Annotated in this window: 36 protein-coding genes and 1 tRNA gene (1 of these 37 only partly in view); 10 read left to right on the top strand and 27 right to left on the bottom strand. The window is 46.0% G+C overall.

Translation table 11 applies throughout. The annotated features are described in order from the left end of the window. The first annotated feature begins 315 nt into the window (after window positions 1–315). From KW844_RS29395 to KW844_RS12060, 4 genes are all read left to right on the top strand, one after another. Entirely contained in the window at window positions 316–630 is a 315-nt protein-coding gene (locus KW844_RS29395; protein WP_218376982.1) for a restriction endonuclease, read from the top strand. Continuing rightward, the gene (locus KW844_RS12070; protein ID WP_218376993.1) at window positions 575–2635 is read left to right on the top strand and encodes an ATP-binding protein; all 2061 of its coding nucleotides are present in this window, start codon (window positions 575–577) and stop codon (window positions 2633–2635) included. The genes KW844_RS29395 and KW844_RS12070 overlap by 56 nt, the downstream gene beginning before the upstream one ends. Window positions 2636–3216: 581 nt before the next feature. Beyond that, window positions 3217–4020, top strand: a complete 804-nt coding sequence (locus tag KW844_RS12065) for a hypothetical protein (protein WP_218376981.1) — start codon at window positions 3217–3219, stop codon at window positions 4018–4020. Window positions 4021–4404: 384 nt separating this feature from the next. Further along, complete coding sequence (locus tag KW844_RS12060) at window positions 4405–6954, top strand: hypothetical protein (protein ID WP_218376980.1); 2550 nt, start codon at window positions 4405–4407, stop codon at window positions 6952–6954. A gap of 516 nt (window positions 6955–7470) precedes the next feature. On the opposite strand, the gene KW844_RS12055 is transcribed toward KW844_RS12060, so the two are convergent. After that, window positions 7471–7740: a hypothetical protein gene (locus KW844_RS12055; RefSeq protein ID WP_218376979.1), complete on the bottom strand. Its 270-nt coding sequence runs from the start codon at window positions 7738–7740 to the stop codon at window positions 7471–7473. A gap of 474 nt (window positions 7741–8214) precedes the next feature. Between KW844_RS12055 and KW844_RS12050 the strand changes: the two genes are divergently transcribed. Further along, window positions 8215–8448 (top strand): helix-turn-helix domain-containing protein, encoded by a 234-nt coding sequence (locus KW844_RS12050; protein ID WP_218376978.1) that lies wholly within the window; start codon window positions 8215–8217, stop codon window positions 8446–8448. 267 nt (window positions 8449–8715) lie between these two features. On the opposite strand, the gene KW844_RS12045 is transcribed toward KW844_RS12050, so the two are convergent. From KW844_RS12045 to KW844_RS12030, 4 genes are all read right to left on the bottom strand, one after another. Then, entirely contained in the window at window positions 8716–9801 is a 1086-nt protein-coding gene (locus KW844_RS12045; RefSeq protein WP_218376977.1) for a site-specific integrase, read from the bottom strand. A 308-nt stretch (window positions 9802–10109) separates the two neighbouring features. Continuing rightward, a tRNA-Leu gene (locus KW844_RS12040) sits at window positions 10110–10193 on the bottom strand. A gap of 119 nt (window positions 10194–10312) precedes the next feature. Then, window positions 10313–10810 (bottom strand): DinB family protein, encoded by a 498-nt coding sequence (locus KW844_RS12035; RefSeq protein ID WP_218376976.1) that lies wholly within the window; start codon window positions 10808–10810, stop codon window positions 10313–10315. Window positions 10811–10920: 110 nt separating this feature from the next. After that, a complete protein-coding gene (locus KW844_RS12030) occupies window positions 10921–11325 on the bottom strand; it encodes a carbohydrate-binding protein (protein WP_218376975.1) in 405 nt (134 codons plus the stop codon). 170 nt (window positions 11326–11495) lie between these two features. Here KW844_RS12030 and KW844_RS12025 point away from each other — a divergent pair, with 170 nt between their 5' ends. The 3 genes from KW844_RS12025 to KW844_RS12015 all read left to right on the top strand — a co-directional run bounded on the left by KW844_RS12025 (window position 11496) and on the right by KW844_RS12015 (window position 14171). After that, window positions 11496–12107 (top strand): TetR/AcrR family transcriptional regulator, encoded by a 612-nt coding sequence (locus KW844_RS12025; RefSeq protein WP_218376974.1) that lies wholly within the window; start codon window positions 11496–11498, stop codon window positions 12105–12107. A 91-nt stretch (window positions 12108–12198) separates the two neighbouring features. Further along, entirely contained in the window at window positions 12199–13272 is a 1074-nt protein-coding gene (locus tag KW844_RS12020; protein WP_218376973.1) for a hypothetical protein, read from the top strand. Between the two features lie 89 nt (window positions 13273–13361). Further along, window positions 13362–14171, top strand: coding sequence for a universal stress protein (locus KW844_RS12015; RefSeq protein WP_218376972.1), 810 nt, complete (start codon window positions 13362–13364; stop codon window positions 14169–14171). On the opposite strand, the gene KW844_RS12010 is transcribed toward KW844_RS12015, so the two are convergent. The 21 genes from KW844_RS12010 to KW844_RS11910 all read right to left on the bottom strand — a co-directional run bounded on the left by KW844_RS12010 (window position 14168) and on the right by KW844_RS11910 (window position 44371). Continuing rightward, the gene (locus KW844_RS12010; protein ID WP_218376971.1) at window positions 14168–16774 is read right to left on the bottom strand and encodes a DUF4157 domain-containing protein; all 2607 of its coding nucleotides are present in this window, start codon (window positions 16772–16774) and stop codon (window positions 14168–14170) included. The genes KW844_RS12015 and KW844_RS12010 overlap by 4 nt on opposite strands. 9 nt (window positions 16775–16783) lie before the next feature. After that, entirely contained in the window at window positions 16784–18166 is a 1383-nt protein-coding gene (locus KW844_RS12005) for an ATP-binding protein (RefSeq protein ID WP_218376970.1), read from the bottom strand. 15 nt (window positions 18167–18181) lie between these two features. Further along, on the bottom strand, window positions 18182–19633 hold the full coding sequence (locus KW844_RS12000) for a contractile injection system tape measure protein (RefSeq protein ID WP_218376969.1): 1452 nt from the start codon (window positions 19631–19633) through the stop codon (window positions 18182–18184). Window positions 19634–19644: 11 nt separating this feature from the next. Next, window positions 19645–23166 carry a hypothetical protein gene (locus KW844_RS11995; protein ID WP_218376968.1) on the bottom strand — a complete coding sequence of 1174 codons (3522 nt, stop codon included), beginning with the start codon at window positions 23164–23166 and terminating at the stop codon, window positions 19645–19647. Between the two features lie 28 nt (window positions 23167–23194). Continuing rightward, window positions 23195–27670 carry a hypothetical protein gene (locus KW844_RS11990; RefSeq protein WP_218376967.1) on the bottom strand — a complete coding sequence of 1492 codons (4476 nt, stop codon included), beginning with the start codon at window positions 27668–27670 and terminating at the stop codon, window positions 23195–23197. 57 nt (window positions 27671–27727) lie between these two features. Further along, window positions 27728–28144 carry a GPW/gp25 family protein gene (locus KW844_RS11985; protein ID WP_218376966.1) on the bottom strand — a complete coding sequence of 139 codons (417 nt, stop codon included), beginning with the start codon at window positions 28142–28144 and terminating at the stop codon, window positions 27728–27730. A 32-nt stretch (window positions 28145–28176) separates the two neighbouring features. Next, window positions 28177–28476 carry a PAAR domain-containing protein gene (locus tag KW844_RS11980; protein ID WP_218376965.1) on the bottom strand — a complete coding sequence of 100 codons (300 nt, stop codon included), beginning with the start codon at window positions 28474–28476 and terminating at the stop codon, window positions 28177–28179. A 10-nt stretch (window positions 28477–28486) separates the two neighbouring features. Then, a complete protein-coding gene (gene vgrG, locus KW844_RS11975; RefSeq protein WP_218376964.1) occupies window positions 28487–30124 on the bottom strand; it encodes a type VI secretion system tip protein VgrG in 1638 nt (545 codons plus the stop codon). Window positions 30125–30144: 20 nt separating this feature from the next. Further along, entirely contained in the window at window positions 30145–30825 is a 681-nt protein-coding gene (locus KW844_RS11970) for a hypothetical protein (protein WP_218376963.1), read from the bottom strand. Next, entirely contained in the window at window positions 30825–30986 is a 162-nt protein-coding gene (locus tag KW844_RS11965; protein WP_218376962.1) for a DUF5908 family protein, read from the bottom strand. The genes KW844_RS11970 and KW844_RS11965 overlap by 1 nt, the downstream gene beginning before the upstream one ends. Before the next feature lie 5 nt (window positions 30987–30991). Beyond that, the gene (locus tag KW844_RS11960; RefSeq protein ID WP_218376961.1) at window positions 30992–31459 is read right to left on the bottom strand and encodes a phage tail protein; all 468 of its coding nucleotides are present in this window, start codon (window positions 31457–31459) and stop codon (window positions 30992–30994) included. Window positions 31460–31461: 2 nt separating this feature from the next. Next, window positions 31462–31896 carry a phage tail protein gene (locus tag KW844_RS11955; RefSeq protein WP_218376960.1) on the bottom strand — a complete coding sequence of 145 codons (435 nt, stop codon included), beginning with the start codon at window positions 31894–31896 and terminating at the stop codon, window positions 31462–31464. A gap of 48 nt (window positions 31897–31944) precedes the next feature. Next, the gene (locus KW844_RS11950) at window positions 31945–33387 is read right to left on the bottom strand and encodes a phage tail sheath C-terminal domain-containing protein (RefSeq protein ID WP_218376959.1); all 1443 of its coding nucleotides are present in this window, start codon (window positions 33385–33387) and stop codon (window positions 31945–31947) included. Window positions 33388–33397: 10 nt separating this feature from the next. Continuing rightward, window positions 33398–34585, bottom strand: coding sequence for a hypothetical protein (locus tag KW844_RS11945; protein WP_218376958.1), 1188 nt, complete (start codon window positions 34583–34585; stop codon window positions 33398–33400). Between the two features lie 6 nt (window positions 34586–34591). Further along, a complete protein-coding gene (locus KW844_RS11940) occupies window positions 34592–35203 on the bottom strand; it encodes a Pvc16 family protein (RefSeq protein WP_218376957.1) in 612 nt (203 codons plus the stop codon). A 597-nt stretch (window positions 35204–35800) separates the two neighbouring features. Next, window positions 35801–36637, bottom strand: coding sequence for a leucine-rich repeat domain-containing protein (locus KW844_RS11935; RefSeq protein WP_218376956.1), 837 nt, complete (start codon window positions 36635–36637; stop codon window positions 35801–35803). 10 nt (window positions 36638–36647) lie between these two features. After that, entirely contained in the window at window positions 36648–38042 is a 1395-nt protein-coding gene (locus tag KW844_RS11930) for a hypothetical protein (RefSeq protein ID WP_218376955.1), read from the bottom strand. A 72-nt stretch (window positions 38043–38114) separates the two neighbouring features. After that, a complete protein-coding gene (locus KW844_RS11925) occupies window positions 38115–39512 on the bottom strand; it encodes a hypothetical protein (RefSeq protein ID WP_218376954.1) in 1398 nt (465 codons plus the stop codon). Between the two features lie 71 nt (window positions 39513–39583). Further along, the gene (locus KW844_RS11920) at window positions 39584–41140 is read right to left on the bottom strand and encodes a hypothetical protein (protein ID WP_218376953.1); all 1557 of its coding nucleotides are present in this window, start codon (window positions 41138–41140) and stop codon (window positions 39584–39586) included. A gap of 141 nt (window positions 41141–41281) precedes the next feature. Continuing rightward, on the bottom strand, window positions 41282–42826 hold the full coding sequence (locus KW844_RS11915; protein ID WP_218376952.1) for a sulfatase: 1545 nt from the start codon (window positions 42824–42826) through the stop codon (window positions 41282–41284). Between the two features lie 15 nt (window positions 42827–42841). Then, complete coding sequence (locus tag KW844_RS11910; protein ID WP_218376951.1) at window positions 42842–44371, bottom strand: sulfatase; 1530 nt, start codon at window positions 44369–44371, stop codon at window positions 42842–42844. Window positions 44372–44607: 236 nt separating this feature from the next. On the opposite strand from KW844_RS11910, the gene KW844_RS11905 reads away from it, so the two are divergent. Further along, complete coding sequence (locus KW844_RS11905; protein WP_218376950.1) at window positions 44608–46362, top strand: amidohydrolase; 1755 nt, start codon at window positions 44608–44610, stop codon at window positions 46360–46362. Window positions 46363–46446: 84 nt separating this feature from the next. Here the strand turns inward: KW844_RS11905 and KW844_RS11900 are convergent, their stop codons facing one another. Then, a complete protein-coding gene (locus KW844_RS11900; protein WP_218376949.1) occupies window positions 46447–47355 on the bottom strand; it encodes a PorP/SprF family type IX secretion system membrane protein in 909 nt (302 codons plus the stop codon). A gap of 201 nt (window positions 47356–47556) precedes the next feature. Here KW844_RS11900 and KW844_RS11895 point away from each other — a divergent pair, with 201 nt between their 5' ends. Then, window positions 47557–48956 carry the 5' portion of an arylsulfatase gene (locus KW844_RS11895; protein WP_218376948.1) on the top strand. 142 nt of this gene lie beyond the right edge of the window, so the window shows 1400 of its 1542 coding nt (coding positions 1–1400); it begins with the start codon at window positions 47557–47559; its stop codon lies off the right edge, out of view.

Genomic DNA, 48956 nt, shown 5'->3' with positions numbered 1-48956 from the left:
TATTTGCCGCCAGCTTCCTTCAGATTCGCAGTCGCCCGCGACACCCTTGCTATTGGCTAACCCTTCCTACTACAAAGTGGGTTCGGGACTTGCACCCTATAGCAGATCGCCATGCCTGGCGCACACACAAAAACGCCTGTAAGCTTTTGCTTACAGGCGTTTTCTAGTGCCCAGAACTGGATTCTTATCTAGTTATGGGTGAATTAGTTGTGAGGTATTTGTGTCAATGAAGTGTCGGAATTTTATCCAAGATTGTAAGATAACAATTTCTTAGGAAATCAGTAAATTTATTGATTAACAGTTCAATATATTACAATGAATCTTTATGATTTCCAAAATTTGTCCCCAAGGGAATTTGAAATATTAGTCCAAGATCTTTTGCAAGAGGAATTTAAATGTGTAATTGAAGGATTTTCTGAGGGGAAAGATTTTGGGATTGACTTGCGCTTTAACGACAGAGATGGACGAAATGTTATAGTACAGTGCAAACGCTATCAAAAATGGTCAAATCTACTTTATGCACTCCAATTTGAAAAAGAGAAAGTAAAAAGACTCAATCCCGATAGATATTATTGTGACAAATCTAGATCTTTCCGTAGGACAGGTCAATCAAATACGAAAAATTTTTGAACCATTTATAATATCCACAAATGATGTAATTACCAGAAATGTGCTAAACGCTCTCATAAGGAAGAATCCTTATGTAGAAAAAAACCATTTCAAACTTTGGTTGTCGAGTGCTAATGTTCTGCAAAATATTATAAATAACGACTTGATCAATTTTAGCAATATTGAAGTAGGGGTAATACAAAACGAATCCCAATATTATGTTTATGATGATACTTTTAATAGAGCCTTGTCTTTTTTGTCAAGGCATAGGTATCTGATTATCTCAGGAGACCCTGGTGTTGGTAAGACAACGTTGGGGCGGATGCTTGCATGGCAATTCGTGAAATCAGGTTATAATTTATATTCAGTAAACTACTCCATCAATGAAATTCTGCGCCTCATTATACCAGGAGAAAAAAATGTTTTTCTTTTCGATGATTTCTTAGGTTCTAATGTTTTGAAATACCCATTTCAAAAAAATGAGGACACACAGTTGCTGAAATTATTAACTTTTTTTCAGTCTAACGAAAATAATCTACTAATTCTTACATGTAGAGATTATATTTTTAACCAGGCCAAAGATATATCTGAATGTATTAATAACCCTGTTTTATTATCTAGTAAAATTGAATTAAAACTGAGTGAGTTAGGACATATGAAGATAACTGAAATTATCTGCAACCATCTGTATTTTAGAAAGTTTCCTAAGCCATTGGTGGAAGGGTTATTATTTAATGATTATTATATGTATATCATTAAACATCAAAATTTTAACCCCAGATTTTTCGAATACTTCTTAAATCAAAATGACATTATGACTTTGGATTCGAAGTCCTTCAACCAGAGATTAATGGATGGCCTAGAGGATCCTAGTTTAGTATGGAGAATTCCATACAGCAAGCAAATTTCAAACATTTCAAGGATCGGCCTTTCATTACTTGCACTGCTGGATACAGAGATCTATCTTAAAGATTATGAAAAACTACTTCTAAGTTTTATTGAATGTAAAGGGAACAGATATCAGCTAGTATTTAATGTATTTGATTATTCAGCGTCTATTAAGGAATTGCAAGACACATTTATTAAAATAAAAGAAGACAATGGTGGGAATCTTATTATAGATTTTCAAAATCCCTCTGTTCAAGACTTTCTAATAAATTTTTTAATGGAGCCAATAAACAGGCAACTTTTGCTAGATATTCTTGAATCAACAAATTCTATTAACCATCTAGTAGATTTAATGAAAGATGATTTAGAGGATGAAAATTATACGGAAATTAAAGTTGTGCCTAAGATTACATTAATTCCTTCAGAAATCTCCATGATTAGAGACCTAATTCTCAAAAAGTACGACAACTTAGTTGATTACGAAATTAACTGCTACTCCTTATCTAGTGAAGAGAGAATTTATGAATACTACAAAACGAATCCATATACTAAACTTACATATGTAATTAAAAAGTTTCTATTAAGAAACCCTCCTTCCAATTATATTCCGTTTATCTCCACCGAACTTGACAGAATTATGGTTAATCATGTTCTGCAAGACTCTGAAATTGGCGACTTTACTTACTTAATTGTGGAGCTACATCAATACGCCATTTTTTCAATTGATGGTTATGCAGTTCTAGATAAAGTTTTAAATTCAATATCGACTATTAACTCCTGGGTATATTTTTCTAGGTTGACAAAATTATTCTCTGAGGATGCTTTGAAGATTTCAAATAGAAGTGATTTAATCAAAGTAAAAGTTGAAGAGTCAATAGCCTTATCATCCAAAATAAAAAGAATGATATTTCGTAGTGATTCGTATTATCTAGAATGGATCATTAATTATTACAACTTGAGTATCTCTCCAAACTTGCAGCATATGGTAAATGAACTTCTTGATTTTCCCATACCTAAAGAGTTGCAGAGTGAAAAGCCTGAGGAAGTTGACAGTGTCAAATCAAATTTGAGTCGAAGATATTCGGAGGATTATTTAATTAAAGAGAGATTTTTGCAATTATTGAACTCTTTAGATTAAGTGATTCCAGAATCACAATGTTGATTTATAATTTATTGTAATATATCAGGTAAGGCGGTTGCTTTCCTCGCAACCAGCAAGTTGTATCACTATTTACACAAGAACTTGAAAGCGCCCTACGGGGTCTGCCGATTTAGTGGAAAAGCCTCTCAGAATTCGAAGTTTTCGGTTATGTATTACAGGATCAGTATTGCAAAATCTTGTCAAGGTCGCGGCTAATAGCGTCCCTCATTTCTCTAACCATCCGTTTTATCATCTCCTTTTCAGAATTTGTGACGCCGGGTGTAAGCACCGATTTATCTTTCAGGTCGTTCAAAGGTTTAGACTTTTTGTAGTAGGTTTAACGGCTCCAATCGCATTCTTCACATACACTATCCCTTAACAAAAGTAGAGGTTGAAGCTAACAATACCTGAAGGTCATTCAATAGGTTTGGTTGCATTTTACTTATTGTTTTTACTGTTACGGAAAGGATATATTAATAACAAATGCCTAACAAATGAATAACAATTACAACCAACAAAAGAATAGACATTGAGCTTACCTTTGCGTTTCTTTTCACCTTATAAGCTTTATAATTTCTATGATTGAAATAACAGAACTCAGCGCAGGTAATTACGTAACACACGCCAATGCTGTCGATTCAATGCCGATTTGCCGCGTACACTCCATTGATTTACAGAGCAATACGGTCATGATCAACCCAATTGGTGGAAGTGATTTTAAGGAATATAAAACAGCAGAGCTGATGCCCTTAGCTTTTGATAATGGTTGGCTTAAAAGATTCGGGTTTACACTTCGTAACGGCTGGTTAGTTAATAATGATGGTTACTATTTGAAACTTCAGCAAGATGGTGACACTAAAAAATTTCAGCTATTCATTAAAAATCCGGAAGAACTGCTACAGGAAGGACCGGGCTTTCAGTATGTGCATCAATTTCAAAACATTCTTAAAAATAGATCCTGGCCTTTAGATTACGAAGTAAATAACGAGCATTCAATGCTACTGACAATTGATGAGTTACAAAATGGTAATCTGGTGGACTATCATGGTTACCCTGCAATAATTGATGGGAAGCACGGTAACCGCGTAACATTGCGTGGTTTAGGCACCTTTAATATAGATCCGGGACCAAATACATTATTAACAAATATCGCTGGTTATAGGGCGACTGGTACAATACTTGACCATCTTGAGTTCAGGAAACAAGAATACATGAATGGGGATATTACATATGTAAAGGATAATGTAAAAGTGGAATTACTTAAAGGAGGGGTAACACAAGAAATATATCTACATACTATCCAGAACGAATATTATGAAACTGTTGGCCAGCGGCTTCAAATGGATCTGCTGTACCAAATTATCTTTAGACCCAGGCAATAAACTATCTCATTAATACGATATAACAAGAAAAAGGTGGGAAACATATCCTGCCTTTTTAGTACCTAGAACAAAACCCGCAAGTGATTAATTGTCAGTTAATTACAAACATGTTGCATCAACGGAATGTCAATGCAAAAGTCGTTCTTATTTGCTTATCTCTGGTTCATTCTCCCATGTCATGCGGAAGTACCAAATATTACGGCAAAATCTTAATAAAAGAATCGCTAATTTAAAAATCAAAACCTATTCTACTATTGAAAAGCTGGACTATTTAGTCGTCGCTTAATTAGGAATGGCCATGAAGTTGCTTTGAACTCATTCTACAATCTTTATTATTTTGTCGCAAAAAGTTTAAATTGGATCTAATTCAATGATTTCCTTACTATGAAAATGAGTTTAGTTGGATTCCTTAACCTAAAAAGTAAACAAAGCTGGGCCTTGATGATATTGGTTGTTGCCGTCTGCTTCGGATTTGGATTTCTACCAATTAGTTTCTTGGCCGTATTAACAATAGACAGAGAGAAAGCCTATGATTTAATCACTCAGAATTTATCTAATTTTGGTAGCTTAATGGGCATTGGACTAGCTATACTGGCCATCATCTTTACAATTATTCAAATCTCCTATAAAAGACTGACTATTATCCAAATAGTAATTGAAAATACCTACTTTATTCCATTATTCTATTATGGGGCAATAAATATAGGACTTTCAAGTTTCTTGCTGCTGCTGCGACACTCCGAAGATATTTTGGCAACCTTCTCCTATGCTCGCATAGCTGTGGTTGAGACGTATCTTTTTTTCGCCTTTGTAATAGGCATGTGCGTGGTATTCTATCGGACTTTACAGTTTATTAATTTTGAAAATATCTTGCGGCTTTACCTGAATCAAAACATGTTCCTTTTGCGTAAGGAGAAAAAATCCAGTCTCTCACCTTCAGAAAGAGAACGGCTAGAAGAGAATTATCTTGAACTTACGGTTGAGGTTGAACATCAGTTGTCAGAAAGGAAAATTAGAACTCTCTATACAATGATGGAACATTTTCGTTCCGCCATTACACTTAATCACAATTCCATTTTTCTAAGTGAATATGCTAACGCTTTTTCCCAATGGTTCACCCTTGGCATCCTGACGAGGGAAAAAAGAATGGTTCGAGCAATGTACGAAGAATGGTATAAACTATACAACACCTGCTTAGATCCAAATGACCGGAATAAATTATGGTTTGCCAACCAGCTACCAATAAATGTGTTCGCTCAATATTTAAGCACAAAAGACCATAACGTAAGACTAATTTTGCAAGATGGCGTATTGATAAGAATCAAGGAATATGCAGTGTTCGGCTTCTTTTCATTAAGCAAGAATGGCGGTAGCCCAATTACTAAGGAAATTATCTTGTATTACGATGTGGCGGAGACATTTCAGGAACTGCTGCATCAATTTGTGAGGGAAAATGAGTTCGATTTGCTCAATCAGACACTGATCGATTTAAAAAGTGGCAAACAATTCTTAGGAGCAGATGATGATTATGATGAGATGGAAGATCCAAATTTAGAGTTAATAGCAAAAGAAAAACAGGAGCTAGATTGGCTCGCACATGCCCATTTGTTGGCAAATTATTTCTATGAAATGCCTTTTTATTCATTCTGTTATTTGTGTTATTCTATTGCAGAAGGTCAAGTACCTTGGTCGGAGAAAAAACCTATTTTTGAATCACTGTTGATACATTTAATTCGGAAACAGCCGTCAAAGATAGTACTGATGGCAATTAAAATGTTTGAGCAATCTGACTCATATCCTAGAATGCCAATCCACGATTGGGTACGTAGTGACCAGTTGGTGCAAGATGGCAAGGCATATTTTATGGAAAATAGCGAAGTAATTTTGGCAATCGGATTATTGGCTCTCTTTTCCAGTTTAATCCTGGAAGATATCAACCTATCGCAAGCCGACATCGAAGCTGCTGAGTCTTTTGTACGCAACATAAAAACCACAATCACCCGTTATGAGAATAATGATCATTTAGTATATTTATTACGTGTTGCTGATACAACCGAAGTAGGTGTGAAACTTGAGTTCGTAAATCAGTTTCTAGATAATATAAAAGCTGGCGCCGATCATTATAGGGAAATAGATCTGATCCAAACACCATTATCTCAAGATCGAATAACGGCATTCAGAGAAATGATATACCAGCAGTGGGAAGAAGGTCGCGACATCAGCCGGCTATTTGAATCTACCGGAGCGACAGTATTGAATCCTGATAAGGAAGATAAGCTATACTACGTAGGTATGCATCGCATAAATTTAAAGGGAGGCAGGAGTTATTTCATCGAAAACCAGCGTCAACATTTTGTAGGCGATTTCAGTTTTGGACACCGAACCAATGACCAAGTAATCGAACTTTTCTGGCGGGCGGTTAAGCAAAATGCGGAAATTCAAAAATCACAATTTCATACAATGATATTGGGGCTGGATTTTATCATCGAGAATTTTCCTTTTATCACTCATGTAGTCTGCCCATGGTTGCTCTATCAACAACATCTCCGTTCATTGACGGAGTCAGGCCATTTTGCTTCCAAGGATGATCAAATTGGCAAGGTTACATCAGGGGTATTTAAGGACAGGCTGGAGTTAATTCCGCTCAGGCGCAGGGCTAATCCTAATGAAATAATAGGGTTAAAATTACCTGGTTCGGTCGTATTACAACAGAGGACAAGTGATGCATGGATGGATGGTAAATTGCAGGTCGACGTAATAGAAATCAATGATACTAATGTCGACCAAACTCTTCTTAAATCCACTCCCCCTGGTGACCCGAATGACCCTAAGCAGGTACAAAAGGCTAAAACGGGTGTAATCCTTGAGATAGACGAAACTATGAATTTCAAAGTACTTGACCCGACTAATGTAGTCATAATAACAATCAATTAATAAAGGTATTAAATAAGCAGTAACAAGAAAGAAATCCCTGTTATTTACATTTCCGGCTGCCTTTATCCGCAGCCAGCAAGTTGTATCATTGTTACACAATGAACTTGAAAGCTGCCTCCGAAGTCGGCAGCTTTGTTTGAAAAAGCCGCTCGGAACTCGCGGCTTGATGTCTGGAATAAATAAAATTCTTAAGCCGGAATTGTACCCGTATTGGCGAATTTTAGTGCTTTTTTAGCAGATGAATCTTATCAAGATCATCATCTAGAGCAGCAATAATTTACTTAACCAATTACCTAGTCAACTGATTTTTTTGGAGTGGCTGATACTGGAATATAAGGCAGATTTACCATTCAAATACCGAAAGTGTTTAGACTTTTGGTAATAGGTTACGAGCCTCCAATCGTCCCCTTTGCAAACCTGGACCCATAATAAAATTTGCATTGAAGCGAACAACGCATGAACAGAAGTTTATAAAAAATGGCCCTGCATAAGGGCCATTTTATGAAATAAAAAAAACTATTCCTTACCGGCAATCCTATCCAGCCGCCCCCCAAACCACCCCTTCATTTCCTTGGCAACCCGTTTTATCATATCTTTTTCAGCATTACTTAATGCAGGATCGACTTGTCCGTCTGCATTTAGTTTGTCCCGCAACCGCATTTTCCTGTAGTAGGTGGGAATGCTCCAACCGCATTCTTTAGCTACGCGATCACGAAACAAAATGGGTGTATCTGTAAATAGACAGTGATACTGATCAAGGCAATTTTTATACTTACTCCTTCTCATATACGATAATTTTTAAGTGATGTTATTCAATATGTACACAAATAATTTTGAGAGAATTATTACGGCATGGGTGTGCCAGCCGCTTTAATAAGCAGATTTTTTTAAAACAGAAAGCAAGTGGAAAGTGGAGAATTGGGGTATAAAAAACAGAAAAGGCGCAGAACCAACTCTCCGCTATAGAGGCCGTAGGAAGCCCGAACACAGATAAGTTGGCCCACGCCTTTTCGGCATGAGCCTTTACACTTATCACCCTGTGTTCTGAAATTTCCTACGTTTCTATAGCAAGGCAAAAAGCGAAATGCTTCAAAATATCTTTATTGAAGGATCGCAAAAATATTAATAATACTCAAATCATATCACCATAAGCAATGCTTTTTAGGTAAATGAATAATTTTTGTTGCATAATACGAATTTAAATAAAATAATGACATATTCGTCATTAATCAAAAATTTATTTATCCCCATCTTGTATAGATGGCAACACAAATAAGAGATAACAAGCTGCTAAAAGGTATCGCTGCTGTCCTGAAGGATTTAAGAGAGGCTAAGGAGGTTAGCCAGGAAGAGGTTTATAACGACACCAATATCCATGTAGGCAGAATTGAAACGGCAAAGGCTAACCCTACTGTTAGCACGATTTCCGCGCTGTGCAAATATTTTGGTTTGACTGTATCTACCTTTTACAAGAAAGTGGAAGAACACCTGTAGTATCTTCATTCTCCCCTCCACAAAAATAATTCACTGTTGCGAGCCTACGTAACGCTGCACCTCTGCTGCGCGCCGGCTTGCCCTCCGGGTGTACTGGAAAAAAATCTCCACCCTCTTCATTACTTCATTGCCGGACTTTTCAACTTTTTGATCCACTACACTACTACGCCCAGCATTAGCCCAGGGTAGTATTTTTTTCCAAACACGTTACTGCGGCCTCCACAGTGAATTGCTGGTCGCTACGGGAAATGAAGGGCGGGGGTGCGCTCACAGTATCAAAAAATAGGGCAACAACTCCGGTGTGGGCAATTGCTCAATTGTGTTTTGCTGGTTTGCTGGCCTATGTCTTTTATATGTTTTCTGCACCTGTTTTGTGGTGCTATGCCCCATCAAATAAGCAATCGTCGGATCATCCACCAGTTTATCTTTCAACAGTATCGCAAAGCTCAGTCGTGCGCAAGACCATGTAATGTATTTGCCTATACCTGTCGCGCTGATCCATCTTTCCAGTACTTTATTAGCCCCATCCGCTGTGGGTAAACGAAACAGCAGGCCCGTTTGTGAATACCTACGTTTCTCCAATATCATACGCGCAATGGGGTGCAAGGTTAATGTAACAGGCAGCCCAGTTTTAGCCTGAATAATGCGCGTGGTTAAACTACCTCCATTGATTTGGTGTATCTGTAGCCGCTTTACATCCACCCAACGCAAGCCGGTATAGCAGCAAAAGATAAAGGCATCTTTCACTTCTTCGTTGGTGCATGGTGTATTAAGCAGTTCCAGATACTCCGGGACTTCCAGGTGTTCTTTTAGTCTGATACTGGGGTTCGATTTAGCCGCTACTTTTTCAGTTGGGTTTATTCGGAAATAGCCATCGGCTGTAGCAGCCGCCAACACCCATTTAAACCGGGTGTAATAATCGGAGGGCGTTTCTCCGGTATATTTATTTAGTAAGAATCTACGAAAAGCCTTACAGGTGTTTTCTGTTATATCACCTGGCGAGATAAAAGAGTTTCCTAGAAATAACCGGAACTGTTTTAGACTGCTTTCCAAATGTCTATTTCCGTCACGCCGATTGTTGTTTACATATTCTTCATAATAATCGAGAAAGTTCTCTTTGAACTTATGCGCAGGTATAAACACCGTGCCGATTGACTGTTGCTCAATAATAGCCTGACTCTTTTTGACTTCCAATAAAGCCAATGCCTGTTTGTTATGGTTCTTCTGTGTCTGGTCTTTCGGCTTCGTATACACGAAAATACCAGTGGCCGGACGTTGCCCCTTAGCGCGGCCAAAGTCGTAATAGTAATACGTTTTATCCCCTTTAGTGTTCTTGCGCTTCAGGAAATTCATACACCAATGATTTTGAAAGTACAACCATTGGCACCAATAGCATGCCGTACCAGCAAAGATTGCAGCCCATTTTCAAAAGCGAACGAAATGGGAAGAAAGTGGAGGAAAGAAATTTTTTGTAACACAAGTGCCGTGTTGACAGACTGCCAATATGTAAGCAGACAGTGATTTTGGAGCGAAAGAACGTGTGTCATGTCGTGTGTCAATTTTGTGTCGTGAAAAGTGGACGATAGTGGAAGAAACCGGACAAAAAACGACATTGACACAAATAAGAAAGGTTGTAAGCCAAATACTTACAACCTTTCTTGTGCCCAGAACTGGATTCGAACCAGCACACCCTTGCGAGCGCTGCGACCTGAACACAGTGCGTCTACCAATTTCGCCATCTGGGCAACTCTGATATTGTGTTTCAGGGTTGCAAAGATACACATTCATTTCAAACCACCAAATCTTTCTTAAAATAAAATATCAGCCACCATGGTCATAGTGGCTGATATTGAGCAGTTAGTGATTAGTGTTCCCAGAAATGAGGCGGCTCGATTCCCAACGCACGCAGGTATACATAGCCCTGCCCGCGATGATGAATTTCGTTGTCAATAAAGTAGAACAGGATGGAACGAACCGGACCCTCGTAGAAGCCCCAGGAATTCTCCACTTCATTGAAACGCTCCACCGTTAATGCCGGCCATTCCTTGTTGATTTTGTCTGTTACGGCATCCCAATATGCCAGCAGCTTTTCTTTGGTGGTAACATCTTTTTGTGAAGCTTCCAGCTCCTCCCAGGTAGACCACTTGCCGTAAGCCAAACCATCCACACCAGTGCCAATGCCTCCTACTTCCAGCGCCAATGCACTGAACGGACGCATGCCACCTATTGAAAACTCAAATAATTCTTTCTCAGGGAACGCCTCTATCACACGACGGGTTAACCCACGATGACCTTGCCAGTACTTTAATAACTCCTCAGGGGTAATGATCGGACGGGTTGCGTTCATAGTTGCTGTAGACATAATCTTAAGGTTTTAATCGGTTTGTAATGATAACAACACAAAATTGCCAGGGGTTTGTGACAACAGTATGTCAGCAGCAAAAAATAAATTCTAAAAAAATTTTCGGAAACCTAATAATTCCAAATAAAAGAGAAAGCAACAATACTAAAAGAAGAGCCACCCTTGGCTACTATGAAAAGATCATGCACGCCTTCCGCATGCCTTAAATTACCTACCAATTTCAACGCATAGGTCGTATCACCCGTGAATGGCACCTCCAATGTCCCTATTAATTTGCCCTTAGGCTTGTCAATCCGGAACTCCAGCTTAGTGCCCTTGTCCTTGGACGTTTTATTTACCTCCACCTGAAATCCTATCTCTCCCAAACTTAAATTTACCTGGGGAAAACCCAAATAACTCCCGTTGTTCATCTTAAACTCCGTTTCATACTTTTTCGCAGAAGACGCCGCCGGGACCGCCTGGCCACAAACAGTCAACGCCTTTAAAGCAAAAAACATAAACAGGATAAATCTCATAAAGACATAGGATATAATCGCTCAGCCACTCCGTTACTAAACTTCTGTTAAGAGTGAAACTAATGAATAAACAGCATAAAATTAAGGAATTATGCATAAATATATCAAAATAATAACATACAATTTAGCTTGTTTAAAAAATAGTACATTTGCCCTAATCAAATGCAGACATGACCACAAAGGAGAAAATACTTGCCGCAGCACTGAAATTATATAACGAACAAGGCACCGACGCGATCACTATCCGCCACGTCGCCAAAGAAATAAACATCAGTCACGGCAACCTCCAATACCACTACAAAAACACAGAGGAAATTATTCTCGCGCTCTTTAACCAACTCGCCAGCGCCATGGATGAAGCGATGGCACAAGCCGAAAACATCACCACCCCCAGCTTCCGCCACTTCCTCCACAACGCCGAAATTTTTTTCGATATCACCTACCACTACCGCTTCATTTTCCTCCATTTCGTCGCCGTCATCCAGAAAGTACCGGAAATCAAAACCCGCTACAACAACATGGACGCCCAACGCGAAATACAATTCAGCCACATGTTCAAAGGATACCGCGACCTCGGCATCTTCCGCAACGACCTGCCCGAGCAGGTCTGGAAAGACCTCATCCCGCAAATCTATATCTACGCCGACTTCTGGCTGGCCCATAATGAAATAAAAACAGGTCTCAAAGGCAAAAAAGCTATCAAGCATTATGTGAACATTATCAGCAGCCTTTTTTACCCCTACCTGACCCCAAAAGGCATTGCCAGCATGCAGCCAGAATGACATGATAATTATCAAGAGGTGTCATGATGATGCTCATTTTTGGTGAACTTTACAACCACTAGCTTTGTTAAACCACCAAAAGCGAAATTCTATGCAAGAACAAGATGTATTACAATTAAGTCAACTTCGCGGAGAACCAGCAGTCACCGTCCTTGTTTCTACCCACCGTACCCATCCGGACAATAAGCGCGATAGTATCAACCTCAAAAACCTGGTCAGCACGGCTGAAAAACAACTGCTGGACCTGTACGACAAACGCACCGTGTGGCCCATCCTGGACAAGATCAAAGAATTAGAAACAGGCATTAACCACCAGTACAACCTGGATAGCCTCGTTATATATGCTTCTGAAAATTTTGGAAGAATTTATAACCTCCCGGTCCCTACCACCGATAGAATTATTATTGGTAAACGATTTGAAATCAGACCACTGCTGAAAGCATTACAGCAGGAAACACACTATTACGCCATCACAGTAAGTCGCCATAAAATCAGACTCCTGGAAGCTGACAACGATACGCTGATCCGTGAAGTGCACAATGAGGATTTTCCTTTCGAAAATACTACCTACTTCACCACGGATCCAATGAAACTACAACAGGACTCCGTTACCGATGACCTGATCAAGGAATTCTTTAACGTGGCCGACAAACGTTTCAAAAAATACTATACCGAAAATCCATTACCGGTAATCCTCCTGGGAGACGTAAAAATGCTCTCCTTCTACCAGGAACAAATGGATGTCAAAGGCATTGTAACCGGCACCATCCATGGGGGTTACGACGATACCGTGGACCATGAAATCCCACGTATCGTAAGCCCTGTACTCAAAGAATTACAGGCAAAAAAACAGGAAGACGCCAGGGAAGCCATTAATGTAGCGCAGTCCCAGCAACGCCTGCTCACCGACCTCTCCGATATTTATCGTGCAGCCGTAGACGGTAGTGCGGATACATTGTATGTTGAAAGCAATTTCTTCCGTCCCGGCACCATCCATGACGGAAGCATCACCCTGCATCCGGATGAACAGGACAACAAAGACCTCTCCTATGACGTACTGCTGCCTATCGTGGAAACTGTACTTCAAAAGAGCGGAAAAGCTATCTTTGTAGACGAAGGCCTGCTAAATGATTATCAGGGAATAGCCCTGATTACAAGGTATTAGAACTGCAAATCGTTTCATCTGTTGTGACCCCGCAGCGCCTGCATTTAACATTGCAGGCGCTGACTATTTCTGAAATCCATGCTTATTTTATGAAAATACTCGTCCCTACAGATTTTTCCGAAACCTCTGTAAATGCTGCGAAATATGCCATCCAGCTTACCTCTCAGCATGTAAAGGCAGAAATAATCCTCTACCATTCCTATAGCATTCTGCACCTTTCAGGTGTACCCATGCCCATATTGCCGGAAGACAGACCCGCCTTCCGCAAACGTATTTTTGAAGAGTTAACTAAAATCAGAGATCAGTTCGCCCACCTCACACCTGCTACCACCACGGTTAGCTGTGAAGCTGATGAACTCCCCCTCACAGAAGGGATGCAGGAAATCATCGACGTCCGGAGCATTAACCTGGTCATTATGGGCATTACCGGTAAAAGCGGTATTCAAAAAGCACTCATCGGCAGCAACACCCTCGCCGCCACCGAGAAAATAAATATTCCCATCATCATCGTACCGGAAACGGCCACCTACAGCCCGTTGAAAAATGTGGTGTTTGCATATAACCGCCGTCAGCCCCTGCTAAGCCGGCAAAGCAACGCTATTGAAGATTTCACTGCCAAAGTAAACGCCCATCTCGATGTACTGTATATCGGAGAAGAGCAACATCTTAACGCTGCAAAACAAGATATCCAGAAGCTGCTGCACATCAGCGACATCGCCTACCACACCATAAAACACCACGACACCGCCAAAGACATTCTTGCATTCGCTGACACCAACAATGCAGATCTGCTCCTGGCACTACCCGGCAAATATGGCTTTCTGCAAGATCTCTTCCATAAAAGCATCACCAAACAACTGGCCTATAAAACCAAGGTACCACTGATGGTTATCAGTTAAGGCTGCCTTTGTAATGGCGGCGTTGCCGGTGGCCCCTGTGGCTGCGGCTGCGGTGCCGGCTGAGGTCCTATTGGAACCGGTGCTATGTCAGGTGCCGGTAACGCCTCTTCCGGATCTCTGGCCACTTCGGCTCCACCGGTAGTAGAATAATTACAACCTGCCATCGGTGCCCCTCCCAATGAAAGCCTGTCGCACTCGGCCATCACATCAGAAGAACTACGACGTACGCGCGTAGGCGGACCAAATAGGTTTCTACGCTCCGCCAACGCCTGTCGTGTATCACACTCAGATCCCGTTATTGGTACCGTTACCGAATCATGCGGCGTAGCCGGACCTCTCGCAGGCAACGGTGGACGTAATTTCACCGTCGCCATCCGGAACATCTGGAAGATGCGATCCCATGGTCTGTTTCCACGCCCATTATTCGCTACATACAAATCTACCGCAGCAATGACACGGTTTGCCAATGGAGACTCCTCTGCCAGGCCAAATAACGCCAATCGCTGCGAACGATCTGTTATCTCCCGGAATAAAGCCAGAAACTCCCTCGTAAGATCACTGCTGGTATACTCCGCACCTGTCAGTTGACGCGTTACCTGCGCGGCAGACTCAAAACCATGTGAGCGGATCAGGTCCACCAGGTGGCCCCCCACCTCCGGCGCCGGCGCCGAACCCAGTAACTCACCCCTGCCCACATCCACCGGCAAACTGGTACCTGCCGGCACCTGCGCACGAATCATGTTCCGCCACGCTACACCCCGATCCAGTGCCAGCGACTGATTCACACTACGCTCACCACCCTCCGGAGATGCATACCCCCGAATGCCGATAATGGTAGAACCTGCGCCTACCTGTCGCACCACCTCCGCCAGATTCGCCTGATTGGCAGATAGCAGATCGGCTTCTGTAGTAGGTTCATTCGTAGAATTATACTCGAAATAATGTTGTATTTCCTGGTCCGGCAAAGCCACCGGATCCGGTGCGGGTGTATCATCCTCCTGCTCCAGGTTTTCACAGGTATAGATCCTGCGCGGAGGCGGACAAATACAAGCTCTCCGTTCACAACGTGGCCGCTCCGGAGGCGTTTCCCTACGATACCCAAAGTTGAACATATAGGCCTGGTCCTGATCGCCTATTCGCGTTGTACTAAATGAAAGTGACCACGGACCAATACCAAGCCCACCCCGGAGCCCCCACTCATGAGGATTTGCCAAACCAGGGATATTAGGCCAGTTCATATAATTACCACCTAACAGCAATCGCACGTCCTGCCCACGGATAGCACCTAATCCCAGGTTTAACCCAAGATCTACCCCACCGCCACCATGACCAGATGGTACAGAACCAGGACCAGTTCCACTACCATTATTGCCCATTATACCAGATAATGTAATCCGGGAGACAGTATTGCCAATGCCAAAAGTAAAATCAGTACCAAGCGTAAGCCTGCCTTCTGGCTCGCCACGCCCATTCAACCATTCATTTGCTTCACTTTCCAGCTGCGCATACATATCTGCCCGGAAATCATTGCGACAATAAGAAAAGGCGATGACAAAATTATTGAGGTCCGGATTCATGAACCAGCCAGTCCTTTGGGAATCACTGGTCCTGCGACATTCGCATTGTGCCAGTTGTCGTGTAACCCTTGGCGTTACACTCACATTACCCCTCCGCTCCACCGGTAAATCCACCGTGCGTGAAGTTCCGATATCCTGCGGCGTATAGTACTGCGCCACACGACGGATAACGCCATCGGATATTGGTTTTCTTTCTATACTCTTTCCGCCGCCCTGCTGCAGGGTATGGGTCAACTCATGCGCCAGCAGGTGCTTGCCGGAAGAAGTATCCGGACTATATTTTCCCGCATTAAAATAAATATCATTACCGATGGTAAATGCCTGTGCATTCAACTCACTGGACAGGTCCGCCGCATAACCGCCATCATGAATACGAACACCTGAGAAGTCGGTTCCAAAGCGGCTCTCCATAAAATCCCGGGTATCAGACGACATCGCACTACCACCGCCGCGTGTGGCAGATATACTGTCACTTACGGTACTACTCACCTGGCTGCCACCGGTTCCATTGCTGCTCCTTCTTATGGTAGCAGCGAGTGCTTTAGGCTGTATCTTTTCCTCTTTTTCTCCAGCATCACAGGCAGCACAACGGCGAATCACAGCGTCCTTGTCCGCTTTGAGCTGCACCTCTCCTTCCTCCTCCTCCGCCTTTCGTTGCACCTGCTCTTCTTTTTCAGCACCGTCACAGGCGGCACATCTGCGAATAACCAATCCACTTGCTGGTTTGCGCTGCACCTCCCCTGCCTCTTCCTGCTCACATGCTGCACATTTACGCTGTACCGCCAACGGACTGGCATGAATCGCCGCTGGCGATGCCGGCATACGCATCACCTTATCCGCCATAGCATCCGCTTCAGCTTCCTGCGGGTCATCGGTGGCCCCTAAACTCAGTTTGAACTGCACCGGCAGCCAGTTTGTTTTGGGGCCCTCCGCCTGCATTTCAGCCGCGTTGGTATAATCAGCTGCAACAGCCTGCGCTGCGGATACCACCTGGGTATCTTCCACAGCCGTAGTATGTTCGGCCATAAAAAAAGTTTATAAGGTTTTACCTTCCTTTCTGAATTCTTTACGAATACCAGCTACCAGGTCCTCAGCCGTGATTTCATGCCCATTCCGGTTTAAGGCCATCAGCGAGGCATATTGCACCACATTGATGATAGCCCCACCAGACAACTCATACTGCTGGGCAATCTTCTCCATGGCACTGGCTGTTGGTGGCAGCGACACCTTACTAAAAGCACCGTTCCATAAGCGCAACCTTTCCTTAGGCTGCGGTTTCGGGAAATGAATGATGGACTGTAAACGCCTCACGAAAGCCTCATCCACATTATTACGCATGTTGGAGGCCAGGATCACGAGACCAGGATAATCCTCCAGTCGCTGCAACAGAAAAGATATTTCCTGGTTTGCATAACGATCATGGGAATCCGAAACAGAAGTACGTTTGCCAAATAAGGAATCTGCTTCATCAAAAAAGAGTATCCAGTTTTTGTTTTCGGCGCGGGCAAACACCTTTTCCAGGTTCTTTTCCGTTTCACCGATGTACTTGGACACGACCATCGATAAGTCCACACGGTACACATCCAGGTCATACAACTTACCAAGCAGCGCAGCTGTCAGCGTTTTACCGGTACCGGGAGGTCCATGAAACAAGGCCTTATACCCTGGTTTAATGGTCTTATTCATTCCCCAATCGCGGTACAGCGTTTGTCCGTGCTGCAGCCAGATCCTGAGTTCGTCCAGTTGCCGTGCGGTAAACTCGTCCACGACCAAATCTTCCCAGTTCATATTGGTGGTGAGCCTTCTGGCTGGAAACTCAGTACTGAACTGGGGTTTACGCAGATTACCCACGGTAAAAAAATCAACGTATTCGTTGGACAGCGTAAGGGTACTACTATTAAAAGGTTCTCCACTGCCTCCTTCGATGCTGATGATGTTATGTGCAGAAAAGAAATGTTCTGTTTCAAAAAAACCGCTTAGCATGAAACGCAGCGCGAGGTCTGTACCGGCAATGATAAACAGGGCGGTTTCTATGGTAGGAATAAAGCCACTATGGCGGCTTCCCTTCACTCCGCCGAATTCTGTAAATCCACGTCCCAGTGATTTGTTTACTGTAAAGAATACATCCAGCAACTGTGGCTCTACATGCGGTATAATGGTGAGGACCAACAGCAGTCGTTCCTCGCGGGTCAACTTATAGTAATTGACAAAGGTGGCGTACACCGATTGATCATTGCTCAGATCCGGCGCAGCGATACTCCCTGCATCCGGCAGCTGTTGCCCATTGCCACTTTCCGTATCCTGCTGACCAAAATGTTCTCCCAGACGGGCATTTACCACCTGCATGAACCAGTCTATTTCCCTGGTCAGACATGCTGCATTTTCTGTAATGCGTACTATTTCGTTCTGTTCGTTCATGATCGTTGTAATCTTTTACCATTCCACCAATATCAGGTACTTATTCCAGGGGAATGTAAGGGTATTATATCCCCATGGTATGCCGTCCAGCAGCACATCCAGCGTTTTACGTTCTACCTGCAACTGCCAGCCCTTATCCTTCCAGGCCAGCAACCCTTCGCGCAGGAGGTAACTACCCCGGAGTCCTGCAATGGTGGTATTTTTTAACATAGGCCAATGTCCGATTACTGCCAGCAGCAGGTCGTCTGCCTCTTTCTTTTCTGCCTCTTCCAAGGATAGATCGGCCGGAACCGGCGCTGCCAGGGGTAACCCGCAGATAACCTTTTCCAGCGACAGCGCATATTCAGGAGCCGCCGTTTCACCTGTTGCCAGATAGTGCAGCAGGTAAATTGCTTTGAAACGGGCAGCATTACTTACCCACTCTTTTTTTTCTGTATCCCAATAATTCAGCACTGTAAAAAATCTGGTCAAAAAGGGAGATAGTAGTGCCAGTCCAGCTGTGGATACGAGTACTTTTTCTGCTTCCGCGTCTGCCGTAGCCCCGGTGGGTAATTGTTCCAGCATTTCATCATAAGGCAGATCCGAGGCTCCGTTGCCGGCAGCGGCTATTTCATCTCCCTGAAATATAATACCAGACAACGTTACACCCGTTACATGCTGTATATGAGTTAGTAGTTGTTGCTGCGCAGGTTTGGGCAAATCCTCCTTTGCTGTAATGATCAGTTGTTGCAGAATTTGCACTATCAGTTTTACTTGCGTTTCTTTTCTTAACTGCGGGAAATGTAATAACACCACCTGAAGCAAACGTGCCTCCTGCATTTGCAGCCATTCGCGGGTGACAGTAATGAGGTTTTCAGGGAGATGCAGGATTACACGGTGCAACATTTCTTTCGTATCAGCCAGCAACTGACTCATCAACGGTACGGATGCTATCACCTCTTCCTGTAATGTCACAGGCATTTGCCATCCTAGTCGCCACCATACCTGCGCAGGCACCCCGCCAGCGTTGAGCCACTGGCTGAAGCCGGCCGAATGTTCCCGCAATACCTGTTGCAGTAACTCCGCGGCACTATTGACTTCCCCGGCTGCAAACCAAGGCAAACGGCCATGGATAAGGAAGTATTGCAATATAGCCAATGGAGAAGTATCATAATAAAAGCCCGGAGGCTTGTGATCACCAAAGGCAATCACGGTAGCACGTTGCCGCAATGCCTCTTCCAGCTTATATTCCAGCACTTTTTCAAAATCCTCCTGAAATCCGAAGGGCGTCATGGCTCCCAGATCTAACTCCAGCTTATCAATGCGGAGGTACACGTCATCCCCGGCAAACCTGGAGCAAACCCTATCTAACACCGCTGTCACCTGTTCCTGTAAGGTGGCCGAGAAATTATGACGCAGGTTCAGCGCCAGCATTTCATCGTTGCAGGCCAACTCAAATTCCAGTTTATTGATCAGGTGTCGGGGCATATGAAGTGTAATTAATCGTTGCTGCAATCATCCTCGCAGGAGCCGCATGGAACAATATGATTCAAAACATCTACCAGTGGGTCCATTTTTTCATAACCAGGCATTTCTGTCTGTGCTATTTCCAGGAGCCACCCCTGGTAAACCTTTTCGAACTCCTGCATCTGGCTGATACCCACCCATTCTATACGCGGCACAATGTGCGCCGGAAACTCTGTCTGAATGGTCTTCTCCACAAAATTCCGATAGGTTTCGCTACGGAAACGTTTAGGCCAGCAAGGTAAAATAACCGTTGTTCTGAACGAATATGGATCTTCGTTATTATCGCAGGGATTGGCTTTACAATACCAGTCCATCAGGTAACCGAAATAGATGATCAGTCCTTTGATTTCATCTTCAATATCATCCTCGATCTGAGTACCCTGTTGTTCCTGCAACTGTGTTTTCTTGTTATAAAGAAATGCGCTGCGTGCCAATACCCGCTTTTTATTACCGTAAATGGTAAAACGATATTTAATTCCGGTAGAAGCATCTTTTCCGTTGTCTTCAATGACGTAGTTGATACGTTCAGCACCAAAGGCCTGCAGGTCCTGCACGCGCTGTGCCATCAATGGGTAGGAGCGGAACTTGAGCATTTTTGGCAGCTTACCATCTGCAAAGGTATCCTGGAACAAGACTGACAGCGGCTCCATCACGTTGGTAGTTTTATTCAGCCGGTTGCGAAAATATTCCAGTATCCATGGCATCTTGTCGTAGCATTTATCGGCGGGCACCCGTGATACTTTTTTCCAATAATCCGGATCTTCTGTATTTTCTCCCAGCCCTATGCCCAGGTCGCAAGGGTCCAGGCAGATGTCCAGGAGATTGGCATCATCCTGACGGGGAGGATCGCTTTCATCCATAAGGATATCCAGACGTGGCCGCAGCAGAATATGTTCCACCACATGCATGCCTTCATTATTATTTATTTCCGCAATGAGGGTAAGTATACGTTGAAAGGCCTTCTCCCGCTCCTCTTTAGTATCAAAACGCTCACTGGTAGCGAGGAGTACAGCATTATTAAAATCAGGGCCATCATATAATTCGAACCAGAAGGAACCTAGTTGCCCTGCGATTTTGCGACTCCGCTGTTTCAGTTCATCGTGAAACTGGTAATGCAACCTTATATCTGCATTAGCAATAATATCTCCTAATAACAAATCCGTACAGCAACCATCAATTACTTTCACGCTGGTTAATAATACTTTATTATTATTCTCCTTATCAATCAGTTTAATAATATTCAGGTGCTGGTTCCGTTTATTCACTTCCCAGGTCTGCTGTTTGGTTTTTTCATCCACTATCATGGAAGCCTCCACCACCAGCGATTCCGGAGTAAGCGACCTGCGTGAAATCTTATTGAAGCCCAGCAACCGGCCTACTCTCCTTTCTGCGCCGCTCACATTGCGGGTATCCCAGATTTCCTGTTTCGTATAGTTGTAACCTTTACCTCTGTTGCTGCTGATTTTGATATACTCCTTGTTTTTCAGTACACGACTTTTGTCGTGCATCATTCGTTCTGCCAGGTTTTCCGGCGCTATCCATCCATTGATGGTTTCATATTCACTCATATCCTCTGCAAACCTTGCCAGCAGATGATTCAGGAAAATATTCCTCCGTTCCAGGAAGGTGTCATTTGACTCTGTAATCTGCTGCAGTATGGTGGCGAAATCCTGCACAATGGCATCCGGCTGATCAGCAGGCAGATTTTTTGGATTCATCAGCAGCTCTGACAGCTTCTCCAGCTCATTTACCACGCCGTTGAAATAGGTATGCGGAATGGCATCATCAAATGAGTAGAGGTCGCGCAGGTGGTTAAGCTGCACCAGGTGTTCTTTCAGCAACTGCTCAAAAAATACCAGGTAACCTCTCAACTGCAGTGCCTGCACCTGCCGTTGCTGATCCGCCTCAGATGGCAGCCCTGCACGATCACTCACGCCATAATACATAGGCAGTGAGTAGGTAATCGGATAATAATCTTCCAGGTTCATATGCTCCCCTACCGGCACTTTGAAATCCACCTGCTGGCCCTGTAATTTATAGGCCCGCTCCAGCTTTTTGCGGTCTTCGAACAGTTTATTCATACGAGCCGGGTTACGATCGCTGTCTTTTCCCAGGTTATAGGTAAACATTTCGCGTTGCTTGCAGCAAACGACAACCGACAGGGCTGTTTTTACTCTCGCGATTTTACGCTCTGCTCCCAGCAGCGTTACCCATTCATTGAAATATTCGCGGGCGTCGCCACCATCGGACTCGTCGGCCGGAATATGCAGGTAATTGATCGCTTTAATGCCTTTGATATCGGCCACTTCATTCACGATATCGGATAAACGAATATCGCGGTACAAGGAGGTTTTCTCCAGGTCATTATTGTCGATGAAGCCATGTTCCAAAGCAGGGCCTTCGAAGATTTCATCGATCAGGTAACCTTTCGCCTGCATCTGTTCGATGGTTTGAAAAGGCACCGAAGGAGTAAAATATTTATAGATGGTAAAAAATAGTTCCGCAACAACCTGGTCCGGGTCCGCCGCTTCCTCGAGTTCTATAGCGGCATGCACGCCTACATCTTCATATTCCACGGCATCCACCGACAGGAAGTCTTCACAGAGATTCCTGTTTTTAAGCAGCCTGTCAATAACCTGCTGCCGCACTTCTTCCCGCTGATCTTCCGCCAGCACATCTTCTTCATAGGCGATCATGACCTTGTAGAGCCCTTCCAGTTCAACAATCTTGGGCGGCACCAGCGTTTTTCCGACATACAGGAACTCCAGCGCTGTTTTAATCAGACTCATTATGCCCTTATCTTTTTCTATCTGCCTGGTTGCCTTATCGATTTCCGCTTCCAGTGTAGCTCTTGTATATGGGTCGATATCAGGATTCTGCAGCAACACCGTATTTTTATTGATCAATTCTTCCTGCACCTGCATATCCTTCATGAGAACGGCATAGCGCTCATTCATCGCGTCCATGGCCTTCTGCCTGTTTTCTTTAATCTGATCATTACTTTGCTGGATAGTGCCAAGCCTGCCATAGCAGAGTTTTGCACCCGGACCATCGTCACTACATCCGCAGTTGTGTTCTTTCAGCGACACCATGTTGTAATCCACCCATACCGGCACTTCATATTCTTTCGCTGGTTCAATCCAGGCATTGCGTACTCCTTTCACATCAATGATAAACTTGCGGTAGTCATTGATGGTAAGTGGTGCATTATGCAATATTTCTCTTGCTGTGTAGAAAATATTCTTCCAGGTATCATCGCTGAGCTGTTCCGGCGCCAGGAGGTCGGCCATTTCAAAGCCGTTACGATATGCCAGGTCTGTAATGGCATAGCATACCGCCTCCAGGATAGTGATACCGGGATCAGAGAAATTGTAGTCTGTCCAGATATCACTGGACAGTTCTTCGATATGTTTGACACCTTGCCTGCGAAGGTTTACAAAATCTTCAGCGGGTAGGAGCGGATTTGCTTTTATTAATGAAACTGGAGCATCCATGGGGTCCTGATTTAAGCTTTATCGATAGTTATTGCTTTGGTTTTTTCCGGGGAGATGTAGTGGCTTTTTTGGCCTTTGGTTTCGCGGCCGGCTTGGCTGCAGCCGCGTCCTCATTGGCTTTGGCTGTTGCGTCCGTTTTGCCGGCAGGTGCTGCTCCGGTGCTCAGTGCTGCAATATTTGCAGCAGTGTTATCGGTCAGCGGTTCCCGGGAAATCCCAGTGGTTATATTAGCTGTAACATTTTCTTTTATGGCTGTTTTCGTGATATCGTTTGTCGCGTTCGCAGCTACGGTTACTGTATTGTCCTTAGCAACATTAGTTGTGTCAGGGGCCGTCGCTTTTAACCTGGAATTATCTTCTGTGGCAACCGCATTCACAACCGCGGCTGGTGCCGGACGATTCCTTTGCTCACATGGCGACAGTACCGGGGCTGCTTTGTATGGAATAATGATATGCTTAGGTACTGATACCAGTATGGATCTCGGTGTGGATGGCACGGCCACCACTACTCCTGTAAAGCTGGTTTGTGAGAGCATGGCGGCTTCAACATCATCACAGTTCCGGGCTTTCATCAGTTGCTCTCCGAGATCGTCGTCGTTTGTGCCACGTTCGCCGCGTATGGGCACATCGGTTTCACAGCAATCCTTCTTACATACGAACATGGCGAAATCGGCGATAAAATCAACGTAGGGCCGCTCCTCAATAAAATTGATGATAGCGGAGGCGTATACTTTTTGTCCGAATACCGGCGCTACATCTTCGTCGAACGCCCATGGTGTGAGGTAACGCACGATTTCCTCGTTCAGTTTTTTCAGGAAATAGCCTTTATCGGTGCCGTCTACAAACTGTACCCGGAAGGCGACCATCACCTGTTCATACAGCGGATTGCGCGCACGTACTTTTACAAACGGAGAGCTGCGCTGTTGCAGGTATTTCTCTATTTCGAGCAAAGTGCGCCTGCCGGTTTTAGGTTGCAATGGATTTAGCGCCGTACGGTTTTTGAGATTAGCCAGTGGCACCAGCAATACATGGCCAGGGGCCTGCTGCGGCTCGCAGCAAAGCGGTTCCCCATTAGGATTTGTGGCCACGGGTGAATGCCAGCAAATACAATTCGGATCCGTATGCGGAATGGTCTTTACCTTGTAAATGGAAGGGTATCTGTTCAGCACCAACCGCTCGTAATCCCAGCTGGTGATCGCCCTTCCTTTGTGGCGGAGCCGTTCACTTACACGGGTATAGAACTCTTTGCCTGCTTCCCGATGTTTACCATCATAGGAGGCAAACGGCTGATCCACTTTGCTGATCTCGGCCACTTTCACGGAGAGCTTGGATATGCTGCCGGCGGGCAGGGCCGCATCAAAGTGGCGCTGATCATTATCCTGATCTTTGAACGTTACTTCCGTAGCCTGGGCTACCACATTAATCAAATGCGGAAAGCAGTTGGCATTGTTAGTTACACTGGCACATAGCCAACTCAGACCGGAAGTAATGATCGTACTGGCGTTAGTGATATCTTGCGGCACATCTATTTTGATGATGCCCGTTGTTTGAAATCCATAGGTACCGTCGCTAACGAGGCATTCACCAGGCAGCGGCCTCCATTCATTATTGATCAGGTACGACCAGTTGATCTGCGGAGGATCGGTTTCATCATCTTCGGCGGTGCCGTCTGCAAATTCAAACAGCAGGGATAATGTTTGTAATGGTGCTACGTTTTCCAGCCCGATAAATAACATGCCCTCTTCCTGCCATATACCGGAATATTGGTTCAGGCGATTGCTGTCGCTCAAACCGGTGGCATGCAACATCAGCTCAGCCATCAGCAGGTCGTTGCGCTTAGGGTTGATAGACAAATTCCCACCTGCGAGGTATTTTTCGTTGTTTACCATGCCTCCTTCCTCGTCCAACGCTCTGCTAAACGGATCAGTAAAGGTAAATTGTGGGAGCAGGATTTCATCTGCATCAATTGGATCTTCGAGTGTTTTACCACGCTGCAGCATTGCTTTGGCGAGGTAGTTGCCCGAATCATTATAGTTGGTGGAAACGCCATTGGTATTAAACTGTTTTTCCAGCATTTCAATTTCGGCCACACCAAAAGGATAGACGTGAAAGAACTGATCAATGCCACGTTCCAGGCTAAGTTGCCGGCTTACATAGGAAACAGATACCTGGGAAATTTCCAGTAAGGCGGCGATTTCCTGCGGTGGCGGTGGTGGTGGCGGAAACTCTCCCCCACCGGCTGACGGATTATAGATATTGGTGATTTTCAGGAAGCCCTTGATGGTATTCGTATCCCAGGCGCTCACTGGAAGAATCGGATCTCTGTAGAAGCTTAATTGAGAAGGAGCTCCATTACCATATTCAGGTGTATACAACTGAAGGATGTCGTGGCTCAGCTCAATCTGATTAAATCCGCCATCATTTCTGTTTTCCTGGGTGGCAAGCCTTTTCCACTGCTTATCCTGCAATATATTTACGGCTACCTCAGCATTGGAACTTAATCCAGCCATATCGCCGGTACGTTCAATATTTACACCCAGTGCATCCAATTCCTTATTAAAAACCTCCTCGCTACCTATATAAAACGATTTTCCACGCACGGGATATAAAGTGAATGGATCGAAAGGTTTATTACTGGCCTGAATACCATAATCATTCTGGATGACCAGCTTTTTCAATCCATCAAAATAAGGATGCATTAGCTCATTGGTATTAGGGTTTGACTGATTTCGCAAAGACCCTACCCTTACTTCGATGGAGAAGCTATCAGCCACCATGTCATGATAATCCGATGCAGAGAGGTTCAGCTCAGGGTCCAGCATGATGCGCATCACTGGAAAAGTTGTATTGAATGCATAATCCTTATATACATCCTTTTTAAAACCTACCACCGCCGGGGCTTGTAACGGAATGTTGACCAGCAGATAATAACCACCGGTGGCTGTTTTATATGGGCAGTATGCCGGATATTCCGGTGTGGAATCAGGAAAAACTCCAGTGCTCATCAATGCCTCATACACAGTAGGCAAGCCATAGCTATCTTTGATACTCACTTCCAGCCATTCTTTCTCTCCGCTGAAATACAGCTTGAATGGTTGTTGTGACGGCACTCTGTTTTCAGGATCTATTAGTTTATTCAGTCCGTTGAACTGGATAATCAGGAAGCGGCGACCACCTTCCAGCAAAAGCTGTGGAGATGCAACCGCAAAGCCGATACTGGTTTTATCATTTCGGTATTCTTCCGGAATAGGTTGATCCAGAATGCGGCAGATGCGTTCGCTGTATTGCTGTACTACGGTTGGCCCTTGTCCGAATGTAGGCCAGTGCGGATATTTATCAAGGAATTGGGCGCCGTAACCATCGAGAGAGTTGGCCATTGGCCGGGAATAAATGGTGCGAACCATTTTGTTTCGCTCCTCTCCTTCATCCGGATCTTTATCGATATAGATAGTTTTGAGTTCTTTTACTTTTGCCTGGTTTACGACCAGGCCTTCGGTGGTGAAATAAGTTTGTTCCTTTCCGCCGGCATCTTTTCCTGCGCTGAGCGCAGTTCCGGGATCTACCGGATAGGAAACCACATCTTTTGCCAGTTCAAAGATCACGTGTGCACGATCGGGTACGGATGGTTTTTCTTCGAGGTGGAGTACGTCACGATAGTAGAAATCCAGCATGCGGCCGGTGATACCATTGGCCTGTTGTTGTACCAGGCGAAACAACTGCAGGAATGCAATAAATAAACCCATATGTGGCTGGTGGGAAGGAAACTCCTTCAGTGCAAACTGCATATAGGCATCTCCGTTATTGACCAGTTGCTGCAAGCCGCCATAAAAGCTAAGGAAGATATCATCGATATAGAGGGAGGCATTCCGGATCATTTCTTCCGGCGTATCCCCATCATAAATAGAGTTATCTGCATCAATGGGGTCATTCACTTTCCAGAGTTCGTCGTTTTCAATATCCGTGAAATCGATCGTAATATTTTTCTTTACATCCACGGTGCGATAGCCTTCTGCATAGGCGATCAGTTTCTTAACCTGTTCACTGAGGGTGGATTGTATCAGCAGATGTAAGTCTGTCTGCAGCGGATTTCCCGGAATAGCAAGCGTGTACCATTCATCCATCAGCACCATCATGCTTACGATGGGTTTAAACAGCGCTTCATAATTATTCAGGTCAGGGGTTTTATCCACCGTGGCGCGCAGCTGGTCATAGGTAGCTTTCACTGCCTCTGTTTTGGAAGAGCTGACAGCGGCTGCCAGCACGGCCATATCGCGGCGGAAAAACTCCACCCAGCCAGGCTTGGTACCAGGGGTATCACCGCCGCCTTCCGCTTCCGGCACATCATAAAAACGCAGCTGTTCAGCCAATTTTTTTGCGAATAGCAGGAGGTCTTCTATGCTGCGTCCATCGACGGCCGCGTAGGAAGGGTCCAGGGCTGCCAGGAAGCGGTCCAGCTGTCCTGAGCCATCACGGGTAACTTCTGTATGACAATGACAATTACTCATCTGAAAAATATTTTACTGCTGCAGGTTAATGCAGTGCGGTAAGTCATTTATGAATGCTCAGGGTACGATGTTGGTGGCTTCCTTCATGTAGAATGGGAAGACATAATTGTACCTGGTATTTGTGGTGATGATGGTGTATTCCACGGTGATCACCAGGCGGCCATCTTCCTGAAAAGGGGTAGCCACCACGCTCTCTACAATTATTCTGGGCTCATGGTAAACCAGTGCATCCTTCACTATTTTTTCGATCATGGCCACGGTCGGGACGTTCATCTGATCAAACACATGGGATTGGAGGTTACAGCCATAATTAGGCAGCATCACTCTTTCACCCGTGATAGTATTGAGGATGATTTTGATGCTGTTACGGACAGCATCTTCGCCTGTGGCCATTTCCTCGCCGTACCACTCCCTTCGGAATGTTGGCGGGAAGTTCCAGCCGGTACCAAGGAAAGATTTATCTGTTGTTTCCATTTGAATGAGTTTCTGGGTGTTAACGTTTACGGCTATCCGCCAATTAATACAGTGTTGCAGCCGGCTGTAATGCTTCCGCCGTGTGCGGTGGAGTCGCCCATTCTGGCAGCGGGTTTACCGCCGATCATCACGGTGGCTGACCCTTTTACGATACTGTCCGGCGGACCTGCGCAGGTACACATACTACCTACTGTAGCTGCCGGCATGCCCCCAATCATTACATTGGGCGTACCTGGCGGCATAATAGGACCACCGGTATGCGGTGTACTTGCCGGTGGCGGATTAGTCATGGGGCAGGTATGATTATCACCTGCTCTTGCTGCTGCGGGCATAACTGAATGTTTAATTGATTAATACCTGAACGCCTTTGATAGTGACATTGCCGGCACCTGCCGAAATGGTGATACCACTGCTGTCCATGCTGATCTTATTCTGATTTTCATCTTTGATTTCCAATGCGCCTGAACTGTTGTTGAGTACCACTGATTTTTCGCCGGAAGATGTTTTGACAGACATAGTGAGGCGTTTGTTGGTATCGTCGAAAATCAGTTTCACATTTTCTTTGGTAACGATGCCATACTGTTCTGCCCCTTGTTGTTCCGGCAGTGGTGATTTATGGCTGTCCTTACTGTGAAGGCATCCAAGGATAACGGCTTCCCGGGGATCATCATTCAGAAATCCCAGTATTACTTCATCCTGGGGCTGCGGGCGGAAATATACGCCCCGGTCAGGTCCGGCATCGAGTGTTGCCACTCTGGCCCAGATGCCTTCATTGCCGGTATTTACCAGCGGCACATGAACTTTCACCCGATATTGACCTCCATCTTCCTGATCATCCACATCCAGCACCACACCTATCTGTAAACCGTTTACGCCGGGCAATAGTCCGGAGGCCGGTTTATCCATTACATTTTCTTTTTTGTAGAACCAGTCGTCCTGCCAGCCAAACTGCACATCCGAATGCCAGTTGCCATCGAATTGATGGAGTACCCCGGTAACGAATACATCACCGTTAAACCGGTCTCCTACTCCATCCAATGTAATGAGGGTACCCGGTTTGATGGCTGCATTCCCTTCGAGCCGCACCCTGCCCGTGATCTTTGAAAGGCGGTTGCGCATGGCATATGCATCCGACCAGCCTTGCAACTGTTCCTGGGTAAGGTGACCGCTGTGGTTAAGCAGCAGCTCTGCTTCGAGGACACCTGCCAGTTCCTCCGGAGAGGTATTCCCATTGTCGGAAAAAGATGAACTACCATTTTCAGAAGCTTCCACTTCCTGTTTGGTAAAGTCCCAGGACTGGCTGGTAACACCGGCTACCTGCCTGCGGGCATCCATTTCCGCCTCAAATTCATAGATATTATCGCCATATGTGGCGGTAACCACAGGTGTGGAGCTGGTATCCGGCTTTTTAACCGATAGTTTGCCATCATCTGTAAACACCATCATACCGTTGGCTTCAGCGCGGGTGAGCATAAAGTCCCAGTCGGTAGCATCAAACTGCACGAGCTGTTTATGTGCTACATTGGTACTGTCTACATCCGGTTGTAGTGCACTCGCCAGTTCTTCGATAGCTTCCTTATCCGTTTTATTGATGAAATAGCGGTTTTTCCTGGCCATTGTCAGCTTCACGGCCTTATCCTTTGCCTCCAACATCAGCACCGCATGCCCCTGCTGTAAAGCCTTAATACCATGCTTTACGATGATTCCTTCGAAAACGGTTTCAGCATCGCCCTGGTAGCCCAGCTGAATGGTAATTTCATTGCCGGGCTTAAAGAGCGTTGCTGCGCTCAGCGGAAAGTCCCTTTCAGGCAATGAACCGTCCAGCAGCACTACTTTGGCGGAAGCCACTTTGTTGAAAGACTTGCTGACGATGATCTGCGTCACGAGTATTTCATTGCTCAGCGGGCTACCGTTGACATACACCTTAAAGGATACCAGGTTTGTGTCCTGCTGTGTTCCGGGAGGAAGACTGTCTAACATGCTCAGTTCGGATTTAATGTTTACTTTTTGCCCAGCGGTGGGAATACCAGTGTAGTGCCAGCTTGCAGCTTCCTGAAGTTTTTAAGCCTGTTATGCTTTGCTACCTGCAGGTAATAGTGCTGGTTGTTATAGATCTGGTACGTCATCAGTGGCAGGAGGTCCCCCTCTTCTACCATGCGGCGGTGCGTCAGATCCGGGGACGACAGCATGCTCACGATACTACCCAGTGCTTCAGGTGTCCGTTCCGTAAAGGTGGCGTTGATCTTTGCACGTATAGGCAGCCCTGTCAGATCGAACATGGTATAGGTAACAGTGCTGGAATTGAGCACACAGTTACAGATGAACGTACCATATTGCACCAGCAGGGATGCAGGTTTATGCAGGACCCCTCTCATGGAGGTGGTGGCTGCACGAAAGAGAATGATCTGCGCCGTTACCGGAATTTTCACCCCGTTGGTATTCACACCGGTGCCGTCAATCATGAGGTCCAGCGAAAAAGTCCGGGCTTTTGTCCGCTGGTATTTCTGATCTGAGGTGGATCGCCCCGGGGCAGTGGAGGAAATCCACTCTACATCTTCCTTGATAGCGAGTGAATCGGGGTTGAACATCGCCAGGAAGGGAGGTCCCATGGGGATCATCTTATCGCTGACCGGTATGATTTTTAGATTAAAAGGCAGTTTTGCCGCACTTTGTGTGTCCATTATCTTTCATTTTTTTCCCTGATGATTTCGAGCACTTTTTCTACCAAAGAAGTATCTGCCGCGCTTGGCGGTGGCGTATTGGTTACCGACCCGCTACCACTGCTGGCGGAGGGGGTTTCGATAACGGTTCTTATTACCACTTCATTTATTTGTACTGGCATGTTGCTTACATTTTTCGTTCGAAATACTGATAGGCCATTTCCAGTGTTTCAATGACGATACTGTTTTCGGTGGCCCTGAAATCCGAAGTTTTCCAGGAAATGGGGTAAGCCTGCACTACATTCCATACGGCTGCAGGCTCACCCGCTTCGTCCAGCAGGGTTACAACAATGTCCGCCGGTTTGAAGTCGTAGATCACTACGGTGAAGTAGGTATTCATGGCCGACTTAAACCATTGCAGCAGGGCTGTACCTGTGAGCAGTCCTCTTTTGAGGATCAGATTGGTATACTTCGCTCTTTTCGGAAGCTTGTAAACAAAGCGGTTTTCACCACCTTCTTTCAACTCTTCGGTTTCAATTTCGAAATTGAGTCCGCTTACTTCCTGAAAGCGTTGCTCTGTATCTGCGTCTGCGCCGTCAACACCTACAAACTCCACTTTAAAGTGGAAGCCTGCCGGTGGATAATAGGTAGGCATTATCAGGCAGTTTTAAGTGAAACTCCTTCATGTGCAAGGTCGATGGACTCGATAGCGATCTCGTTACCGGTTGCTTTGAGTCCCGGGCCATCAATTTTCACCGGCCATGCCTGTAGCACCGTCCATACAAATACCGGGTTACCTTCATCATTGAGCAGGGAGATCACCAGGTCGCGGCGTTCTACATTTGGCTGTCCGTTGTTATTCAGCCAGAGGTAGAATTCATTATTTGCCGTGGTGAGTCCTCTTTTCAGCGTGATGTTACCGGCTTTTTTGAGACCCGGTCTTTTCAGCGGCAGGGTGGTGCCGCTCATGAGGCCATCCCTGTAATCGATAGCCTGCAGCTCCTGTGAAAGTCCGCTTACTTCAGAAAATCCAATGTTATCGCCGCCCCAGGAAACTGAAAAATGGAAGACCGGTAATGGATAGTTTGCCATTGTATTATTTTTAGAAGATGATTAAAAAGTTTAGGTCAGTACCTCCACTCAGGAAGTCTGCAGTTTTTGTTCAAAGCGCAGGATGATGAATTCTGCAGGGCGTGCTACGGCCATACCGATTTCCACGATCAGGCGACCTTCCAGCACATCCACCGGTGTCATTGTTTTGCCCAGTCCCACGTTAACGAAGAATGCCTGTTCTGGTTTGGCACCAGCCAGTGCGCCGTCTCTCCATTTGAGAAAGAGATAGTTTTCGATCATGGATTGCACTTTGATCCAGGTGGAGGCGGTGTTAGGTTCGAAAACCACCCAGCGGGTAGATTTCTGTACCGACTCTTCTACTACGCTGAAAAAGCGGCGAACATTCACATACTTCCATTCATTGCTGTTACCATCCAGGGTGCGGGCGCCCATGATAACGGTACCGGAACCAGGGATGCTAAGGATGGCGTCAATGGACTTACCACTTTCGGTATTGATGTTGATGAGGTCCTGCTCAGGGCGGGAAACTGCTACCAGTGGTTTTACCACATCATTGAGGCCCACGTTGGCAGGGGCTTTCCATACACCGCGGCTGTTATCCACGCGTGCATAGGCACCGGCTACGGCTGCTGATGGGGGCAGCACAACATGGTATTTACCATATTCTGCGGCGATGGCGTTGTACATGGCAGAAGCGCTGCTTTTAAGCTGCAGCATGGTTTTGCCTGTTTTATCTTCTCCACCTGGTGCAGCTCCGGCAATGGTATGTGTGGTGAGTGTCAATGCGGCGAAATCAAACGCAAAATTGTATACTGATTCCAGGAATGGATAATAGGCAGCACCGTAACGAAGCACTTCGTAGTCCGATACAGTCCCGTCATAAATCGTTTTTACATCCGTATTGATAGACGTTGTTGTTTTAGGAAGGGTGCAGGTGCGGGTATCCAGAATGGCGAACCGGTCTTTCATAGATGAGGCCTGCGACAGCATACCACCTATGACCTTTTTGTAATCACCATCATTGAGGCGTACGGCTTCAGGAACCACCAGCAATGTAGGTTCATCTTCCAGGCCAATCAGGTTCAGTCCTTCGGTAAGGTCGCTTTCTTTGATACCATCATCATAGTAACCAACCGAAACGATATAGCACCTTCCTCCGCCGTTGGCGAAGTATTGTTTCACTGCATAATACAGCAGGAACGGGCTCATAGAATCGGTTTTCGGTGTTACGGTTACTTTGTAGCCGGTGGTCACGGCAGCCGGGCGGATTTCATCTACCGCAATGGTGATGTTTGCACCAGCTTCTTTGTCTGGACCTCCATACAGCTGTAGGAAATCGGCCCAGCTGTTGATGGGAGTCGCTACTTTAAGGAGGTCATCAGCTGCTAACTGTTTTGCCTGTTCGGTGTAACCAACGAATGCCGGGATGGCACTCTGAACTTCAGCAATGGAAGGAGCGAGCAGTGATATTTCTTCTACATAAACACCTGGGGAACGATAAGTTGCCATTTTGAAAAAGTTAAAGTGTTAGAAATATGTCTGAATAAATATTTGGGGCCTGCAGGTTGTTGACACTTGTCAACGGTGGATACGGCAGATCGGCCTTCACAGTGGCTTCCTTGGCGTTTCCGATATATTTTTTCAACTCCAGCCCTAACCGGTCGTGATCAATACTGGAGCCGGAGATATATACTTCCTGTAAAGCAATGGGGTTGAGTGACACGAATTCAATGGCCGTATCACTCACATTTTCCTTTTTGAATTTTATAGCGGTGTCATTACTGACTACATTGAGCCGGTTCAGAAAGTCCGCTTTATCAGGTGCGCTCATAGCGGCCATTTCCAGAAACAGCGGACTGTTTGGCGTAAGTGCAAGTGTATAGCGCCAGGTAGTTTTTCGTTTTGGAAACTCCAGACTGTATACCGGCGCCGGAGCTGTCAGGGTAAGGTCCGGCTCTACCACGCGGTAGTTGGCGGTCAGTGTGGGCGACAAATCAATTTCCATCACCCCAAAAACATTGGCCGCAGGATTTTCAGCAGTATAGTAGAATTTCTCTTTACTGCTGCCACTGATCATCAGGTCACAAACACCGGATTTCAAGGCGGACAGGTCAAACAATAATTTGGAACCAGCCAGGTCATTTACGATGGTTTTAGGTTCCAGCACTGCTCCGCTTAAACGATGCACTACGGTGGCATCACCCGGGTTTACGGGTGTAGCGGAAACATACGTATAAGCGTTACCGTTAAATTTTATCAAATCATTTGCTCCTTTTACGCCATCGGCGGTGAGACTGATATGCAGGTCGCCACGGGGTGCTGCGTTATCCGTAATATGATTACTGAAGTAGTACGACATACCGGAACCAGGTTGCAGTGGCAGGTCATTGAAATTGAGCAGTGCCGGGTTGGCTGTCATCAGCCAGAAGGTGAGCTTACCGTATTTAGCAGGTTTATATCGCAGGGGATAGTTTCCGCCGCCGGTCTTTTCCCCTACTCTCACATACACTCCAAAGCCACCTGTTGTTGGCGAAGGCTTGAACACCATATCCGTTTGCTGCATCATTTTCAGCGTTTCAGCAGTGGGCTGTATCTTAAAATCCGGCTGTGGTTCAGACCTGTATCGTGCACAAACTTTATTATCATAATACAGCTGCCGCACGGTTACGGCGAACAGGGGGTTGTATTTTGTCTGTATACCACTCATGGCTGATTAATTTTCTTTGTAGTTAACTTCACCAATGCCTGCACTTTTGTCTTTCCCTCTGGTTTCGAATACATTCAGGAGAGTCATTTTATACACGATATTGGGCAGGTATTTGGAACCGAGCATACTCCAGAGGTTATTCTGCTGCTCGAAGGTGAGACTGAGAAGGCGGAAGCTGAGTCTGTCGATCAGCTGCCATGGCTTTGTATCAGGTGTTTTAGCCCCCTCATTTAATCCGGGATAGTTCTGCTGGTCAAACACGGGGTTAGCCTGAAAAAATGCCGCAACATCGGTAAGGTCGCGCAGCGACGTTTCATAGTGCTTATTATTTGCAACGAGGAGCAAAGTCAGTTCCAGCTCCAGTGGTGGCTGCAGTCGGAAAAAATTCTTTTCATCTGCGGGCACAAAAAACGGACGCTTACCCTCCCGGCGCAGCTCTTCCACCCCTACCAGCATCAGGGTGATATGCATGTTATCATCCAGGTTGATGGCGCCACCTGGCTGTGCCAGCGGCTTCAATTCCACTACATTACCCGGACTGTAGGCAGGGTCCTGTTCTCTTTCCACAATGTAGTTTTCCAGTTCTTTCCTGATAAACTCTAATGCAGTACGTATCATGAAATCAGAATTAATAATGTACACCAATGGGAAGTCGCTAAAAGTTGAATATACTTACCAACTGACACAGTACTCCTGCGCAAGCCAGCGGCTGTAACCTACCTGTAGTCAGACAACATCTTCTGACACACATCACCGCGCATTGCGCGACAAGGCTACAACTGACTAATCCACTTTTGACATCACTCCCTGTGATTGCCAAATAATTAGTTTCTACCACACTATAGAAGGAAATGAAACATTGGGGTTGAACATTTCCATTAACAAACAAATCCAGACGCTCAGACTCCGACACTCGCTTTCATAGAACCAGCATAGTCTTTACATTCACACAAAATAAGTCCTGTAGCCAATTACGGCCACAATAAAAAAAGCAGAAATAATTAATCCAGTTTAATGTGTCTAAAAGTAATCTTGAAGAAAAACCAAACTTCTGAGGTTACAATATACTTGAGGTTACAATTGAATTCAAATTTAGGAAAAAAAGAATTCACTTAAAAAAATAATTTTCAACTTATTCAGAATAAAAAAATTACATCGTCCGAAACACCCTACCAGCAATAATTACATAGTGTAAAAACCGTATACCCTTTGGCGTTAAAACTGCAACACCTGAACAGGTGGGTGTTTCCGCACCAGTACTTCTACCTGCTCAGGAGGCACCTGCTGCGTATTTATACGCAGCACTCCTAACGATGGCAATTCAGCCAGCAATGAAATATCCCGGATATTTGTATTATACAATCCCAACTCCTGCAATTTTACCGCAGCAGTAATACCAGATAAATCCGTGATAGCAGTACCACTCAGATCAAGGGAAGTCAGGCCTTTAAAAAAATTCATCCGGCTAACCACCTGTAAAGAATCAATAGCCGTATCGTAAAAAGTCAATAACCGCAGCGCCTTTAGCGGAAGCACCGGTGTAATATCCTGTACACGGCACCCGGCGATATTTAATATCTCCAAAGATAATAAGCTTTTTAAGGGGGCAAGGTCAGTAATCCCGGTATGCGAAACATCCAGCTCCTCAAGTGCGGTGAGTGGCACCAGTGGCTTCAGATTGCTTACAGGAGTGCTTCTCAGGATCAGCGTCCGGAGATGCACCAATCCGGCTATGGCCGACAGATCATTCACTTTAGTATTACCCAGGTCCAGGAATTGTAGCTGCTGCAAGCCTGCAAGCGCACTGATATCTGTTACCGGCAGGTAACCCAGCGAAATCTTTTCCAGTGCCACTAATGATTCAAGGCCGTTCAGCGAGATCTCCCCTACAGACAGCGGCGACCGGTGCGGATTAGATTGAATGACCGTCAACTCCTTTAGCTGCTTCAATTTCGACAAGGGGGTGAAGTCCACCGGAAACACATTCGCCATGCGGATTTCCGTGGCATCAATGGGATATTCAATTCCGGCAAACCTAATCATTTCGGGCATGGCAACAGGTTTAAGCAGATGGCAGTTTACGGTAATGCGCCACCATCCAGTCGGTTAATTTTTTATCTCTTGCCGGATCTTTCATCAGGTTATTTTCTTTGCTGATGTTCTGAGCTATTAATTCATCTTTCAGCTGATCATCCGTCAGTTTTCCGGGAGCAGGAAAAGGAATGGCAGCCATGGTGTGCCTCAGCACATGAAAGCTATGCGCAATACTTTCCGCTATCGTCATATCCAGATCAGTAACAGTTCTTGCTTTCTTCGCCTGCTCATGGATGGTGAGGTCTTCCAGCTTGGAGATGGTGTCCAGCAAAGATTCATGTTTTTTATAAGGCTTGTCATTACCCGCCATCGCTTCTTTCCTGACGCCTCTTACCAGCGTGAAGGTATCCACTGCGGCATCCCATGCTTTGCGCATATGCTTGCCGGCGGCAGACCTTACATTATCTTCCCGGGTAGCGGCTTTACCGCCACTCATCACGCCGGGCTTCAGGGTGCCGGGAAAATTACTGATCGACAGCTCTCGCCTCGGTAGCTCCTCAAAGTGAGCAGCATTGGTGATTTTTTCATTTTCAGGTACGGCCTCAAAGCCATGGTCGGAATAATAATGCTGATCATCAATGGTAGCATCTGCCAGATGCGCACATTCATGAATCACCGTGATTTTAGTTTTCTTGGGATCGGTTACCTGGGCTACCTGCGTGAGCAGATGGATTTCCTGCGTAGGGAAAAAAGCATACCCTCCCAAGCCCACTTCCTTATCATCCAGGTTATAGTCCGTAGTTACAAACTTGTCCATATCCTTCCTGACATCCTGAATCTTCTTTTCTATAGTCCCATAGAAAGTCTTGGCGTCCTTATCCTTGGAACCGAATACCTCCGTCAGCCCTGCCGCATTTTTGGCGGCATTGGCACAAAGCTTTTCCGCATCGCCCATGGCCGTATCCAGCTTTGGTTTATCCACCTTAGCTTCCACGGTGGTATGTGAGTCGGCAATGGATTTGTAAATAACAGATCTTTTCCCGGTATCCAGCGCGTCGTTAAAAGCCACTTCGTCCATCACGCCAGGCGCCGGAAATATTTTACTGATAATGACAGCTACGGAGTCCTTACTTTTCAGTCGTTTTTCCGCGGCCATGCGCTCCAGCAAACGTGTCACACGCCCCTGCAGGGTGGCTTCACCGATTTTTAGTTTTTTATCTGTATAAGTAGATTTTACACTGGAAAACTCAGGCAGCCTGAATTTAGGATTGCTGGCTGTCATTACTGCCGGCAAATGCGCCCGCATAGCGTCAGGCAAGGCTATTTTCCTGTTATCATCAGGGCGCTGTGAACTTTTCACATGGGCAGCTGCACTCGTACTGTCAGCACCGGCAGCGCGTTGCCTGCTATGATAGGTAGTCATGTAATTCGTTTTGGGGTAATGGGGTACTTAACAACTTATCTAAGTTACGAAACTTATCTTGTAATACCTGACTTACGCGGAAGGAAGTTTCCGGTAGTGTGCCACCATCCAGTTGGTGAGTTTCATGTCCCTGTCCGGGTCTTTGAGCAGGTTGTTTTCCTGGCTGATCGCCCCTGCTACCATTTCAAGTTTTAACCGGCGTTTGGTCCGTAAATGGTGTGCCGCCGGGTAAGGGATATTTTCAATTGTTTCGGTGAGTACGGAAAAACTATGTGCGATGCTCTCTGCAATGGTCACGTCAAGGTCGGTCACGGTTCTGGCCTTACGGGCCTGCTCGTGAATAGTGAGATCTTCCAGCCTGGAAATTTTCAGCAGCAGCCTTTTATGTTTATTAAATGATTTTTGCGAGCCGGCCAATATATGCTTACGCACCCCTCTCACCAGTGAAAAAGTATCCACAGCTGCATCCCAGGCCATACGCAGGTGGTCGGCAGCAGCTTCCTTTACTTTATCCTCTTTAGTGGCTTTACCGCCGGGCAGCATGCCGGGCACCATGGGGTCGGGGTAAATGCTGATGCTGAGTTCCCTGCGTGGCAGCTCTTCAAAGTGAGCAGCATTGGTGATCTTCCGTTGCTCCGACATCCCCTGGAATCCATGGGAGCCATAGTACAGCTGATCGTCTATGGACTTATCAGCCAGGTGCGCCGCTTCATGAATCAGCGTCACCTGCGACTCCTTTGGATCGGTAACCTTGGCTACACTGCTCAATATGTGCATCTCCTGGTCCTCAAACTGGGCATAGCCCCCAAGGCCAACCTCATCATCATCGAGGTTATAGTCGGTTGAAATATGCTTGTCCTTATCCTTGCGCACTTTTTCCAACACTTTGGCAATCTTTTCATAATGCGATTTGGCTACCGTATCCTTGCTACCGAAAATATCCGTTAGTCCGGCACTGTTGCCGGCAGCATTGGTACACAAGGTAGCTGCGTCCGAGAGAGCAATATCCAGCCTGGGCTTATCGGTAGTGCTTTCTACTTTTGTATGGGAATCGCTGATGGACTGATACACGACTGAGCGGTCCGTCACATCAATGGCTGCATTAAAAGCAGCTTCATCCATCATGCCCGGTGCGGGAAAAATCTGACTAAGAATTACCGGCACAGGATCGCTGCTTAAAAGCCGGCCTTCCGCTTCCATCCGCTCCAGGAGTCGCCTTACGCGGTCCTGCACCACTGGTTCGGACAACTTCAGTTTTTTATCTGTGTAGGTGGATTTTATACTACCAAACTGCGGTAATCTGAATTTAGGATTGTCTGCCCGCATTACGGCGGGCAAATGTGCCTGCATAGCGTCCGGCAGGGTTATTTTCCGGTTGCTTTCAGGGAGATGGTTATTTTTCACGTGGGCAGCTGCACTCGTAAAGGCAGAGGCTCCGGCACTGCGCTGCTTACTTTGTAAGTGATGCATGTAAATACGGTTTGGGGTACCTTTAACAATAACCCTAAGTTACAAAACTTATCGGGTAAGCAGCGCAGCCCTTATTTTTTAACCATTTTCACACCTGTATTCACCCTGGTTACCACTTCCGGATGGTATTCAATCCAGGTATAAAAATCCCTGGCTTGCTTAGTATCCAGGAAAAGTGCTTTTTGTGCCAGTGCATTTAAAATAATTTCTCTTACCGGATCATGTGCCGATTCAAATTGCATCACCGGCATCTTACCAACCTTAGATTTTAATATATGTAATGTATGTACAAATCCCTCAATAAGGACCAGGTCAAACCCTGTAATACTCATATTACCAGACTGGGTATGTAAGGTCAGGCCAAATGCTTTGGAGATATCTACCAGATCCGGTTTGAATTTTTCAAAATCGCTTTTATTGCCTTCTTCCAGTTGCCGCCTCATGATCACCAGCACATCATGGACATCCGCTGCCTTTTTCCATAGCCACTGTACTTTATCGCCAACGGCATTTCTTCTGACCTCTTCAGTAGATTCCGACCTGCCTGATGCAGTTTTTTCCGGAGTAAACACCTCACCCAAATAGCTGCTGTTGCCATGAATTCGCCTTGGCACTTCCTCATAGTGTGCGGCATTGTTGATTTTCTGGTAATGGGTCATAGACAAAAATCCTGGTCTGCCGTAATAACGCAGATCATCGATGGAAGCACTGGCCAGGTGGGCTGCTTCATGGATCATGGTCATCAGCGTTTCGTCTTCATCTGTTTGATTAGCTATTGCCCCCATCAAGTGCACCAGCCCTAATTGATGAAGGGCATATCCACCTACGCCCATTTGCTCCGCGTCTCCGTTACGATCAACGGAGATGTTAGTCTTCATATTATTTTTCAAAAATTCCAGCTTCGCCGCAATCACCGGATACATCTCCTTTGCTGTTTTCATATTATCCTTACCAAAAACATCTTTCAACCACTCCTCCTTTTCAGCAGCCTCCTTACAAAGTTTGGCGGCTTTGGAGAGCGTACTCCTCATGTCCGACATTTCGGAAGAATTGAGCCTGGAATAGGCATCCAATACCGATCCGTAAACCAACGACTCTCCGTCTTTCTTTTTTACCATGCCAGGAAGTAAACCTAATTTCACTGCTCCTCCCGGCGGAAAAATCCGGTTTAAAAACTGGTCAACCACCACTTTGTAATTGAGTTTGTTATCATCAGCCCTGGATTCCAGCAACTCTTCTATATCATCCAGACTCTTTTCAGGAATCACCGTCACATTCAAATTCAGGGCGGCATTATAGGCGGCCAGATTCATTCCATCTTTTTTGGAGTAGATTTTTTGAGCCAGTTCAGGAATGATCATCTCTACGTTCAACTGGTTTTCCAATGCCATTCGCTGCAGCATAACTGCTACCCTGTCTTTAAATACTTCCACGGGAATCTTTACGTTCTTATCCGACATTTCGGAAATACTCTTACCGGAAGGCACTCTGAATCTGGCGCCGGAAGCATTTAATTCAGGCAGATGCTTATTTACCTGCTCAGCTGGAATGTTTACGCGATTGGATTTGGGAGCATGCCATACGTTAGCATTACTAACAGCGGTGCTGCCATTACTATAAATTTTCATTTTACATGGGGTTATGGGGCATTAAACAATGTAACTAAGGTACAAAGAAAATCAGTTCAGTGAGGAGGAGAAAAGTACTAGATAATAATAAGGCGGGGATACGGGCAGCACCCGTATCCCCGCCTTTTACAACATAGATTGTTACCGGTATACCTGTATCAACTCATCCGGCATAGGCACGGCTTTGCCCGTGGCTTTAATCACCGGCATCGGCGCTTTCCAGGCACGCAGCTGGTTGGAAAGCAGCTGCGACAGCTCCTTCACCTTCTCCGGTTGCTGCGGCGCCACGTTATTGACCTCCCCGATATCGGTTGACAGATCGTAGAGTTCTTTTACCCCGGTGCGCATGTTGTAGATCAGCTTCCAGTTGCCGCGGCGGATAGCACTGCGGTAATTGATACCCGGTCCGTCTTTCGGAATCCATTTATCCGGGTAATGCCATATGAAAGAGCGCTCCGGCAGCACCTGCGAAGGATTGCGCAGCATAGGCACAAACGACTTTCCGTCGACCTGCTGTACAGTAGTATATTTTTTCACGCCAGCCATTTCCAGGATGGCCGGAAAGAAATCTTCGATGATCAGCGGCTGGTGACATACGGCACCAGCTTTGGCTACTGACGGCCATTTCACCAACATCGGCTCGCGAATACCGCCTTCATGTACCGAACCTTTCCCCGCTTTGAGTGGCAGGTTTTGGGAGTGCGCGGCGCCGCCGCGGGGCGGGTTCAAACTAAGCCCCCCGTTATCGCTCATGAAAATAATGATGGTATTGCCGGCTACGTGTTGCCGTTCCAGGTAGTCCATGATGTCTCCCAGACTTTTATCCATCCCTTCAATCAGAGAAGCATATTTCGCTTCGGCAGTATTCAGCCCGGCGTCTTTATATTTCTGGAAAAACCGCGGATCAGCCGTAATAGGCGTATGCACGGCATAATGAGCCAAATTTAGATAGAATGGCTGTTTGCGGGCAATTGGATTGGCCATCGCCTTAATCGCTTCTTTGGTAAGCGCTTCGGTGAGGAAGTCGCCCGAATCATAATATTCCTCCAGATCAGGAACCGATTGTGCACTGTTTTTTCCCGGCAGGTTTCCATAGTGTTCTTCACTCAGGTAGCTCTGCGGATGCCCGGCAGCATGGCCGGAAATATTTACCTGAAACCCCAGGTTCAGCGGGTTGGCACCTGGCATGCCCATGGGTCCCCAGTGTGCCTTACCTACATGAATAGTGTAATAGCCGGCATCGCGGAGCAGCTGCGGATACGGTGTTGCATATACGGTGGCGCTATCGCCCTCGCGCGGACTAAGCCCGTTGATATTCCATGGAGCCGGACTGAAGGTACTATCCTCCGCATCTGTATTTTTATTTTTTGATGGATTGGTCCAGTTGGTAACACCATGGTGGGCAGCGTTCATGCCTGTAAGCAGGCTGATTCTGCTGGGCGTACATACCGGCGTGGCATACGCGTTGGAAAAGAGCACACCCTGCGCCGCCAGCCTTTCCATATTAGGCGTATGATAACGCTGGTTGAGTGTGAGTTTGGCGCCACTAAATGGTACGGAATTATCCATCCATCCCATATCATCCACCAGGAAGAGGATAATGTTAGGGGCTTGTTTTTGCTGGGCCTGTGCGGTGCCGGTGATGGTCATCAGTCCCAGTATAATTGCAGAGATGTGATTTTTCATTGTTCAGCGTGGTTATTACTTTTTACCAAATGCGATCTGCATTGCCTCCTGATCGTCATATTTAGTGATCTGTTGTTTCAGCAGGACTTTCAGTTCAGCAATCTGTTTCGTATAGTGTTGATCGTTATACAGGTTATGCAGTTCGTGCGGGTCTGTCTGCAGGTCAAAAAGTTCCCAGCCATCTACGCGTTCGTAGTAGCGAATGAGCTTGTAGCGGGGCGTTTTGATCCCGAAATGTGGCGACACCGCATGCACCGTATTTTCGTAGTAATGGTAATACAGCACGTCACGGCCTTTGGATTTCGGCGCTTTCAGCAGTGGTAGCATGGACTGGCCCTGCATATCTGCCGGCACTTTCACGCGGGCTGCTTCGAGCATGGTAGGTGCAATATCCATATTCAGTACCATCTGATTGGCCACGGTACCAGGTTTTACCACACCCGGGTAACGCATCACCATCGGTGTACGGAATGATTCTTCATACATCCAGCGCTTGTCGAACCAGCCATGTTCGCCCATGTAAAAGCCCTGGTCGGACATATAGATTACGATAGTGTTTTCTGAGAGATGGTGTGCATCCAGGTAGTTGAGCGTCCGGTTGATATTGCGGTCCAGCGCCTGGGCAGTGGCCAGGTAATCACGCAAATAACGCTGGTACTTCCATTCCGCCAATGCTTTGCCGCTGAGATTTTTTGCTTTCAGCTCCGCTTCAATGGGCTGATATACGGCATCGAATTTTGCGCGTTGTGCAGCATTCATGCGTTTAATGGCGCCGTCAATGTTTTTATCGTAGGAAAGCATTTTAAGGTCGTAAGCCATGGTCATGTCTTTGATCACGCTCATTTCCTGCTGTTTAGCGGCATCGCGGGAGTTATAATCATCGAAATAGGTAGCTGGTACCGGATAAGTACGGTTTTCCAGTGTACCCATGTCCGTTGTATCGGGTATCCAGTTACGGTGGGTGGCTTTATGGCCGATAACGAGGCAGAAAGGCTGCGTGGTATCGCGACTGGTGAGCCATTTTTCTGCTTCATCCTCTATGATGTTGGTGACATAACCTTCTGTGCGGGTGGTTTTACCATTCATCTCCAGGAAGTCCGGATTATAGTACTGGCCCTGCCCCGGAAGAATCTTATAGTAGTTAAATCCTTCCGGTTTGCTTTCCAGGTGCCACTTCCCTATCCATGCGGTTTGGTAACCTGCGCGATTGAGTTCTTTCACAAAAGTATTTTGCGAGCCATCAAACACGGAGTGATCATTGTCCTTGAACCCATTTTTATGGCTGTACTTGCCGGTGATAATGGTGGCACGGCTGGGGCCGCAAATAGAATTGGTTACATATGCTTTATCGAAGCGCACCCCTTCTTTGGCGATGCGGTCAATACCTGGTGTGGACGTCAGTTTACTGCCGAAGGTACTGATGGTCTGAAAGGCATGGTCGTCAGAAAGGATAATGACGATGTTGGGTCGTTGCTGCGCCTGCAACTCACTAACGGTGATGGTACTACCGAGCAAGGCAAGCGTTATAAACAGATTTCTCCGCATGTAGATTCGATTAGGTTTGGGATAAAAATAATAGATGCCTGGGATTTATGCTAACCATTCACATAATAACAACAGGAGTTGTTTAGAAACTACAACTCCACAGGGGTATTATAATTCCAGGGGGCTGTTTCCGACAGCATTTACATCTCCCTTAAAAATACATACTTACCTGCTGAACCTTTTAGGGCCAGTACTGTTTTTCAGCCATTCAAAATAACCAACATATTATACCATCTATGAAAAAACTCTTGTTTGGCTTGCTGGCTGTGCTGGCAGTAGCGCAGGCTACCGCACAGGGCAAAGACACTGCTGATTACCTGATCAGGGGAAAGATCCGTACCATGGAAACCGCTTACCCGGAAAACAATCTGCCGGAATGCATTGTGATCCGAAAGGACACCATTCTTTATATAGGCAATTATAAAGATTGCATCCTTCACTATTTTGTGGATGGCGTTACGAAAGTACTCGACTACAAGAATAATTACATTGTACCCGGATTCATTGATGCACACGCACATATAGGCCTTGCCATGATTACCTCTCTGATGGCGGATCTTAGCGGTACGCCCTATGGCACAGTTACCAGTATTCCGTTGCTGCAACAGCAAATGAAGGCGTACATACAGGAGAAGTATCCCAATAACCCCACTGCTATTGCTATCGGTAACAACTATGACGATTCCAAGCTGGAACTGCATCAGCATCCCACGCGGCAGCAGCTGGATGCCATTGATTCCCGGCGGCCTATTTATGTGATGCATGTGAGTGGGCATATGGGCGTGGGTAATACCAAATTCCTGGAAATGTTGGGTATCAACGGGCATACACCAGCCGATACTTTCCCGGGAGGCACCGTGGTAAAAGACAGTGATACTTCTGTTACGGGTCTGCTGTTGGAAAACGCCAATGTAATTGCTTTAGGCAAGGCGGTAGCACTGATGGTTCCTAAGAATATGCCACCTGCCCAAATTTATGATACCATGGTCGCGCATCTGCTGGCAGCGGAAAAAGAGTGGTTTTCCTATGGCATTACCACTATCTGCGAAGGCAGGGCGGATTCTGCCACGCTTGCTTTAATCATGGATGCCAATGAGAAAAAGCTGTTGACCGGCGATTATATTGTATTGCCCGATTACGACATGAATAAAAACAATCTTCCAAAGCTGGCCACCTATTACAATAAATACACCGGCCACTTTAAGCTGGGAGCGGTCAAATTCACCTTCGACGGATCACCGCAGGGGAAAGATGCATTTCTGTCCCAACCTTATCACACGCCGCTCATCGGGCAGGATTCCACCTACATTGGTGCGCCAATTTATACTTACCAGCAGGCACTGGCAGATGTGGAAGCCGTACAGCGGATGGGGCTTCCGGTGCATATCCACATGAATGGCGACAGTGCCATCAGCTGGGCGTTACAGATATTTGAAACCTTGCAGGATAAAGGTATTATCCGTCATCCCACGCCAAATGTGATGATTCACTGTCAGACTGCCCGTAAAGACCAGTTGCAGCGCATGAAAAAGCTGGGAGATGATGTGATGCAAAGTTTTTTTCCGATACACGTATGGGTATGGGGCGACTGGTATAAATCCAATGTATTGGATACGCCGAGGGCAAATTATATCAGTCCACTCGGGGATGCGCAAAAACTTAAGTTACGTTACACCATTCATACCGATGCCCCGGTTACGCCACCAGACCTAGTTGCAGCCATGTATGCAGCCGTGAACCGCATTACTTTGAATGGCGATGTATTGGGTTATGACCAGCATATTGAGCCATACCGGGCGTTGCAGGCCATCACGAGTGATGCAGCCTATCAATGGGGGGAACAAAAGAAAAAAGGAATGCTGAAATCTGGTTACAAGGCCGATATTACAATACTTGACAAGGATGTAGTGACGGTTGACCCTAAGGCCATCAAAGACATAAAGGTGCTGTGCACTTTTAAGGATGGGAAGCAGGTGTTTCAGCGGAAGTAGTTGAAATACTCCTCAGTTGGGGTTATTTTATTAAATGACAATAGCGCCCGTGGCGCTATTGTCATTTAATAAAATAATTTTTAATTAGCGGAAGAGATCCAACGCCAGGGCTATTTCATAGCCACCATCCGTAAGCGTGCGGTAGCCGCTGGTTTGCCTGGTATACATACCCAACAGGCGTACTGTTTTAGCCACTCTAACGCCAGCGCCTACACTATAACTACCGGAGGTATGGTACAGCGCTGTTACGTTAGCCACATTATCCAGGATGCCGATATTCAGCCCTGCATCCACAATGCCTTCATATCCTTTCACCGCGCGGTAAGCCACTTTGGGCTCGATGGAGCTGATGGCATTTTCCAGCAGGAAGCGGTAACTCACGGCCGTAAACAGAATGGTACCTCCATTTACGGAAGCCTGATCTTTACCGGAGAAGGTGGACCTGATATTGGGCAATGCAGCCTGCACGTTCCAATGCTGGTTCGTATAGGCCATACCGAAGTCGGCTTCAAAGTAATCGTCGCGGCGGTTAAACGCTCCGATGGCCGGATCGCTGTTATCCCCGCTGATTTTATCGTAGTCGAGCCGCTGGAAGTTCAGCCCTAATGAAATCCCGAAATGCAGGTGGGAACCATTTTCATTAAGTGGCAGATGATAGGCATAGGTGGCGGCTACGCGGGTGCGTGACAGCAGGCCGGCCTTATCATTCATCACATTTAGCCCGGCTCCTACCCTGTTGCCGACATATCCATCGGCTGTAAAAAATTTCGTTTCGGGGGCACCCTCTACCGCGTTCATCTGGGAGCGATAGGCAGCGTTTACGTGCAGGCCACTGTCGGCCCCTGCCATTGCCGGGTTAGCCAGGTACTGGTTCATGTAATACTGTGTGGACGATGGTTCCAACAGTGCAGGGGTTTTACTCAGTGATTGGGAGCTGGCAGAAAGGGATAAGGTAAGCGCCGCGGCGCTGAGAATAAGTATGCGGGACATCATGTAATTTATTTTTGAATAGCTGCTTTTGGTGCAGGTATTATATATATCACAAAAGTACTATGTATAATTTAAAAAGAAAATTAATTTCGGGAGATGTTATAGCCGTCGGGCGAAAATAGTATCGTCGAGGCTGACTCCGGTAGTTTGTGTTGCAGCCCGACAGAATTATACATCATTCAGAAATTGGAGTAACTTAGATTTATGAACATGAAAAAAATCCGCAATCTTACTTTCGCGGCAGGACTTTGTTACCTGGCAGGCCTTGCCTCTCCCGTTAGTGCGCAGCAGAAACCAAACATCATCTTTATTTACGCAGATGACCTCGGATACGGCGACATCAGCTGTTACGGCATGAAAAAAATTCATACGCCTAACATCGACAAGCTCGCCAAACAGGGCGTACGCTTCACCAACGGCTACGCCACCAGCGCTACGTGTACACCTTCCCGTTACGGTATCCTCACCGGTCGCTACCCCTGGAGGCAGCAAAACACCGGCATTGCCCCGGGAGATGCGTCGCTGATCATACCTACCGATCATAAAACACTGCCTGGCATGCTGCAGGACGCCGGCTACCAGACAGCCGTGATAGGCAAATGGCACCTGGGCATAGGTGCACCGGGAACCACCATCGACTGGAACACAGACCTGAAGCCAGGCCCGCTCGAAGTAGGATTTAACTATGCCTACATCATGCCGGCCACGCTCGACAGGGTACCCTGTGTATTTGTAGAAAATCACCGCGTCGTAAACCTGGATCAGAACGACCCAATTACCGTAAGCTATAAACATAAGGTAGGCACCGACCCTACCGGAAAAGAAAACCCGGAAAAGCTGCGCATGCACACCGATCCGAACCAGGGGCATAATCAAACCATCGTGGACAGCATCAGCCGCATTGGCTGGATGAGCGGTGGTAACAGCGCCCGCTGGAAAGATGAAAACATCGCCGGTATTATTACGCAGAAAGCGATCGACTTCATAGGAATAAATAAAACTTCGCCGTTCTTCATCTACTTTGCGAGTGGCGATATACACGTACCCCGCTACCCTAACAGCCAGTTCAGAGGTAAGAGTGGTATGGGCCTCCGTGGTGATGCCATCCTGCAGCTCGACTGGACTGTAGGACAAATCACCCATGCCCTGGATTCGCTGGGCTTAACGAAAAATACCATGATCATTTTCAGCAGTGATAATGGGCCGGTATTAAACGATGGCTACCTGGATCAGGCGGAGGAACTGGTGGGTAACCACAAGCCTGCGGGGCCGCTGAGAGGTGGCAAATACAGCAGCTTTGAGGCAGGTGCGCGCGTGCCATTAATTGTAAAATGGCCTGCGGGAATTACAAAGTCTTCCGTATCAAATACCCTGATTGGACAGGTAGACTTCTATGCATCCCTGGCAAAACTCACCGGCCAATCCATTGCTGCCGGCGATGCTGCGGATAGCTACGATATGTTGCAGCAGCTGCTGGGCAAATCCAAACAGGACCGTCCTTACCTGATTACGCAAGGCGGGCCGCTGTCGATCATCGAAGGGGATTATAAGTACATTACGCCTTCTAAAGGCGCTAAAGTGGCCAGAGATGTAAATATTGAGCT

The sequence above is a fragment of the Chitinophaga sp. sic0106 genome (assembly GCF_019219075.1).
GTDB lineage: Bacteria > Bacteroidota > Bacteroidia > Chitinophagales > Chitinophagaceae > Chitinophaga.
The sequence above is the reverse complement of the archived record's forward strand: the minus strand, read 5'-3'. Positions and strand labels throughout refer to the sequence as shown.

Excerpts from the sequence above, each read along its gene's own strand:
- KW844_RS11925 (WP_218376954.1), bottom strand. The coding sequence starts at position 39,512 with ATGCATCACTTACAAAGTAAGCAGCGCAGTGCCGGAGCCTCTGCCTTT.
- KW844_RS12010 (WP_218376971.1), bottom strand. The coding sequence starts at position 16,774 with ATGGCCGAACATACTACGGCTGTGGAAGATACCCAGGTGGTATCCGCA.
- KW844_RS11920 (WP_218376953.1), bottom strand. The coding sequence starts at position 41,140 with ATGAAAATTTATAGTAATGGCAGCACCGCTGTTAGTAATGCTAACGTA.
- KW844_RS12015 (WP_218376972.1), top strand. The coding sequence starts at position 13,362 with ATGAAAATACTCGTCCCTACAGATTTTTCCGAAACCTCTGTAAATGCT.
- KW844_RS11915 (WP_218376952.1), bottom strand. The coding sequence starts at position 42,826 with ATGAAAAATCACATCTCTGCAATTATACTGGGACTGATGACCATCACC.
- KW844_RS11980 (WP_218376965.1), bottom strand. The coding sequence starts at position 28,476 with ATGCCCGCAGCAGCAAGAGCAGGTGATAATCATACCTGCCCCATGACT.
- KW844_RS11935 (WP_218376956.1), bottom strand. The coding sequence starts at position 36,637 with ATGCCCGAAATGATTAGGTTTGCCGGAATTGAATATCCCATTGATGCC.
- KW844_RS29395 (WP_218376982.1), top strand. The coding sequence starts at position 316 with ATGAATCTTTATGATTTCCAAAATTTGTCCCCAAGGGAATTTGAAATA.
- KW844_RS11905 (WP_218376950.1), top strand. The coding sequence starts at position 44,608 with ATGAAAAAACTCTTGTTTGGCTTGCTGGCTGTGCTGGCAGTAGCGCAG.
- KW844_RS11960 (WP_218376961.1), bottom strand. The coding sequence starts at position 31,459 with ATGCCTACCTATTATCCACCGGCAGGCTTCCACTTTAAAGTGGAGTTT.
- KW844_RS11965 (WP_218376962.1), bottom strand. The coding sequence starts at position 30,986 with ATGCCAGTACAAATAAATGAAGTGGTAATAAGAACCGTTATCGAAACC.
- KW844_RS11985 (WP_218376966.1), bottom strand. The coding sequence starts at position 28,144 with ATGGAAACAACAGATAAATCTTTCCTTGGTACCGGCTGGAACTTCCCG.
- KW844_RS11910 (WP_218376951.1), bottom strand. The coding sequence starts at position 44,371 with ATGCGGAGAAATCTGTTTATAACGCTTGCCTTGCTCGGTAGTACCATC.
- KW844_RS11900 (WP_218376949.1), bottom strand. The coding sequence starts at position 47,355 with ATGATGTCCCGCATACTTATTCTCAGCGCCGCGGCGCTTACCTTATCC.
- KW844_RS11945 (WP_218376958.1), bottom strand. The coding sequence starts at position 34,585 with ATGAGTGGTATACAGACAAAATACAACCCCCTGTTCGCCGTAACCGTG.
- KW844_RS12055 (WP_218376979.1), bottom strand. The coding sequence starts at position 7,740 with ATGAGAAGGAGTAAGTATAAAAATTGCCTTGATCAGTATCACTGTCTA.
- KW844_RS11940 (WP_218376957.1), bottom strand. The coding sequence starts at position 35,203 with ATGATACGTACTGCATTAGAGTTTATCAGGAAAGAACTGGAAAACTAC.
- KW844_RS11990 (WP_218376967.1), bottom strand. The coding sequence starts at position 27,670 with ATGAGTAATTGTCATTGTCATACAGAAGTTACCCGTGATGGCTCAGGA.
- KW844_RS12050 (WP_218376978.1), top strand. The coding sequence starts at position 8,215 with ATGGCAACACAAATAAGAGATAACAAGCTGCTAAAAGGTATCGCTGCT.
- KW844_RS12065 (WP_218376981.1), top strand. The coding sequence starts at position 3,217 with ATGATTGAAATAACAGAACTCAGCGCAGGTAATTACGTAACACACGCC.
- KW844_RS12005 (WP_218376970.1), bottom strand. The coding sequence starts at position 18,166 with ATGAACGAACAGAACGAAATAGTACGCATTACAGAAAATGCAGCATGT.
- KW844_RS12020 (WP_218376973.1), top strand. The coding sequence starts at position 12,199 with ATGCAAGAACAAGATGTATTACAATTAAGTCAACTTCGCGGAGAACCA.
- KW844_RS12025 (WP_218376974.1), top strand. The coding sequence starts at position 11,496 with ATGACCACAAAGGAGAAAATACTTGCCGCAGCACTGAAATTATATAAC.
- KW844_RS12000 (WP_218376969.1), bottom strand. The coding sequence starts at position 19,633 with ATGCCCCGACACCTGATCAATAAACTGGAATTTGAGTTGGCCTGCAAC.
- KW844_RS11950 (WP_218376959.1), bottom strand. The coding sequence starts at position 33,387 with ATGGCAACTTATCGTTCCCCAGGTGTTTATGTAGAAGAAATATCACTG.
- KW844_RS11995 (WP_218376968.1), bottom strand. The coding sequence starts at position 23,166 with ATGGATGCTCCAGTTTCATTAATAAAAGCAAATCCGCTCCTACCCGCT.
- KW844_RS12030 (WP_218376975.1), bottom strand. The coding sequence starts at position 11,325 with ATGAGATTTATCCTGTTTATGTTTTTTGCTTTAAAGGCGTTGACTGTT.
- KW844_RS11970 (WP_218376963.1), bottom strand. The coding sequence starts at position 30,825 with ATGGACACACAAAGTGCGGCAAAACTGCCTTTTAATCTAAAAATCATA.
- KW844_RS11930 (WP_218376955.1), bottom strand. The coding sequence starts at position 38,042 with ATGACTACCTATCATAGCAGGCAACGCGCTGCCGGTGCTGACAGTACG.
- KW844_RS12045 (WP_218376977.1), bottom strand. The coding sequence starts at position 9,801 with ATGAATTTCCTGAAGCGCAAGAACACTAAAGGGGATAAAACGTATTAC.
- vgrG (WP_218376964.1), bottom strand. The coding sequence starts at position 30,124 with ATGTTAGACAGTCTTCCTCCCGGAACACAGCAGGACACAAACCTGGTA.
- KW844_RS12035 (WP_218376976.1), bottom strand. The coding sequence starts at position 10,810 with ATGTCTACAGCAACTATGAACGCAACCCGTCCGATCATTACCCCTGAG.
- KW844_RS11955 (WP_218376960.1), bottom strand. The coding sequence starts at position 31,896 with ATGGCAAACTATCCATTACCGGTCTTCCATTTTTCAGTTTCCTGGGGC.
- KW844_RS12060 (WP_218376980.1), top strand. The coding sequence starts at position 4,405 with ATGAAAATGAGTTTAGTTGGATTCCTTAACCTAAAAAGTAAACAAAGC.